This is a genomic window from Novosphingobium sp., assembly GCF_040398825.1.
Lineage (GTDB): Bacteria > Pseudomonadota > Alphaproteobacteria > Sphingomonadales > Sphingomonadaceae > Novosphingobium.
The window spans coordinates 1-57,671 of the sequence record NZ_JBBATI010000016.1 but is presented as its reverse complement, the minus strand read 5'-3'; the positions used below and the strand labels follow the sequence as shown (position 1 = coordinate 57,671).

Here is a 57,671-nt window from a genome sequence, read left to right as displayed (position 1 = left end):
GAAGCTGGTGGTGTGGGGACCGCCCGGGCGTTATTGATCCCGCGTCAAACTGGCGTCGCCAGCAACTGTGCCAATGCGGCGTTGATAAACCCGGCATCATCGGGGTTCAGCCCGCCGCCCGCCATATGCCCCCACACCGACGGGATCACGCGCAGTTCGGCATTGGGCATCTGCGCCACCTCAATCTCGCTGTCTTCGGACGGAAAATAGAGATCGGTGCGGCACGGCATGATCATCGCGCGCGCCGAAATCGCCGCCAGCGCCACCGCCAGGTCGTCATCAAAACGCGGATCGGCGCTGATATCGGCGGCCTGCCAGGTGGCGAGCATGGCCAGCAGGTTGTTGGCATCGTGTGCCTGAAACGATGGTTCCCACGCCAGGCTCAGAAATGCCTCCATCGACGGCAGGCCCAGCCGGTCGCGATCAAGTTGCTGGCGGAAAAACGTCTGCGACCACGCCCACCCGGCATAAACCCGCGCAAACGCGCGAATCCCGGCCACCGGCGGCACCGTGTAATCCCCGCCGGCAAACGCCGCATCGGCCAGCAGCGCGCACTTGCACCCTTCCAGAAACAGCCAGTTGTGCCGCGATGTGCGCGCCGATCCGCACCACGGCGCGATCCGCTGCACCATGTCGGGAAACAGCGCGCCCCACTGAAACGCCTGTTGCGCGCCCATCGAATACCCGGCCACCAGCGCCAGCGTGGTCAGGCCGAACTGTTCTGTCACCAGCCGGTGCTGCAACAGCACATTGTCGCGCACCGTCACCAGCGGGAAACGCGGGCCATCAAACGGCGCCGGCGTGTTGCTGGGCGATGATGACAGCCCGTTGCCCAGCATGTTGGGGACGATGATGAAATACTTTTCCGGGTCCAGCGCCATGCCCGGCCCGATCGCCCAGGCGTTGCTGGCATGCGTGCCCGAATAGTGGGTGGGAAACACCACGGCATTGTCGCGCGCATCGTTCAGACGCCCGTGCGTGACATAGGCCACGCGCACGCCGGGCAGCACCACGCCTGATTGCAGGGTGACATCGCCGGCGTCAAAATGGGCAAGGTCGGTCATGGTCGGTCTCTTTCCTGTGTGATCTGCAACCTGAGGCGTGATGCGCCCAATCTGATCCATCACGCCTCAGGAGTCTTTGTTTCCGCATCGTTTTTGCACGATGCTTCAGGCTACATCGTCAAGGGCCGGTCGTAACCGGTCAATTCCAGATAGCCGCGCCCGCCGCGTGTGCGCACCGCACCCTCCCAGTAAACCGGCAAGCCGCTGCGGCGTGAATCGATCTCCTGCGCGGCGAACATCGGATCAAGCGTCCAGCGCGTGACCCCGGCGGGCGTGCGGATGCTGATTTCCTGCCGCACCGGATATACTCCGCCGGTCGCCGCGCTGCGCCATGTCGCGAGCGGACGGAACGTGACATCGCCGGGGCCGAGCACGGTCATGGTACCATCGGCGCGGCGCAGCGCCCCGCCCGCCCACAGCGTGCCGCCGGCTTTGGCGCGCATGCGGAACGCCATCAGCGCCGATCCGTCATCAAAATTGATCCCGGTCCAGTCCCACCCTTGCGCATCGGGCGCCAGGTATTGCGATGACCATTCACGGTCCAGCCAGGCCGTGCCCGTTACCGCCACAGTCGCATTGCCGCGCCGGACCGACCCGCTGACGCGCAATTGCGGGATCGAGTAATAATAGCTGGCCTGTTCCGGCAGCGGCCCCTTGCGGCTGTATCCGCCCGCCCCTTGCGGCAAAGGCGGCTGCGTCGGTTGCATATCCAGCGTCAGCGCAAAACCATCGGTGGCAATCCGTGTCTGCCATTGCCCGTTGGCCGTGCGTTGCAGGCGCCAGTCGCGGATGGCCACATCGGCATCGCCCACCCTGGCATTGGCCAGCCCGAAACCCTGCCGCGCGGTGCGTTCGCCATGCAGCAGCGCGGCACTTCCGGCGTCAGACAGCGCGACATGCGCAAACAGCACCTGGCGCGGGGCAAAGCGGCTGGGGTTGGCGAGATCGACCGGCGGCCTGGTGCGAAAAAACGTGACCTGAAACCCCAGATCGTGGCCGTCGGCGGTTTTCAGCCAGCCGGTGACATACCACCATTCGGTGCGAAACGCGGGGTGCGCACCGTGATCGGCGGGAAAGCGCAGGACCATGCCGGGCCGCACCACCGGATAAGGCGCGACCGCAGCGGCACCGGCCCCTGCCCCCAGCAGCAGTCCGGCCAGCATGGCGGCCAACACCGCCGCGCGGCGCCAAAACGGGGTGGCCCACTGCATCACCAATCCTCCCGCACCGACTGGATCGCGCTGCGCGCGGTGGCGCGCCGCCCCGCCAGCACCGCCGTCACCGCCGCCGCACCGATCAGCGCCGCCGCAACGCCGATCAGCGTGGCCACCGGCACCCGCGTTGCCATGGTCCAGTTGAATGACTGCGGGTTGATCACCTGGATCAGCACTTGCGCCAGCACCAGCCCCAGCCCGATCCCGGCCAGCGCTCCGGTCAGCCCGACAATGCCGCCCTCGATCGCCAGCATCGCGGTCAATTGCCCGCGCGTCACCCCCAGATGGCGCAACATGCCGAATTCGCGGGTGCGCGCGATGGTCTGTGCCGACATTGTCGCGGCCACCCCGGCCAGCCCGACCACGATCGCCACCGCCTCCAGCAGATAAGTCACCGCAAAGCTGCGATCGAACAGCGTCAGCGCCACGCGGCGCAGCAGCGCCGGCCGGGTCAATTCCACCTGTTCGCGCAAGGCCGGCGACATCCGCTCCAGCAGCGTCCGACCCACGCCCGCTAGGTCCGCCCCTGGCCGGACGGTCACCGCCAGCTGATCGCGCGCGTCATCCCCGGTCAGGCGTTGATAATCGCGGTCATCGATAATTACCGCGCCGGTCTGGCGGCCATAATCGCGGAACACGCCCACCACGGCAAAGCGTGTGGCCAACCCAGTGACTGGCACAATCGGCAGCGTGATGACCGCGCCCGGTTGCCAACCATAAAGCCGCTCTGCCGGTTCGGACGCCCAGATCGGCAGCGTGCCAGGCGGCGCGGCTGGCCCGCGCGCGATCAGCGCCGGCAAGCCATGGCCGGTCGGACGTGCGATCAGCGTGACCGGTGGCCGGTTGGCGGCGATGGTGATCGGCAACTGGCGGCTGAACACCACAGCGGCCACCCCTGGCGTCGCCGCCAGATTCGCGCGCGTGGCGGGATCAAAACTCGCCCCGGTGTTCACCCGCGCATACAGATCGGCGGCCAGCACATCGCCCAGCCAATCCGCCACCGATCCCCGGAAACTGGTGACCATGGTGGCCATTGCGATCATCAATGCGGTCGATGCAACAATCCCGCACAGCGCGGTCGCGGCGGCGTTGGGCGCACCACGCAGATGGCGGATCGCCAGCAGCAGCGGTACCCCACCCCGCCGCATGCGCGCCAGCGGCGCCAGCAGCGCGCGCGCAAACCACGGCACCCCGACCACGCCGCCGGCCAGCAACAGCGCCATACCGCCAAACCCCCACAGCGGCAGGCCCATGACCGGCGGCAGCATTGTGGCCCCGGCGCCCGCAACCATCAGCGCCGCCGCCGGCCACCATGCCACCGGATCGCGCGGATCGATCACATCGCCCGCGTTTTTCAACGCGGCGGCGGGCGCGGCACGCGCCGCCGCGCGCCCGGGCAGCGCACTGCCCAGCGCGGCGGCAAACACCCCCAGCGCAAAAAAGCCCAGCGCGGCCAGCGGCTGAAACACCACCGGCATCGCGCCCCCGCGAAAATAGCCCGCGCCCAGATCACCGCCAAACCAGTGCAGCGCGGCCCAGGCCAGCGCATAGCCGATCAGCAGCCCGGCGCCCGCGCCGACCACGCCGATCACCAGCCCTTCGCCCACCACCGCCGCGATCACCCCGCCGCGCGGCATGCCCAACGTGCGCAACAGCGCAAACGCGCGTTGCCGCCGCACCACCGACAGCGATTGCGCCGAATAGACCAGAAACCCCCCGGTCAGCAGCGCCACCAGCGCCAGCATATCCAGATTGACGCGATAGGCGCGCGACAGCGCATCACCCGCCACGTTCTGCGCCGCCGGCGTCGACAGGATCGCGGTGGGCGGCAATTGCGCGCGCACATTCGCCTCTGCCAGCGGCCGGTCCGCCAGCGCCAGATCGATCCGGTCGATCCGCCCCAGCCGCCCGAACCGCCATTGCGCCGCCGCGATATCCATGACCGCCAGCGCCGGCGCGTCATCGGCACCCGCCAGCACGCCCGCCACCCGCAGCGGCACGGCATGGCCGTTGGCCGTGACCATGACCGTCGCGCCAACCCGCGTGCCCGCATCGATCAGCGCGCGGCGCGACAGCACCACCACCGCATCATCAAACACCCCTGCGCGATCCCCATCGGATCGCGCAGCCGCCACCAGCGATGGCGTCACCACCGCCGCGCGGAAAATATCCACGCCCAGCAGCGTGATCCGCGCCTTGCCCGCTTGCGCAGGCAAACTGACCACCGGGCTGGCATCGGCCACGCCCCGGGCCATGGCCACACGCGGATAGACCGCCTCATCAAACCCCAGCGGGCTGGTGCCGCGCACAGACAGTTCGGCCGCGCCGCTGACCCCGCGCATCGCACCATCGAACGCGACCAGCGCCGATCCATTGACCAGGTGCACCGCAAACCCCAGCGCAACGCCCACCGCGACCGCCACCGCCGTCAGCACAAAGCGCGCCGGGTGAAACCGCCATTCCCCCCCGATCAGCCAGCGCAGCGCCAGGCGACCATCACCCACGCTCAACCGCCACCAGGCCATCCGCGCCCAGCCGAACCACACGGTCGGCAATCGCCGCGCAGGCATCCGAATGTGTGACCATCACCCCGGCGGCGCCATGGTTGCGCACCGCATCGGCAAACAGCGCCAGCACGCGCGCCGCCGTGGTCGGATCAAGATTGCCGGTCGGTTCATCGGCCAGGATCAGCGCCGGGCGGTGCACCAGCGCGCGCGCGATCGCCACCCGCTGCAATTCCCCGCCCGACAGATCACGCGCATAGCCGCCCCCGCGCCCCTGCAACCCCACCGCATCCAGCATCGCATCGGCGCGCGCCTCCGCAGCAGCGGCATCGGGCGACACCAGCGCCAGCGGCAGTGCCACATTCTGCCGCAAGGTCAGATAGGGCAGAATATGAAACGCCTGAAACACAAACCCGATCCGCGCCCGCCGCAACCGCGTCCGCGCGCCCTCATCCAGCGGCCCCAGCACCGTGCCTTCAATGCTGACGCTGCCGCTATCCGCCTCATCCAGCCCCGCCAGGATATTCAGCAAAGTCGATTTGCCCACCCCGGATTCACCAACAATCGCGACCAGCTCCCCACCCGCAACATCCAAATCCAGCCCGCCAAACAACTGGCGCGGCCCCGGCACCGCCTTGCCCAGCGCGCGGACCTGCAGAATGGGGGGATCGATGGTCATATTTCCCGTGGTGGAGGATCACTGCCGCGCGCGCAAGCCGGCCTTTGGGCAGGATGGCGCCGCTTGGGCAATGGGCAGGCTGGGGACTTGCGTCAGTGCGGGATTATGGGGATATTTGGTCGCGCCACCACATGCCGTTTCGGTTGGGGGTTTGGGGATTTAGTAAAGTGTCACCGGAACCCGGAGCACTTGGAGGACGGCTTGCCGCGCCGTTGCAAGACCGTTTTGGCGCGACCTCGTTGCTTTTCCAGAAATGGTCGCCGATGGTTGACGAGCTATACAACGCACCTGCAACCACGACCGGCGCGATCACCGATATAACCCGGAAAATCATTACGCCCACAGCAAAACAGGTTTTTGAAGGCAGATGACCTCCGAACAGACCAGCCATCTGAGACATTCCCAACGTTGCTATCACTGGTTGTTCGTGTGGGCGGTCCTCAACTCCCTGTTAGTGGTCGGAATCATCAAGAGAGGATGGGGGCATGGGGTAGAGATGATACTCATCTCATCTGCCATCCTCTTTGGTTATGGTTTTCTAATCGACATAAGCACCAGAATATGGTGGACGGCCAATCAGATATGGTGGCGTGACTTGGATTACTTCTCGATCAAGACGATGCGCCACACCGTGCGTATTGGCGAGATAACTGAGGTGACGGTCGCCAATCACCCGGCCAACTTCGTGCCTAATAAGCCATTCGACCGCTTCCTGCTAGTGAGCCCAGCCGATACAATCACGATCCTTCCCAGCTTCCATCAGCGTGAGGAGTTGGAGGACCTGCTGCGCCTCATTCACGAGAAGCGCCCGGAGGCGTTCACCGATCCTCATGTTCTGGAGTTCATGGACGGGGGCTTCGCGGAATGGTGGCGGTATCGGTAAAGATGCCGCCTTCTCCTATGAAATTAATATTATCGAAAGAAACATTTATGCTGTCCAACGGGCTTTGCAGATTTATCGTGGGTTTGCCATCAACAATGGCAGCTTTAGCAATCTCATGTTCAGCGCAAGGATCGCCCCTAACATTGAACAATATCGAAAGCCTGCCGCCATATGATGCTGCGCGTGTTATTTTTGGTAGCGTGCTTGAGCCAGGAGCCGACGGGTTCCGGTGACACTTTACTAAATCCCCATACCTTTTACAGATGAAGATGGGAATTTGTGATGACGGATGCGTAAGCCCCAAACGCCCGTCTAACCCAGCCCCCTGAGGGGAAAAGCACTGTCTGGCCAAAATTTCAGGACTGTCTGGTGCGGTCGAGAAGACTCGAACTTCCACGGCCTTTCGGCCACAACGACCTCAACGTTGCGCGTCTACCAATTCCGCCACGACCGCATCATCGTGACGGGCGCGCAGGCCGTGACCGGTGCACCCGTCGGGGTAGGAGCGGGCGCGTAGCAAACACCATTGCCGGGTGCAACCTGTGTTTCCCGGTGCCAGGCCGGTTTAATCGGGTTTCCAGCCGATATCGGCCGATTTGGCCGATTTGGGCACGTCGGTCACCGCTTCGTTGATGGTTTCGCTTTCGCCCGGTTTCAGCACGTCTTTCGACGGGGTCACGGTCCAGGTGTACACCACCCGGTTGTTTGCATCGCGCAGCACGATCAGGATCGGCGGCACTTCGCGCACATCCTTGCCGATGTTGGTGACCGTGCCGCTGGCGCCGAAATAGTCCTTGCCATTGGGCAGCGTGCGGCGGTCCTGCCGTTCGGCGGGGAATGACAGCGCCAGATCGGGGCGCGCCGCCCCGAACACCGGATGCGCACGCGCCACCGGCAGCCAGTCAGGCAGGCCGAACCAGGCGACCGCGCCGATCGCCGCCGCCACGGTCAGCGCAAACAGCACCGCGGCGATGGTCCACAGCCGTGCGGGATTGCGCCGCGGGCGAAACGGCGGTTCGGGCGCAAACGGCGATCGCGTGTCATCAACCGTGTCGGCCACGCGGGGCGCGGGTATGGGCCGCGCAGGGCGCGCCGATGGTGGCGGGGTGGGAACCGGGGCGATGCCGGACGCGGGATCGGCTGCCGCGATCGGCCGTGACGCCAACGTATCGGCGGGCGCATCAGCAGGCGTATCAGCAATCTGGGCCGGTTCGGACAGCACCAGTTCGGGGCCGGCCTGAAACCAGCTGTGCCGGCACTTGGCACAGCGCACGGTCCGCCCGTCCACCCCGATGGCGCTGTCGGGTACGACATAGCGCGTGGAACAATCGGGGCAGGCAATGATCATGCTTGCGGGTTAAGCATGGCAGTGCCTATGGAAACAATAGCTTCAGGTGGGGAGAATTGCATCGATGGCCTTTTTTCCACATGCATTGACGCTTATGCTGCGCGAACATCCCCCGTTGTTCCCCTTGTCCCAAGCGAAAACCAAGCCCCGCGACCATGGCTGAGCCTGATGCCGAAATCGTCCAGTTCGACAATGTCGGGCTGCGCTATGGCACGGGCAAGGAGGCGCTGACCGATATTTCGTTCACGCTGTACCCCGGCCGGTTCTATTTTCTGACCGGCGCATCGGGCGCGGGCAAGACCAGCCTGTTGCGGCTGTTGTACCTGGCGCAGCGGCCATCGCGCGGGTTGATCCGCATGTTCGGCACCGATGCGATCACGCTGTCACGCGATCGGCTGCCCGGGTTTCGCCGCCGGCTGGGCGTGGTGTTTCAGGATTTCCGGCTGGTCCCGCATCTGTCGGCATTTGACAATGTCGCACTGCCGCTGCGGGTGGCCGGGGTGGCAGAGCGTGAGATTACGCGCCCGGTTGATGAAATGCTCGATTGGGTCGGGCTGGCCGACCGGCGCAATGCCCGACCCGCGACGCTGTCGGGCGGGGAACAGCAGCGCGTGGCGATCGCGCGCGCGGTGATCGCCCGACCCGACATGCTGGTGGCAGACGAACCGACCGGCAACGTCGATCCCGAAATGGCGCTGAAACTGTTGCGCCTGTTCGAAAGCCTGAACCGGCTGGGCACCACCGTGGTGGTAGCCACCCACGATGTCCACCTGATCCGCAAAGTGCCGGATTCGTTGATCATGCGGCTGGACAAGGGGCGGATGTCCGACCCGACCGGTGCCCTGCGCTATCCCCCGCGCCGCACCACGCCCGCCGCCGACACCGGCTATGCCGATATGCCACCAGTTGACAGCAAAGCTGGTAGCGACGGCGATGGCGAACCACCGCTGGGGTTTGCCCCGGCATGAACGCGGCAGCGCTGTTTGGCGGATCACGCAAGGCAGAGCCCGGGCTGCTGCCCGACCCGCGGCTGGGCAATCCGATGCCGTGGGTGATTGCCATCGTCATCGCGCTGACGGTGATCGCGGCGGGCAGTGGTTTGGCGCTGCGCAATGCCGCGACCAGCGCCAACGCCACGTTGAACGGGGGGGTGATCGTGCAGATCGTGACCGCCGCGCCGGCATCGCGCAACCAGCAGGCCGATGCCGCGCTGGCCGCGCTGACCCGCACGCCCGGCGTGATCGAGGCGCACCGCGTGGCGCAGGATCAGTTGGAAGGTCTGCTGGAACCATGGCTGGGCACGCGCCCTGGCGACACCATTGATGATTTGCCAATCCCCGCGCTGATCGATGTGCGGATGGCCGATGCGGCCACGCCTGACCGGATCAAGGCCCTGCGTGCGACACTGGCCGCAGTCGCGCCGGCGGCACAGATCGATGCGCAGGCGGCGTGGCTGACCCCGGTGTTCCGCGCGCTGGCAACGCTGCAATGGCTGGCTGCCGGGCTGATCGCGCTGCTGGCGCTGGCGACGATTGCGGCGGTGGTGCTGGCGGCGCGCAACACATTGGTCAACCATCGCGAAACAATCGCCATCGTGCATCTGCTGGGGGGCACGGACAGCCAGATTGCGCGGGTGTTTCAACGCGCGGCCGGGATCGAGGCGGGTATCGGCGGGATCATCGGGCTGATCGCGGGGGTGGCGGCGATTGTGGTGCTGGCGCAACAATTCAGCGCGCTGGGGTCGGGCATGGCGACCGGTGCCGCGCTGGGCTGGGGCGATTGGCTGGTGATTGCACTGATCCCGCTGGGCGGGGTCGGGCTGTCGGTGTTGACCGCGCGGCTGACCGTGCTTTCCGCGCTGCGGCGGATGGTGTAACGTGCGGCTGATGTTGCGTGGTAAACCGCCCGGGCTGTTTCGCCGCCTGCTGTCGCTGCTGGTGCTGGCGTGGCTGCTGGGCTTTATCTGGTTTGCGCTGCTGTTGCCGCGCCCGGCAGAGGACGTGCACACCGATGCGGTGATCGCGCTGACCGGGGCCAGCGGGCGCATCGCGCGCGGGCTGGATGTGGTGCGCGCAGGCCAGGCGCAACGCATGCTGGTATCGGGTGTCGACAGCGAAGTGACGGCGGCGCATTTCGCCACCGAATTCGGCGTTTCGCCTGCATTGCTGGCCTGTTGCGTGACGTTGGGCTATGCCTCGTTCGATACCTGGTCCAACGCCCAGGAGGCGGCGGCCTGGATCGCGCGTTACCACGTGCGATCGGTGCGGCTGGTCACCACCGACTGGCACATGCGCCGCGCCGTTTTCGATCTGAGGCTGGCCGGACCGAAACAGCTGATCATTGTCGAAGATGCCGTGCGATCGCATCCATCGATCAAAGTGCTGTTCGTCGAATACAACAAATTCATCGCGCGGATCGTGGCCTGGCTGATCAACTGGCCGGCGACCACCCGCGCCACGGTAGCGGGCCATGACCATAGCTGACCGTCATGGTGGGCCATGACCACACCTGATCGCCCCGCCGGTCTGGCCGGGCTGCTGCGCAACATCGCGTTCTATACCCTGTTTTACGGGGGCAGCGTGCCACTGCTGATGATCAATATCGTCACCCTGCTGCTGCCCGCCGGGGTGCTGTTCGTGATGGTGCGGGTGTGGTGCGGCTGGCACTGGTGGTGCTGTCGCCATGTGCTGGGCATCCGCGTGGTGGTCGAAGGCCAGGTGCCGGACTATCCGGCGCTGTTTGCGATGCGCCATGAATCGTTTTTTGAAGCGATTGATCTGCCGATCCTGCTGCACAACCCCGTGGTGTTTGCCAAACAGGAACTGTTTGCCATTCCGCTGTGGGGCGCATTGGGCCGGCGTTATGGCCTGGTCACGGTCGATCGTCACGCCGGTGCGCGTGCATTGAAAGCGATGTTTGCCGCCGCGCGGGCGCACAGCCGCGGCGCGCAGCGTGCCCGGCCGCTGGTGATCTTTCCCGAAGGAACGCGGGTGCCGCATGGCACTGCGGCGCCCTTGCAGGCGGGCTTTGCCGGGTTGTACAAGATCATGGGCCTGCCGGTGGTGCCGGTCGCAGTCGACAGCGGGCCATTGTACCACCGCTGGTGGAAACGCCCGGGGGTGATCACCTATCGCTTTGGCGCCGAAATCCCTGCCGGCCTGCCGCGCCACGCGATCGAGACCGCCGTGCACGATGCGATCAACGCGCTGAACAGCTGATCAATTCCCGCCAGTGTGATCGCTGCGGCCAAAGTCGGGGCGGGCATCGTCCTGGCCCATTTCGATGATCGACCGGCGAATGGCGCGGGTGCGGGTGAACTGGTCGTGCAGCAACTGGCCATCGCCGGCGCGGATTGCCGCCTCCAGCTCTGCAAGGTCGCGGTTGAACCGGCCCAGCATATCCAGCACGGCATCACGGTTGGTCAAAAACACGTCGCGCCACATGGTTGGGTCCGACGCGGCAATGCGGGTAAAATCGCGAAAACCGCCGGCGGAATACTTGATCACCTCGCTTTGCGTCACGCGTTCCAGATCGGATGCGGTGCCGACGATGGTATAGGCGATCAGGTGCGGCAGGTGGCTGGTGACCGCCAGCACCAGATCGTGGTGTTCGGCATCCATCACTTCGACCCGCGCGCCAAACGCCTCCCACAGCGCGACCAGCCGTGCCAGATCGGCGGGGTCGGCATCGGCCGGCGGGGTCAGGATGCACCAGCGGTTGCGAAACAGGCTGGCAAAGCCCGCGTCCGGCCCGCTTTGTTCGGTCCCCGCCACCGGATGCGCGGGGATCACGCGGTGCCCCGGCAGCGCGTCGGCCAATGCGGCGGCGACCCCGGCCTTGCTCGACCCGACATCGCTGATCACCACCCCGGCGGACAGCCCGGGCGCCATGGCGCGCGCGGCATCGCCCATCGCCCCGACCGGTACGCACAGCACCACCAGATCGGCGCCGGCCACCGCCTCTGCCGCGTCGTCATAAATCGCATCGGCCAGCGTGATCGCCCGCGCCCGATCGCGCACCGCCGGGTCCGCGTCATAACCGGTGACGCGGATGCCCGGCAGTCCCGCATGCGCGGCACGCGCCACAGATCCACCGAGCAGCCCCAGCCCGATCACCGCGACATGGCGAAACGGCAGCGATGGCATGTCGGCGTTCACGCCGCGGCCCCGGCCAGCTGCGCCAGCACCACCGCGATGTGGTCCATCTGTTCAGGCGTGCCGATGGTGATGCGCAGGCATTGCGGCAGGCCCTGCCCCGGCAGCCAGCGGGTGATATAGCCATGGTCCATCAGCGCCAGATAGGCAGCCTGTGCCGTCAGCGCGCCCATAAATTCGATCAGCACGAAATTGGCTTCGCTGGGCAAGGGGCGCAGGCCATGGTTGCCCAGCGTCGCCAGTGCAGCCACAAACCGCGCCCGTTCGCGCGCGTTGTGCGCGCGTGACTGCTCCACAAACGCCTGATCGGCGACCGCCGCCAGCGCGGTTGCCTGCGCCGACAGCGACAGGTTGAACGGGCCGCGGATGCGGTTGAGCATATCCACCAGCGCCGGATCACCGGTGGCCCAGCCGACGCGTTCGCCCGCCAGCCCGTAAATCTTTGAAAATGTGCGGGTGACCAGCACATTGTGGCTGCGCTGCGCCAGCGCAAAGGCGCCATCGTCGGCCTCCGCCGCGACATATTCGGCATAAGCCTGGTCAATCACCAGCAGGACATCGGGGCGCAAGCCCGCGTGCAGCCGCGCAACCTCTTCCCGGCCGATATAGCTGCCGGTGGGGTTGTTGGGGTTGGCCAGAAAAACCACGCGCGTGGCCGGGGTGACCGCCGCCAGCAGCGCATCCACATCGGTGCCGTAATCGCGATCAGGCGCCACGATCGGCGTCGCCCCGCAGCGCCGCGCGGCAATGTCATAGACCGAAAAGCCGAAACGGACATAGACCACCTCGTCACCCGGCCCCGCAAACGCCTGCGCCGCCAGGTTGAGCAATTCGTCTGACCCGGTGCCCATGACCACGCGATCGGTGGCGATGCCATGCAGGTGCCCCAGCGCGTTGCGCAGCGCCACGCTGTCGGGATCGGGATAGCGCGCCTGATCACCAGCATGGGCGCGCGCCGCTTGCGCCAGCGGGCTGGCACCCAGCGGATTTTCATTGGCCGACAGCTTGATCAGCGCGGCGCCGTCGGTGCCGGTCGATTTGCCCGGGACATAGGCATGGATCGCGGCGATCCACGGTTTTGGCTGGGGACGCGCGGCCAGGGCAGGCGCGGCGGCAGAAGGAAGCGCGGGCGAGGTCATGCCTCGCGCCTTATCCGGGTTCGCGCGCCAAGGAAACTGCCGAAAGGCGCCACGCACCTTGCGCTGCAGACGAAAAAAGGGCCGGAAGACGAATCTTCCGGCCCGAGTGCGTTCGCAGGAGGAACATGGTCCGGCAGGGGGGTGGAATGGGGAGAGGATCATCCCACCCACCCTGCCAAGCTGGTAAAAAACTTAGTAGTTGTAGGCGCGTTCGCCGTGTTCTGTGATGTCGAGCCCTTCACGCTCGGCATCTTCGGTCGGACGCAGGCCGATGGTCTTGTCGATCACAAAGTACAGGATCGCCGAGATGATACCCGACCACAGCAGCGTGATCAGCACCGCTTCGCCCTGGATCATCAGCTGACCCACGGTGTCATAGGTGGTGTTCACGACCGACGGGAACTTTGTGTAATCGGTGATGCCCTGACCGCCGAGCGCGGGGTTGGCAACAATCGCAGTACCCAGCGCGCCGGTGATGCCGCCAACGCAGTGGATGCCGAACACGTCCAGCGTATCATCATACTTGAACTTGTTCTTTACCGTGGTGACGAAGGCAAAGCAGATCGGCGAAACGATCAGACCCAGCACCAGCGCAGTCATCGGATGGGCATAACCCGAAGCCGGTGTAACCGCGACCAGACCTGCCACCGCGCCCGAGGCAGCGCCCAGCATCGAAGGCTTTTTGTGGACGATCTGTTCGATCAGCGCCCAGCTGACCGCAGCAGCGCAAGTGGCGAGCATGGTGTTGACGAAAGCAACCGCGGTAATGCCGTTGGCTTCAAGGTTGGACCCGGCGTTGAAACCGAACCAGCCCACCCACAACAGCGATGCGCCGATCATGGTCATGGTCAACGAATGCGGCGGGGTGTTTTCCTTGCCAAAACCAACCCGCTTGCCGATCATCAGGCAGCCGACCATCCCGGCGATGCCGGCATTGATGTGCACGACGGTACCGCCGGCGAAGTCGAGCGCGCCCTTGGCCCACAACAGGCCACCTTCGGTCGGGGTGTCTGAGGTGAAGTCCGGGCCTGCCCAGTACCACACCATGTGTGCAACCGGGTAATAGACCAGCAGCGACCACAGCACGACAAACACGATCAGCGGGGTGAACTTGATGCGTTCGGCAAACGAACCCACGATCAGCGCCGGGGTGATCATCGCAAACGTCATCTGGAACACGAAATAGCACAGTTCGGGGATGTAGACGTTGTCAGAGAACGTCGCCGCATAGGTCGAACCGTTCACACCCATCATCAGCGCTTTTGAAAAGCCGCCGATATACGGGGTCAGCGCCGGCGTCGGACCGGTGGTGAACGCCATCGAATAGCCGACCGTCGCCCACAGCAACCCGGTGACCGACACGATCATGAACACCTGCATCAACAGGCTGAGCATGTTCTTGGTACGCACCAGACCGCCGTAAAACAGCGCCAGGCCCGGTACGCTCATCATCAGCACCAGTGCCGACGAAACGAGCATCCAGGTGGTGTCACCCTTGTTGACCATCGTCGCCTGCTGGGCGACGGTTGGTGCCTTGATCATCGCCGCGTCGGCGAAAGCGGTCGTTGCAGTGCCCAGCATGATCGCTGACCCCACGACGCCACTGATCATTTTGCGGATCATATGGTTTCCCTTCATGTCGGACATCACAGGGCGGTATCCCCGGTTTCACCGGTGCGGATGCGCGTGGCAGAGGCAAGATCGATCACAAAGATCTTGCCATCGCCGATTGCCCCAGTGTTGGCGGTCTGCTGGATCGCTTCGATGATACGCGGCGCCAGATCGTCCGACACAGCAATCTCAAGCTTTACCTTTGGCAGCATATTGGTGGTGTATTCGGCGCCGCGATAGATTTCGGTCTGGCCTTTCTGCCGACCGAAGCCCTTGACTTCCGACACTGTCATCCCGGCAACGCCCATGCCCGACAGCGCTTCACGCACTTCGTCGAGCTTGAACGGCTTGATGATGGCGATGATGTATTGCATTCATGCCCCCTAAACAGACCCGGCACGAAAACTCGCAACCGGGCGCCAAGGGTTAAAAGCAAGATGCGTGCCAGATCAGTATATGCCCTGATTGGCCCATTTCCGAGCGATTGCTGGTTAACCGGGGTGGCCATATCCGCCCAAATAACGCGCAAGGTCGCGATTTTTGCCTAAAATTTAGGCAGGGAACTTTGTTTGGGAAGTACGAGGGCGCTTACAGAAAATCCTTCAGCGTGGCGATGAACCGTTCGAACTGGTCATGGTGCAGCCAGTGCCCGGCATCGGCAAATTCCATCACCGTGGCGTTGCGAAAGATTTTGGCCCGGCCATCGCGGTCGGGATTGCCGGCCCACGAATCCGCCCCGTTCAGCAGCAGCGTGGGGCAGGTGATCGCCGCCCAGAATTCGTGTTTGCGCTCGGTCGAAATGTCATAGGGATGATCGATGTGGACATAGGGATCGAATTTCCACGTGAACGTGCCGTCTTCGTTGCGGTTGATCCCGTGGATGGTCAGGTGCCGGGCCTGTTCCTCGGTCAGATAGGGATTTTCCGCCTTCATCCGGCCATAGGCATCGGCCAGCGTGGCATAGCGGCGCGGCAGTCGGCCCGCTGCTTTGCGCTTTTCGCCGATATAATCGCGCACGCGCCGCGCAAACGGCACGTCCTTCATCCGCATTTCCCATTCCGGGGTGGGGAAAATCCCCTCGATCGCCACCAGTTTGCGCACATCTTCGGGAAACAGCCCGGCATAGCGCAGCGATACGTTGGCGCCCATCGAATGCGACACGATCGTCACCGGTGCCAGATTGAGCTGGTGGATCAGCTGCGCCACGTCATAGACCATGTCCATCACGCGGTAATTGCCGTCGGATGCCCACTCGCTGTCGCCGTGGCCGCGGTGGTCCAGCGCGATCACATGCCAGTCATCGCGCAGGCGTTCGGCGGTCCAGTCCCAGCTGCGGCAATGGTCGCGTCCGCCGTGGATCAGCAGCAGCGGCGGTTTGTCCGCATTGCCCCAGTCGACATAGTGCAGCCGCAGGCGTTGCGAGGTGAAGGTGTTCGAAGTGGGGCCAAGCAGGTTCATGGCGCCTAATTGGCGCGCACAAACCGCGCTGGCAAGACCCCGCTATCTTTCTTTTGTGGCGGAAAAAACCAGGTCGGGATTGCGTTCCTGCTGGTATCCCACATCCCAGGCCGACCGCGCCATGAACACGGCATCGCCATCGCGGTCGCGCGCCAGGTTCGACATGTTGAAATCGGTAAAACCCTTGATCGCCGCCTCACTGCCCTTGATCCAGCGCGCGGTATCGAACGGCGATGGTTCCAGCACGGCGGCCACCTTGTATTCCGCCTCCAGCCGCGAGATCAGCACATCAAGCTGCAATTGCCCGACCACGCCAACAATCCACTGCGCGCCGATTTCGGGATAGAACACCTGGATCACGCCCTCTTCCGACAAGTCGTCCAGCGCCTTTCGCAGCTGTTTGGTCTTGGTCGGGTCCTTCAGCGCCACGCGGCGCAGGATTTCCGGCGCAAAATTGGGCAGCCCGGTAAAGCGCACATCGTTGCGTTCAGACAGCGTATCGCCCACCCGCAACGTGCCATGGTTGGGGATGCCGATGATATCGCCGGCCTCTGCCGTATCGGCGATTTCGCGGTCCTGGGCAAAGAACAGGATGGGCGAATGCACCGCGATCGGCTTGCCCAGCCCCGACGGGATCAGTTTCATGCCGCGCCGGAACGTGCCCGACACCATGCGCATGAACGCGATGCGGTCGCGGTGCTGCGGGTCCATATTGGCCTGCACCTTGAACACGAACCCGGTGACATCGGCGCGCGACGGATCGATCACGCCCACATCGGATGATTGCGGGCGCGGCGGCGGGGCGAACCGCGCGATCGCATCGATCAGTTCGGCAATGCCAAACCCCTTCAGCGCGGACCCGAAATAGACCGGCGTCATGTCGCCATGGCGATAGGCGGCCAGATCAAATTCGGGATAGCCCATTTGCGCCAGTTCAATTTCCTCGGCCACCACCGCCGGGATCGTGGCGTCGGCCAGCGGATCATTGCGCCCCAGAAATTCGCGCGAATCGCCTTCGGGCCGCGCAATCAGCCCGGTCGCAAAGTTCAGCACGCCTTCGAATTGCCCGCCCAGGCCGATCGGCCAGGACATCGGCACGACATCCAGCGCCAGCGCATCGGCCACTTCGTCCAGCGTTTCGAACACGCTGCGTCCTTCGCGGTCGACCTTGTTGACAAAGGTGATGATCGGCACCGACCGCATCCGGCACACTTCAAACAGTTTGCGCGTCTGCGGTTCGATACCCTTGGCCGCGTCGATCACCATGATCGCCGAATCCACCGCGGTCAGCGTGCGATAGGTATCCTCGGAAAAGTCCTCATGCCCGGGCGTATCGAGCAGGTTGAAGACAATCCCGTCCTTTTGAAAGGTCATGACCGAGCTGGTCACCGAAATCCCGCGCTGCTGTTCGATCTTCATCCAGTCCGACCGCGCGCGCCGCGCCTGGCCGCGCGCCTTGACCTCACCCGCCAGGTGGATCGCCCCGCCCTGCAACAGCAGCTTTTCGGTCAGCGTGGTCTTGCCCGCGTCGGGGTGCGAGATGATGGCAAAAGTGCGGCGGTTGGAGATGGAATCCTGGGACATGGGATGCCCCTAAACCATGCGGAGCAAAATGTGACCCGGTTTTTACAGGGCCAGCGGCCGTGACTTTATCAATCCTTCAACGCCAGACAGGCTTGCAGCGCGGCGCTCTGGCTGCTCGACAATGGCTGGCCGCCATCGGTAAACAGACCGACCTGGCGGTCATGGCCGTTGTCGCCCACCACCACACGCAGGCCGAATCTGTCGGCATGCATCGCCGGTGCGGTGCCCTGCCACGGCACATTGAGCCCCAGCCCGGTGGCCAGGCAATCGCGCAGCGGTTCGGACGAAACCTTGGTCATGGCCCGCGCCACCAGCTTTTCCCCGCCGCGCGGGAACAGCATTGCCACCGCAAACAGCACCGCCAGAATGACCAGCAACAGCGGCAGCACAATCCGTGCACGCATAATCATGGCTCAATGACCCCGACCGACAGACGAAACGACGCTACCGCGCCAGGCGCCAGCATGACAAGCCCCGGCTTGGTGGTGAAATCACCCGCAAACCCCTGCGGATCGGCATGCCCCTGCCAGGGTTCGATGCAAATATAGCGCGCGCCCGGTACCTGCCACAGCCCCAGCATCGGCGTATCGGGAAAGGTGATGTCGAGCGCCGCGCCGCCGGGCGCGCCATAGCGCAGCGCGCGGCTGTGAAGATCGGTCCAGATCAGCGCGTCGGCATCGAACAGCACCTGATCCAGCATCAGGTCGCGCCCCTGCACCGGCGTCGGTTCGGGGTCGGGCAACAGTAGCCCGGTATCGCGCGCGACGCGGCGCACCGATTGCGGTTCGTCCTGCGCAAAAGTCAGACGGTGATCCGCTTTCGCGGCGTGACCCGGCAACGGCCAGGCAAAGGCAGGATGATAGCCGAAACTGAACGGCAGCAGCGTGGTGCCGGGATTGGTCACACTGGCCGCCATGTGCAGATTCCAGCCATCAAGGTGAAACGCCATGTCGAGCGCAAAGCCATAGGGATAGGCGGCGCGCGTTTCCGGCGTGTCGGTCAGGCGAAAACGCACCGCATCGCCCGCCTGTTCGATCACATCAAACCGGCTGTGCCGCGCAAAGCCGTGGCGCGGCAGATCATGGTCCGCGCCATCAACGCAGATGCGGCCATCCGCCACCGCACCCACCACCGGAAACAGCAGCGGCGCGTGACCGCCCCAGAACGCCGGATCGGCGTCGGTCATGTATTCACGGCCCTGCATGTCGGTCAGCGACCACAGTTCCGCCCCCAGCGGCGCAATCCGCGCCGACAGCCGATCATTGGCGATCGTGATCAGGTCGTCCGTCATGCCGCAGCCCCCCGATGCCTGTTACCCGCGCAACGTGCCGCCCAGTTTGGCCACCGCCGCCACCACGCGATCGGCAATCGCCTTCAACGCCGGTTCGTCATAGCTTTTTTCGACCGGTTGCAGCGTCACCTCGATGGCCAGGCTGCGCATGCCTTCGGGCACGCCGCTCCCGCGGAAATCGTCGAACACGCGCGCGGCGACAATGTTGGCCTTGTCCGCGCCGCGCACGGCGCGCACCACATCGGCAGCGGGCCGGTCAAGCGCGATGACAAAGGCAAAATCGCGCGTGACCGCCTGCAAGGCCGGCGGCGCATAGGCGGGCCGCGCAAACCCGGCACCGGACTTTTTCGCGGGCAAGCGGTCCAGAAACAGTTCGACCACCGCCACCGGCCCGGCCAGATCAAATGCCTTCAACGTGGCCGGATGCAACAGCCCGAACCGTGCCAGGACCGTCTTTGGCCCCAGCCGCAGCGTGGCCGACTGGCCCGGGTGGAACTGTGCCCCGGCGTCGCCCATCACCATCAGGTTGTCGACCGGCGCGGCCGCCTCGGCCAGCAGCGCCAGCGCCTCTGCCTTGGCATCGAACGCGTCGAACAGGGCGGCTTTGCCAGTGGACCAACCGCGTGGAGTGCGTTCGCCGGCCAGGACCATGGCCAGGCTGGGCACTTCATCGCTGGCGCCGCCGGCGCCGCGCAGATAGCGCCGGCCAATCTCGAACAGCCGGATACTCGCCGCGCCGCGATCGACATTGCGCCGCGCCGCCATCAGCAGACCCGGCAGCAGCGATGGCCGCATGACCTTCAGGTCTTCGGAAATCGGATTGGCCAGCCGCCACAAGGGCTGATCGGGCTCGGCAAAATGTTCCGCCGCCCCCGCCGGCAGGAACGACCAGGTCACCGCTTCGTGGCTGCCACGCGCGGCCGCCGCGCGGCGCAGCCGGCGTTCCAGCGTCTGTGCCGGGGTCGCGGTGGGCAGCGCCACCCCCGCCGCACGCGGCAACGGGGTGGATGGCACCGCATCCAGCCCGTGGACGCGGATCACCTCTTCCACCAGGTCGGCGGCGCCATCGATATCGGGGCGCCAGCCGGGCACGGCAACGCGCCACAGCCCTTCGCCCGCCACGCCAAACCCCAGCGCGGCCAGGATGCGGCGCTGTTCGGCCTGCGGCACGTCAATCCCGCCCAGCCGGCCGGCCAGCGCCGGGTCATAGGCTACCAGCTTGTCCGCCGCCGGGGGCGATCCCGCGCGCACGATTGCACTGGGTTCGCCGCCACAAATCTCCACGATCAGCGCGGTCAGCAGGTCGATGCCGGTGTCGAGAAACCCCGGATCGACGCCGCGTTCGAACCGCCCGCGCGCATCCGATGTCAGCGCCAGCGCCTGCCCGGTGCGGGCAATCGCGGCGGGGTTGAAATACGCAACCTCCAGCAGGACGTCGGTGGTCGCATCGCTGCAACCCGAATGTTCGCCGCCCATGATGCCGGCGATATCGTGCACCCCGGCGTCATCGGCGATGACCGTCATCCACGGTTCCAGCGCATAGTCACGGCCATTGAGCGCGCGCACCGTTTCGCCCGGTGCCGCAGCCCTCGCCACCACCGCGCCGGTCAGCTTTGCCAGGTCATAGACATGCGCCGGGCGGCCATAGCCCAGCATGACATAGTTGGTGATATCGACCAGCGCCGATATCGGGCGCTGCCCTGCGCTTTTCAGCGCATCAGCCAGCCATTGCGGGCTGGGGCCATTGCGCACACCACGAATGACGCGGCCATAGAACGCCGGGCAACCGGCAGGATCATCGGTGCGAATTTCGATCGGGCACGGATAAGTGCCTGCGACATGTGCCACCGTGATGGGCAGCAGCGTGCCGACGCCGGCGGCGGCCAGATCGCGCGCGATGCCATGCACGCCCATGCAATCGGGCCGGTTGGGGGTGATTGCCACATCGAACACCGGGTCAGACCCGATATAATCGGCAAAACTGGTGCCGACCGGCGCATCGGCGGGCAGTTCGATAATCCCGTCGTGTTCGTCACCCAGCCCCAGTTCGCGGGTGGAACACATCATGCCGTTGGATTCGACCCCGCGGATCGCGCTTTTGCGCAATTCCATGCCGTTGGCGGGCACGATCGCGCCGGCGGTGCCCAGCACGCCGATCATCCCGGCGCGGGCATTGGGCGCGCCGCACACCACTTGCAACGGTGTGCCATCACCCAGATCAACCGACAGCACTTGCAGCTTGTCCGCCTGCGGATGACGATCGGCGCTCAGCACGCGCGCGATGCGAAACGCCGCCAGCGCGGCCGCCGCATCGCTCACACCTTCGATTTCCAGCCCCAGCGCGGTCAGCGCGCGGGCAATCGTGGCGGCATCGGCGGTGGTGTCGAGATGGCGTTTGAGCCAGGACAGCGCAAATTTCATGACCGCGCTCCCACCCCGCCCGACAGTGTCGGCACATCGGCGGCGGCAAAGCCGTAATGCGCCAGCCAACGGCCGTCGCCATCGAAAAACGCGCGCAAATCATCCATCCCGTATTTCAGCATGGCCAGCCGATCGACCCCGGTGCCAAACGCAAAGCCCTGCCATTCATCGGGATCAAGCCCGCCGGCGGCGATCACATGGCGGTTGACCATGCCCGACCCCAGCACTTCCATCCAGCCGCCGCCGGGCGCATCGCCATCGCCGCCGACCACGCGTTTGCCGCCCGTCAGCGTGAAGCCGACATCGACCTCGACCGAAGGTTCGGTGAACGGGAAATAGCTGGGGCGCAGCCGCAGGACGATGTCATCGCGTTCAAAAAACGCCTTCAAAAACGTTTCCAGCGTCCATTTCAGATGGCCCAGGTGAATGCCCTTGTCGATCACCAGCCCTTCGATCTGATGAAACATCGGCGTGTGCGTGGCATCGCTGTCCGACCGATAGACCCGGCCCGGCGCGATAATCCGCAACGGTGCGCCATCACGCAGCATGGTGCGGATCTGCACCGGCGACGTGTGCGTGCGCAACAGCATCGACCGCCCGGCTTCATCGCGATCGGGGAAATAGAACGTGTCGTGCATCGCGCGCGCCGGATGCGTTTCGGGCATGTTGAGCGCGGTGAAATTGTGCCAGTCGTCCTCGATTTCGGGCCCACTGGCGACGGCAAAACCCAGATCGGCAAAAATTTCGGCCAGTTCGTCCATCACCTGGCTGACCGGATGAACCGACCCGCGCGGGGTTTCGGGCGCAGGCAGCGTGAGATCGACACGTTCGGCGGCCAGTCGCGCTTCGAGAACGGCATGTTCCAACGCGCCTTTGCGTGTGGCCAGCGCCACGGTCACTGCCTCGCGCGCGGCCTGGATCGCCGGGGCCTGGGCCAGGCGTTCGTCGGGGCTCATCGCGCCCAATGTTTTCAGCAGGGCGGAAACCCAGCCCTGTTTGCCCAGCGCGGCCACGCGCAAGGTTTCGACCGCATCAAGCGTATCGGCTGCGGCAATCGCCGCCAGTGTCTGATTGAGCTGTTCCATGATGCCACCGCCGCTAGCGCCAAACGCGCGCGAATCCAACCAAAAGCAAAAAGGGCGCCATCCCTGCGGACGGCGCCCTTTTGGGTATGCAATCGTCCGGAAGCGATCAGGCCGCCGGCAAGGCCGCCTTCGCCTGCGCGATGATGGCGGTAAACACGCCACCTTCGTTCATCGCCAGATCGGCCATCGATTTGCGATCGAGTTCGATCCCGGCCAGCTTGGTGCCGTGAATGAACTGCGAATAGGTCAGCCCTTCGGCGCGGACAGCAGCGTTGATACGCTGAATCCACAGGCCGCGGAAAGTCCGCTTTTTGACCTTGCGGTCGCGATACGCGTACTGGCCGGCCTTTTCGACCGCCTGCCGCGCGACGCGGATGGTGTTCTTGCGCCGGCCGCGAAAGCCCTTGGCGGCATCAAGAAGACGCTTATGCTTGGTGCGGGTGGTTACACCCCGTTTAACACGTGCCATCAGTCAGTCCCTCTCAATTGAGCCCGTAGGGCGCCCACTTCTTGATCACCTTTGCATCTGCATCGGAAATCACTTCAGTGCCGCGGTTCTGACGGATGTATTTGGCATTGTGGCTGATCAGGCGGTGACGCTTGCCGGCAACGCCGTGCTTCACCTTACCCGAAGCGGTCAGTTTGAACCGCTTCTTGACGCCGCTCTTGGTTTTGAGCTTGGGCATTTTTGTCTCCTGTTGTTCTGGCAGCCTGAACTCGCCGTGGCAGCCCTGTTGGCCAGGCGAATCTCATGCGGCACGCCGGATGAAGCGGCGCGCTTAGGTGTGCCCGCGCGAAAAGGCAAGCGGATTGGGCGTTTGGTGCCAGTGCGCCACGCCATCCTCCCCGAATCGGGGAGGAATTTTCGGTCACTCCCCGATCGCGGCCAGATCGAACGGCGTGGTCTGGTACACTTCGTTGATCCAGTTGCCGTACAGGATATGCCCGCTCCCTCGCCAGGTGTTGACCGGCGCCGCCGCCGGATCATCGCCCGGGAAATAGTGTTGCGGCACGTATGCGCCGGCATCGCGGGCATATTCCGTGGCCAATGTCAGCGTATCGTATTCCAGGTGGTTGAACATGTGCAGCGCGCGGTGCGCCGGGTCATCGACCAGGCACAGCCCCACTTCGTCACTGTCGGCCAGCACGGCCAGGCCACCGTTGACGGGCAAATCGCCCTGCCGCACTTCGGCCCAGCGCGACACCGGCACATCGAACCGGTCGGGCAGCCCGCGCAGCCAGGGTGAGGCAGGCGCGCAGTTGCGGTGCGCAAACACCCCCGATGCCTTGGTCGAAAGGTCGTGTTTGCCGACCCCGTGAAAATGGTACATCGCCGCCATTGCCCCCCAGCACAGCGTCAGCGTGCGGTGAACGTGGGTCTGGCTCCAGTCGAAAATCCGCGCCAGTTCATCCCAATAGGTCACCTGTTCAAACGCCAGCGTTTCCACCGGCGCGCCGGTCACGATCAGCCCGTCAAACTTTTCGTGCTCCACTTCGGTCCAGGGCCGGTAAAAATTGGCGATGTGCCCGGCGGCGGTGTTCTTGCTGACATGGTCGGTGATGCGCAGCAGTTCCAGTTCCACCTGCAGCGGCGTTGCGCCCAGCACGCGCGCGATTTGCGTTTCGGTGGTGATCTTGTCGGGCATCAGGTTCAGCAGCGCGATGCGCATTGGCCGGATATCCTGCCGCGCCGCCTCGGTTTCGCCCATCACGATCACCCCTTCGGATTCGAGCGTGCGGCGGGCGGGCAGATTGTCGGCAATACGGATCGGCACGGGTTTATCCTTGGCACACCGACACCTGGGCGCGGGGGCGCTTCCACGGATAACAGGAATGCGGGCCTTGGCTCCGTTTGGTTGCCGCCACGGCCACATCCCTTTCGTCGCGAAAGGCGCCACCTTGCCCGGTTGCCGGCAGGTTGGCGTCGGGGTCGCCCCCAACTCTTGATGTTGCGGGTGATTTAGCGAGGCAGGGCGCGGATTGCAACCGGTGGCACGACACCACAATCAGCCGGAACGTGTAAGTCCGCTTGTGCGCAGGGCACAGTATCGGTTCGCCGCATGATTTGCCCGTACCACCGGTTCAGCCCCGAGTCGTGCCAAAGCTGTTAATGCGTCAGACAGCTAAAGCTGAACACGTAACGGGCCTGATACATATCGAAGGAGCTGTGTGGTGCGCGCCAACTGCAAAAAACCGGGACCTCTTCTGCTGCTTGCCGTTCTGGCTGTTCCCGCCGCGGGCAGCGCGTCTGCACAGCAGCAGGAGCCGCGCGATTCCAATATTACCGTGAATGGCGAGCGACCGCCTGAGGCGCCTGTGCTGACGGCCGGGCCCGAGATCAAGGGCGTGATCTTTGCCCATAGCGGCGACAAGCTGAAAGTCACCGCCGCCGACGGCACAAGCACGATCATCGCGATCAATGATGCGACCCGGATCAAGGCTGGCGCAGGCCTGTTTGGCGGCAGTGGCGGCAAACTCTCCGCCGACTCCTTGCTCAACGGCCTTCCCGTGACAGTCAGGACGATGCAATCAGCCAGCGGCCTCGTGGCAAGCCAGATCACGTTCAAGAACAACGACCTCAAGACCGCGACGATGATCCGCAACGGCACTGCGCAGCGCTTTGACGAGCAAGCAGCGGCAACCGAGGCGTTGCGCGGCCGCATGGGGGATATCGACAAGTACAATATCAAGAGCACGACCAATGTGTTCTTCGACACTGGCAAGGCAGCGCTTTCAGCAAAGGCCAAGGCCGATCTGTGCACGACGGCAACCGCAGCCGAGACAACCAACAATGCCCTGATGCTGGTCGTAGGTTATACCGATTCCACCGGAGGCGATGAATTCAACCAGGTGTTAAGCGAACGACGGGCGGGCAGCGTGATCAATTTTCTGCAGCAGGCCTGCCACTGGAAACCCTATCGCATGCTCACCCCGACCGGGATGGCCAAAGCCGATCCCCTCGCACCCAACGACACCGCCGAAGGCAAAGCCCAGAACCGCCGTGTGTCGGTCAATATCCTGGTCAGCAAAGGCCTTGACGGGATGTAAATCCAGGACAACCGGCGCGCCGGCCAAACTGGCGTGGCCTTGCTCTCAATGCCCGCAGGCCAGCGCCTCAACCACGTCGTCCAGCCGAGCGGCATCGCCCAGTGCCAGCACGTGGCCGTCCGATCCCTGGCGCAGCGGGTCGCCGTTCCAGTCGGCCATCACCCCGCCCGCGCCTTCGACCACCGGGACCAGCGCGGCCCAGTCATACAATTTCAAGTTCGATTCGCACACCACATCCAGGTGCCCGCTGGCGAGCATGGCATAGTTATAGCAATCGCCGCCCATGACCATGCGCTTGTGATCGGTGCGCGCGGCCAGCGCCATGAAATGTTCGCCATCGTGCGCGCTGAAATAATGCGGCCCGGTGGTGGCGATCGCCGCCTCGGCCAGCGCGGAACAGGCGCGGGTGCGCACTTCGGCGCCATTGAACAAAGTCGGACGGCCGATCACCCCCAGCCAGCGTTCGCGCTGGATTGGCTGATCGATCACGCCCAGCACCGGAAAGCCATCGACCACCAGCGCAATCAAAGTACCAAACAGCGCCCGCCCGGCAACAAACCCGGTGGTGCCATCAATCGGGTCGAGCACCCACGACCGCCCGGATGTGCCCTCGGTCACGCCGAATTCTTCGCCGATAATTCCGTCATCGGGCCATTCGGCGGCGATGATCGCGCGCATCGCGGATTCGGCGGCGCGGTCGGCCACCGTCACCGGCGTGCTGTCGCCCTTGCGCTCAAACCCCGCGGCGCGAAAATGCGGGCGGATGGCCGCACCGGCGGCATCGGCCAGACGGTGGGCAAGGGCGATTTCTGCGTCGAGTTTCATGGGACGACGCGATGCCAAGCCCGGCCCGAAAGGTCAATCGAACAGACTGCTGACCGAGCTTTCATCCGCGATCCGCCGCACCGCTTCGCCAATCAGCGGCGCGATCGTCAACACCCGGATACGGCTGCATTCGCGCGTCGCCTGGGTGGGCAGGATGGTGTCGGTGATCACCAGTTCCTTCAACGCCGAATTGCCGACGCGCGCCACTGCGCCGCCCGACAGCACGCCGTGGGTAATATAGGCGGCGACGCCGGTGGCACCCGCCTCCATCAACGCCTGCGCGGCGTTGCACAGCGTGCCGCCCGAATCGATGATATCGTCAATCAGGATGCACATCCGGCCTTTCACATCGCCGATGATGTTCATCACTTCGGACTGGCCGGGCCGGTCGCGGCGTTTGTCGACAATCGCCAGCGGCGCATTGTCCAGCCGTTTGGCCAGCGCACGCGCGCGCACCACTCCGCCCACGTCGGGCGACACCACCATCAGCCCTTCGCCGCCATAGCGGGTCTGGATATCGGCGGCCATGACCGGCGCGCCGAACAGGTTGTCGGTGGGGATATCGAAAAAGCCCTGGATCTGCCCGGCGTGCAGATCGACCGCCAGCACGCGATCGGCGCCCGCAGTGGTGATCAGATTGGCGACCAGCTTGGCCGAGATCGGCGTGCGCGGCCCGGGTTTGCGGTCCTGCCGGGCATAGCCGAAATAGGGGACAACCGCAGTAATCCGCTTGGCCGAGGCGCGCCGCAGCGCATCGATGCAGATCAACAATTCCATAAGATTGTCGTTGGCGGGAAAACTGGTCGATTGCACGATGAACACATCTTCGCCGCGCACGTTTTCGTGGATTTCCACGAACACTTCTTCATCGGCAAAGCGCCGCACCGATGCCTCGGTCAACGGCACTTCCAGATAGGCCGTGATGGCCCGTGCGAGCGGCAGATTGCCGTTGCCCGACATGATCTTCATGGGTTCCCCAATTCGTCCCTGGCTGACCACCATCAATCGAACACGGCCACGATTTGACCGAAGGCCGTCCACCCTGTTGCCGGGTTTTTCGGCCAGCCGAACGAATCATCGGGCATGCAATGCCCGGGCCTTAGCCCATGATGACAGCTTTGCAACACATCGCCCCGTGCGATCGGTGGACAGACCCTTGCGGCGCAGCGCAGATCGCCCATAAAGCCGACACGACACCCACGCGACAGGACATCATGGCCGACCGATTGATCATCACGCTAGCCCAGCTCAACCAGCAGGTCGGCGATCTGGCCGCCAATGCGGCGGCGATGCGCGCGGTGCGTGCCAGCGCCGGCGACAGCGATTTGATCGTCTTTCCCGAAATGCAGCTGATCGGCTATCCGCCCGAAGACCTGATCCTGAAACCGGCCTTGATCGCGCGCGCCGCGCAGGAACTAGAACTGCTGGCGCTGGATACTGCCGATGGCGGCCCGGCCATGCTGGTGGGCAGCGTGTTTGTGCGCGATGGCGCGCTGCACAACGGGGTGGCGCTGCTGGATGGCGGGCGGATCGCGGCGGTGCGGTTCAAATACGAATTGCCCAATTACGGCACCTTTGATGAAAAGCGCTATTTTCTGCCCGGCCCGCTGCCCGAACCGGTGCTGTTCAAGGGCGTGATGCTGGGCCTGCCGATCTGCGAGGATATCTGGCATCCCGATGTGTGCCGCCACCTGGCGCAGCTGGGCGCGGAAATCCTGATCTGCGTCAACGGCAGCCCCTATGAAATCGACAAGAACGAACTGCGCATCGATGGCGTGGCCAAGCGCCGGTCGGCCGATACCGGGGTGCCGCTGGTGTTCGTCAACCGCGTTGGCGGGCAGGACGAAGTGGTGTTCGATGGCGCCAGCTTTGTCGTCGGTCCCGAAGGCGCGCTGTGGGTGCAGGCGCCCGATTGGGAAGAGGCGGTCATCCGCACAGAATGGAGCCGGGTGCGCGTGGGCAATGGCCACCGCTGGCGCTGCACCGCCGGGCCGGTCGCCGACCTGACCGAACATCCCGAAGACATCTATTGCGCGATGGTCATGGCATTGCGCGACTATGTCGAAAAAAACCGTTTTCCGGGCGTCGTGCTCGGCCTGTCGGGCGGGATCGATTCGGCGATCACCGCCGCGATCGCGGTCGATGCGCTGGGCGCAGAACGGGTGTGGTGCGTGATGCTGCCCAGCCAGTACACCAGCGCCGAAAGCCTGGAGGATGCCGCGGGTTGCGCCGCCATGCTGGGCACGCGGCTGGATACCATCCCGATCGAACCGGCAGTGGCCGGCTATACCGATATGCTGGCGCCGGTGTTTGATGGCCGCGCGCCCGATCTGACCGAGGAAAACCTGCAATCGCGCATTCGCGGCACCACGCTGATGGCGCTGTCGAACAAATTTGGCCCGATGCTGATCACCACCGGCAACAAGAGCGAAATGAGCGTCGGTTACGCCACCATCTATGGCGACATGAACGGCGGCTATAACCCGTTGAAAGACGCGTACAAAACCACCGTCTTCGCGATTTCGAGCTGGCGCAACGACAAGTGCCCCAAGATCGGCCTGGGCCCCCAGGGCCCGGTCATGCCCACCCGCGTAATCACCAAACCGCCCAGCGCGGAATTGCGCCCCGACCAGAAGGATTCGGATTCACTGCCCGATTACGCCGTGCTCGATGCCATCCTGAACGACCTGATCGAACAGGAACGCAGCGTGGACCAGATCGTGGCCGAAGGGTTTGACCGCGCCACCGTGCAGCGCATCGAACACCTGGTCCACCTGGCCGAATACAAGCGCCGCCAGGCGCCGCCGGGCGTCAAACTGGGCGTGCGCAATTTTGGCCGCGACCGGCGGTACCCGATCACGCACGGGTTCCGCACGGCGTAACGGCTGGAAAAAGCATGTAAAACCAATAATTCATCGTCTCCCCGGGCTTGACCCGGGGAGACGGAGGGTCTGGGGACGTTCTCCACCCCGTACCCCCTCAATCCTCCGGATCGGCGACCTTGAACGGATCGCTTGCCAGTGGTTTCGCAGGGATCGGCAGGCGCGGCAGTTCCTTGTCGCTGGTCGCGGCCTGCCAGATCATGCCGGCAAACACGACCGATACCTGCCGCATGTCATCGCCACGCATATGGTCCAGCGTGTCGAGCGTGGAATGGTGGACGCGCGTTTCGTAATCGAGCGGGTCCTGTATGAACTGGTACCCAGGCAGGCCGATCGCCTGAAATTTTTCGTGGTCGGTGCCGTGGGTGCGGCTGGCGACCACCGTGCCCGCGCCCATCGGTTTGAACGGGGCCAGCCATTCGCCCAGCAGCGCGGCGGCGGCGGGGTTGCCCTCGTCATAAATGCCGCGCAATTTGCCCGACCCGTCGTCGACGTTGAAATAGGCCTTGATCGACGCATATTCGGGCTTTGGCGTGATCGGAAACGCCCGCCCCCAGGCCTCCTCGGCCATGAACCCGGTCAGTGCGGGATCGACCGGGCGCGATGCAAAATGCTGGCTGACATAGGCCAGGCTGCCCAGTTCGCCCTGTTCCTCTCCGGTCCACAACACAAACCGGATGGTGCGGCGCGGTTGGGTGCCCAGGCTGTGGATCAGCCGCGCGGCCTCGATCACCGCGACCGATCCTGCGCCATTGTCGCTGGCGCCATCGCCCGCGATCCAGCTGTCGAAATGCGCGCCGGCCATCACCACGCCCGCGCGCGGATCGCTGCCGGCGATTTCCGCGACGATGTTGGTGCCATCCAGCCGTTTGTCGTCATAATGTGCCGCCACCGCAACGCTTAGCCGCGGGGCCGGGCCGGTGATCGACAGCCGCACCAGCCGCCGGTAATCCTCTTGCGCCATTTCGATCGTCGGCAGCGCCAGCGTGTGGCCGGGCTGATTGGCATAGCCTTCGCCCGATACCAGTTTGCCATCGCGATAGCTTTTCCACACCACCGCCAGCGCACCCTCATCCTTTGCAAACTGCACCAGCTTTTCGCGGAACGGCAGTATTTTCAGCCAGCGCGGGGTTTTCAGCGGATCGAATTCGGGCTGATCATAATGATCCAGCTCGGCAATTTCCTTGTCGGAATAGCGCTGAAAAATGCCTTCCTTGGTTTCGCTGGTTTCGCCCGGCATCGATATCAGCACGATCTTGCCCGCCAGCTTGCCCTTCCATTTGGCAAAGTGTTCCTCTTTCGACATCGGCGCGACGATCACCGGCGCGGTCAGCGTGCCCGTCGTGGGCGGCGACCAGGCCACCGGGATCACCGTCAGCGGCAATGTGCGGGGGGCCACCATGCTGACCGAATAGCTATCGAGATTCCAGCCCAGACCGAAATAGAACGGTTCTTCGTGGACATTGGTCAGGCCATAGCTTTTCAGCCGTTCGATCGCCCAGGCTGTCGCGCGGCGCTGGTTGTCCGAATTGGTCAGGCGCGGCCCGATCCCGTCCATCAGCGCCGATGCGGTGGCCATCACCTGGCTGCGTTCCATGCCTTCATCGATGATTTTGGCGATGGCCGGGTCGGGCGCCGGATCGGCCCACGCCGGCGCCATCGGGATTGCCAGCGCGAGCGCGAGCAGTGAGGTCGATATCGGGCGGATGGGCATCGGTGGGGATCCTTCTGGTGGTCTGCGGTCCAGCTTATCCCACCGGGCGCCCGGCGCAACCGCCTGATAGGCAATGGCGCAAAGGGGCGGGGCTGGCGCGTGCGCGGCGACACGCTATAGGGCAACCATGACCATTGTAACCCGCTTTGCCCCTTCGCCCACCGGCCGGCTGCATGTCGGCAATATCCGCGCCGCGCTGCACAACTGGCTGCTGGCGCAGCGCCATGGCGGGCGGTTCCTGCTGCGCATCGATGATACCGACATTGTCCGTAGCCGCGAAGAACACGTCGTGGCGATCCGTGCTGATCTGGCCTGGCTGGGGCTGCATCCCGATGGCGAAGAACGCCAGTCCGCGCGCTTTGCCATTTATGAGGCGGCGTTTGCCGGGCTGGCGACCCAGGGCCGCGTCTATCGCTGTTATGAAAGCCAGGGCGAGCTGGACTTGCGGCGCAAAGTTCTGCTGTCGCGCGGGTTGCCGCCGATTTACGACCGCGCAGCGCTGGCGCTGACCGAGGCCGACCATGCCGCGCGTGCCGCTGCCGGCGATCTGCCGCACTGGCGGTTTTTGATCGACCATGACCGCCCGATCGGCTGGGCAGACGCCATCCGCGGTGAACAGCGGTTTGATCCGCGCCAGATTTCCGACCCGGTGGTGCGCCGCGCCGATGGCAGCTGGCTGTATATGCTGCCCAGCGTGATCGACGATATCGACATGGGCGTGACCGATGTGTTGCGCGGTGAAGACCATGTGTCGAACACCGCCACGCAAGTGCAGATGTTCACCGCGCTGGGCGCCAGCATCCCCCGCTTTGCCCATGCCGCGCTGCTGACCGGGGCGGAGGGCAAACTGTCAAAACGGCTGGGTGCGCTGGGCGTCGCCGACTTGCGCGAGGCAGGTATCGAGCCCGAAGCGATCGTCGCGCTGCTGGCGCGGCTGGGCACGTCCGATCCGGTCGATCCCGCGCTGGATGCCGCGCAACTGGCCGCAACGTTCGATCTGTCCCGGTTCGGCCGCGCGCCCGCGCGGTTTGACGAAGTGGAGCTGGAACGCGTGAACGCCGCGGTCATCCACCACCTGCCGCGCACCCGCGTGGCCGACCGGCTGCCGGCGGGGATGGACGATGCCACCTGGGCCGCGATCCGCCCCAACCTGACCCGGGTGAGCGAAGCGGCGGACTGGTGGCAGGTGATCAAAGGCCCGATCACGGCGCCCGCCGTCGATGCCGAAACCCGCAGCTATCTCGACACCGCCGCCATGCTGGCGGCGGAAATCGATTGGACCACCGATCCGTGGTCCGCACTGACCACCGCGCTGAAGGACGCGACCGGCCGCAAGGGCAAACCGCTGTTCCTGCCGCTGCGCCAGGCGCTGACCGGCATGGACCACGGCCCGGACATGAAGGCTCTGCTGCCGCTGATCGGCCGTGATGAGGCACTGGCGCGCCTGCGCGGTTGAAGCATCACGCCCGCCCGGTTGCGGCCACCAGATGCGCCGGATCAATCCCTTCGGCGCGCCACGCCGCCTGCCAGCGCATGGGCGCGGGGGTATCGAACAAAACGCCCGCGCGCCCGGTGGCGGCATACCAGCCGTGCTGGCGCATCTCGCCCTCCAGCTGGCGCGCACCCCACCCGGCATAGCCCAGCGCCACCAGCCAGTGATCCGGCCCATCACCGGCGGCAATCGCGCGCAGCACTTCGGTCGATGCGCTCAGGTTCCATTGGTCCGACACCGCCAGCGTGCCCGGCCCATCCCAATCAGGGCTGTGCAGCACAAACCCGCGGGCTTGTTCGACCGGGCCGCCCAGATGCACCGGCGCATCGGGCGCGACCCCCGGCGCAATGCCGATATCATCCAGCAAGCCGTGCAGCGTGACCGCCGGATGGATCGCACCCACGCCGATCCCCAGCGCGCCATTGGCATCATGCACACACATCGCGATCACCGCATGATCAAACCGCGGATCACCCATGCCCGGCATCGCCAGCAAAATCGCCCCACCCAGATATCGCGCCTCGGTCATCGCACCATGATACGCTGGCGCGCAGCGGTTGGGAACGGGGCTGTTGTGGTGGAAGCCGAATCCTACGCCGCGACCTTGGCCACGCCCTCGCCCGCCGCCTCGATCAGCCGGCGTTCGATCGTGCGCAGGCGGGATTCGCCTGTCACCTTGCTGCCCAGCACGTCGGTGACATAGAACGTGTCGACCGCGCGTTCGCCATAGGTGGCGATGTGCGCGGAATGGACCATCAGGCGGCCCTCAAACAGCGCGCGGGCCAGCCGGCTGAGCAGCGCCGGGCGGTCGAGCGCGCCGACCTCGATCACGGTGAAGCGGTCGGAGGCGGCGTTGTCGAAAATCACGATCGGGTGAACCTCAAACGCGTCGGCGCGCGGGCGTGCCAGCGGGCGGGCGGCCAGTTGCGGCAGCAGTTTGGCCTTGTTGGCCAGGGCATCGCCGATCGCGATTTTCAGCCGGGCCATTTGTGACGCCTCGCTCAGCGGGCGGCCGATCGGGTCCTGCACCAGGAAATTGTCGACCGCCACCCCGCCGCGCGTGGTGTGGATGCGCGCATCGATGATGTTGCCGCCGGCCACGTGGATGCCGCCGGCAATGCGGTAGAACAGCCCCGGATGGTCGGCGGCGATTACCGTGACCAGCGTGGCCCCGCGCGCGGGGTAATAGCGTGCCTCTATCGACAGCGGTTCATCCAGCGCGATATCCAGCTGTTGCAGGTTCATCGCGATGATGTCTTCGGGTTCGGCAATCCAATAGGCATCGACCAGCTGCCGGCCAACCGTGCCGATCAGCGCGTCGCGTTCCTGCAGGATCGCGGCCACTGCCTTTTTCTTGGCAGCGATGCGGTTGGCGCGGCCATACTGCTTGTGCCCCAGCCGCAGCACTTCGTGCGTGGCGACATAGATATCGCCCAGCAACTGCCGTTTCCACGAATTCCAGATGCCAGGGCCCACCGCGCGGATATCGACAATCGTCAGCAGCAGCAGCAGCCGCAGCCGTTCCACGCTTTGCACCTGGCCGGCAAAATCGGAGATGGTCTTGGCATCGGCCAGATCGCGTTTGAACGCAGTCGCGCTCATCAACAGGTGCCAGCGCACCAGCCAGGCGACCATTTCGGTTTCGGCGGGGCTCATTCCCAGCCGCGGGCACAGCTTCATCGCCACGTCGGCGCCCAGCACCGAATGATCGCCATGCCGGCCCTTGGCAATGTCGTGCAGCATGACCGACACGTACAGCACCCGGCGCGAGGCGATCTGGCCGATCACGTCGCTGGCCAGCGGGTGCAGTTCGCGTTCGTCCCCGCGTTCGATCCGCGACAACAGCCCGATCGCGCGGATGGTGTGTTCATCGACGGTATAGTGGTGATACATGTCGAACTGCATCTGCGCCACGACCCGGCCGAAATCGGGGATAAAGCGGCCGAACACGCCGGCCTCACCCATCCAGCGCAGCACCGTTTCGGGGTCGCGCCGGCTGGTCAGGATATCCATGAACATCTGGTTGGCGCGCGGGTCGCGCCGCACCTCGGCATCGATCAGCCCGGCGTCGCGGTGCGCCTGGCGCATGGTTTCGGGGTGAATTTCCATGCCTTCGCGGTCGGCCACATGGAACAGTTCGATCAGCCGCACCGGATCATCGGCAAAGAAATCGCCCGGCCCGGCCGCCACTTTGCCGGCCACCACGGCAAAGATGCCGATCTTGCGCCCGGCCTGCCGCCGCGCGCGGAATTTGGCGAAAAAGCCCAGCCGCTGCGTCGCCCACTGGTCGTCCAGCTGCGCCAGAAACACCCCGGTCAGCGATCCGACCTGGCGCGCGTGGAGGAAAAACATCTGCATGAAACGTTCGACCGCGCTTTTGCCCGGACGATCGGCAAAATTCATGCGCAGCGCCACTTCGCGCTGCAAATCAAACGTCAGCCGGTCTTCGGGCCGGTTGGTGATGGTGTGCAGGTGGCAACGCACCGCCCAGAAAAAGTTTTCGGCACGGCGAAACGCGCGGTATTCGTTGCCGGTCAACAGCCCGACATCGACCAGTTCCGACGGGTCGCGCACTTTGTGGATATATTTGCCGATCCAGTACAAGGCATGCAGATCGCGCAGGCAGCCCTTGCCCTCTTTCACATTGGGTTCGACCACATAGCGGCTGTCGCCCAGCCGTTTGTGCCGGGCGTTGCGTTCGGCCAGCTTTTCCGCGACGAATTCGCGTTCGGTGCCGGCGGCCACATCGATCCAGAACCGCCGCTGCGATTCTTCGTGCAATGCGCGATCGCCCCACACATAGCGGCCTTCCAACAGCGCGGTGCGGATGGTCAGGTCGCCCTTGGCCTGGCGCACCAGTTCATCCAGCGAACGGCTGGAATGGCCGACCTTCAGCCCCAGATCCCACAGGAAATACAGGATCGCCTCAATCACCTGTTCGCACCAGGCGGTCGGTTTGCCAGGGGTGACAAAGGCAATATCGACATCCGAATGCGGCGCCATTTCGCCCCGGCCATAGCCGCCCACCGCCACCACCGCGATGCGTTCACCGGTCGAACGGTTGCTGGCGCGATAGACGTTGTTGACCACGTGATCGTGGATCACGCGCACCATCTGATCGATCAGAAAGGCATAGCCCTGCACGCATTCGGTGCCGTGCGAGGGATGCGCCGACAGGCGCCGCGAAAGCTCCTCCCGGGCAGAGGCCATGCTGGCGCGCAGGATCTCGACAATCGCGGGCCTCACCCTGGTCGCGTTCGCACCCACCATGCCATCGCCCTGTTCGGCAACGACCGCGGCGATCGAATCGGCCAGCGTGCGACGATCAATAATCGCGCGCTGATTGGGAATCCGGGACAGCATCATGCCCGATGATATAGCATTAAACTTTTACAGTCTCTGCCCATTCGCGCTGGTACGTTTCACGCAAAGCCCGTTTATCAACCTTTTCGGTGCCCAACCGCGGCAACGGGTCGGTCACTTGCCAGAATTTCACCGGAATTTTGAACGCGGCGATGTTTTCGGCCAGGAACGCGCGCAGGGCATCGCCATCCAGCGTGGCGCCCGGTTTGGCCAGGAACACCGCCGCCGGCACTTCGCCATACAGATCGTGCGGCAGGCCGAACACGCTGGCCTCCGCAATCGCGGGGTGGCCGTAAATCGCGCTTTCCACCTCGATACAGCTGATATTTTCGCCGCCGCGGATGATGATGTCCTTTTTGCGATCAACGATGAACAGATAGCCGTCTTCATCCACATAGCCCAGGTCACCGGTGCGGAAATAACCATCGGGCATGATCGCCGCGCGGGTGGCATCGGGATTGTCCCAATAGCCGATGAAATTGGCAACGCTGCGGATCGCCACCTCACCGATCGCACCGGCACCCAGCGCGTGGCCATCATCATCCAGGATCGCCAGATCGACCAGCGGACGCGATGCTGCGCCGGTGCTGCCCGGTTTGGCGATATAGTTTTCATTGAAATTGCCACAGCCCACGCCGTTGGTTTCGGTCAGGCCATAGCCCAGGATCGGAAAGGCATGCGGCAGTTCGCTGCGGATGCGGGTGACATGGTCCACCGGGCGCGGTGCGCCGCCGGCCGCAAACGTCACGCAGCTGGACAGGTCATAGTGGCCATGATCGGGATGCGTGGCGATTTCAAAGCTCATCAGCGGCACGCCGACAAAATAGGTCACGCGTTCGCGCTGAATCAGCTCCATCGCGGTGCGCGCATCCCATTTGGGCATGATCACCAGTTTCCGCCCGATCGCGAACGATTGCAGCAGCACCGGCACTTCGCCGGTAACATGGAACAGCGGCACATTGACCAGCGCGACCGGCTGTGACGATGGGTCGGGCGCGGTGCCGCGCGCGGTCATCATGCCCAGCACCATCACCGTCTGCGCGACATAATTCATCGTGCCCTGCACCACGCCACGGTGGTCGGAATAGGCCCCCTTTGACATGCCGGTCGATCCCGACGTGAACAGCACGGTGGCCAGATCATCGCCGGTCAGATCGGGCAGCGAAACGCCCGCATCGCCGCCCTTCGCGGCCAGCGCGGCCAGGCCGACACCCGGTGCGCAATCGTGTTCGATCAACAGCACTTGCGCGCCATGGTTGTGCCCGGTCAGCCGTTCGGCGCGCCCGCGGTCGGCCAGCACCAGCCGGCAGCCGACCATATCGATCCCGTGCGCCAGTTCGCCGCCCGACCACCAGCCATTCAGCAGCACTGCGACCCCGCCGGCCATCAGCACCGCCATATAGGCCACCACCCAATTGGCCGAATTGCGCGCGGCAATGCCGACGCGGTCGCCACGCTGCACCCCGTGCCCGGCCACCAACCCGGTGGCTGCAACCCGCGCCGCGGCATACGTCTGGGCAAAGGTCAGCCGCACGGCCCCGTCGATCAGGAATTCCTTGTCACCATGCGTGGCGCAGAAATGCCCGAAATAGTGCGCCAGGCTGGGCGGCGCGGCGGCGATCACCGGCAGATCGCGGTCAAACTGGCGATGCGACGACAGCTGGAACATGCCGCCATCGGCAACCAGCCCATCCATCACGCGGGACAGGGCAAGATCGAGTTCGGTCTTCATTGTCGGCACCATCTCCCGCCGGGGTTTCGGCCCTGTCACAGTGGCCACCCCGTGTGTCTTACCATTCGCTTTTGCACGTTCACACCGCCCTGCCGCTGTGCCAGAAGGCCGCCAGCAAACGTGCGTCGTCAACGGTGGCAAAGCCGCTGATTCGAAACATCTAAGGAGTTCCCAGCGTGCTGTCACTATCGGTCAACGCCGCATGAACGCCCCGCTGGCGCTGAATATGGTCGCCGGCGCGCTGCCGGCGGTGGCTGACGCTGCGGCATCCTTGGCCGGGGGGCATGCACCGCTGCGGTTCGAAAATCTGGGGTTGTCACCGATTGCGCTCGATCTGGGCTTTTTCACGCTGAAATGGTACTCGCTGGCCTATCTGGTGGGGATCATCTTTGCCTATTGGCACCTGACGCGCGAACTGCGCGGGCCCGGTGCACCAATGGCGCAGCGCCATGCCGAAGACCTGTTTTTCTACGCCACGCTGGGTGTGATCATCGGCGGCCGGCTGGGCTATGCGCTGTTTTATGCACCCGAACTGATCACCCATCCGCAGGACCTGATCAAGCTGTGGCAGGGCGGCATGAGCTTTCACGGCGGGCTGATCGGCACCACGCTGGCGATGGCGTGGGTGTCGTGGCGCGGGCGGCTCGATTTTCTGCGGGTGTGCGATTACGTGGCGCCCTGCGTGCCGGTCGGGCTGTTTCTGGGTCGCTGCGCCAATTTCGTGAATGGTGAATTGTGGGGCCGCGCGGCCGATTCGGCACTGCCCTGGGCGATGGTGTTCCCGGGCGCCGGCCCGGTCGCGCGCCATCCCAGCCAGTTGTACGAGGCCGGGCTGGAAGGGCTGGTGCTGGGCACCGTGCTGATCACGCTGTTCTGGACCACGCGCGCACGCTGGCGCCAGGGATTGCTGGTCGGCACCTTTGCGGCGGGGTATGGCATGGCACGCTTTACGGTCGAATTTTTCCGTCAACCCGATGCGCAATTGCAGGATTTTGCGCATGCCACCGGGCTGTCGATGGGCCAATGGCTGACCATCCCGATGATTGCCATCGGGCTGGGGCTGATCGTCCGCGCATTGCGCCGTCCGCCGCTGGCGGTCACGGTCCAATCGCTGCCGGCCTGACGGTTTCGAAAACGGGCGGCGAGATGACCCTGCACGACCGGTTTGTGCGGTTGATTGCGGCCACCGGCCCGATCAGCGTGGCGCAATTCATGGCCGAATCCAACGCGCGCTATTACGACAGCCGTGACCCGCTGGGCAGTGGCGGCGATTTCATCACCGCGCCCGAGGTCAGCCAGATGTTTGGCGAACTGATCGGCCTGTGGCTGACCGATGTGTGGGACCGCGCCGGGCGGCCCGGCCCGGTCCATTATGTCGAACTGGGCCCCGGGCGCGGCACACTGGCGCGCGACGCGCTGGCGGCGGCGCAACGTTTCGGATTTGCGCCGACGGTTCACCTGGTGGAGGCCAGCCGCACGTTAAGCACCGCGCAACGTGGCCTGATCGCCGATGCCACCTGGCACAACGATCTGTCGACCGTACCCGACGATGCGCCGCTGCTGATCGTGGCCAACGAATTTCTGGATGCGCTGCCGGTGCGGCAACTGGTGCGTACCGATGCGGGCTGGCGCGAACGCATGGTCGGACTGGAGAGTGGCCGGCTGGTGCCGGTTGCGGGGTCGCAACCGATGGATGCCGCCATTCCCGCAAACATGGTGCAGGCCGGCGAAGGCGCGATCATCGAAACCTGCCCCGCCGCCGCCGCGGTGGTGGGGGAAATCGGCCGCCGGCTGTGCACGCAGGGCGGCGCGGCGCTGATCATCGATTATGGCCGGACCGAACCGGCCACCGGCAGCACGCTGCAGGCGCTGCGCGCGCACGCGATGGTCGATCCGTTTGCGCACCCGGGTGAGGCCGATCTGACCGCGCATGTCGATTTTTCAGGTTTGCCCGCGCTGGTGCAGGCGGCCGGCGCGCGCTGGACCGGGACCACCACGCAAGGATCGTTTCTGAACGCGCTGGGATTGGCCGCGCGGGCGGCAGCGCTGTGCCGTGCCGCACCCGACCGGACAGATGCAATCGTGGCAATGGCGCACCGGCTGGCCGCGCCAGAGGCCATGGGCAACCTGTTCAAGGTCATGGGCCTGGCCGCGCCGGACTGGCCCGATGGTGCAGGGTTTGCGCCGTGACCGCCCGTGGCCGGCTGGCTGGGTGGGGGACGCCCGCAATCCGGCCACGATCGCGCAATGCCAACGATTGCCGCGGTGCACGAAAGGGTTGCACAGGAATCGGCCTGGCGCTGCAACATGAACAAATTGGCAGTTGGCAAACTGACACAATTGTGTCTATCAGGCCGCTAATTTCGGGGTCGCTCTGCGGGTGTCGGCTGGTCTCGGCCCGTCCGTAACCCCGCCGGTACTGGCACATTTTACCGCATTGCGGCAAATCGCCAGAGTGGACGAGCACTTGGTTACGATGGACTGGGTTTAGAATAGGCGACCGCGCGCGCCGCTGCACGCGGCATCAGGCAAGGACTTTCAATGGCTGACCTGCTTAAGGCTGAAGGGGCGATGACCGGCCCGACGGACACATCTGATTCGGGCGTCAGGCGACGCGATTTCATCAATATTGCCGCAGTCAGCTTTGCCGGCGTCGGCGGCATTGCCGCGCTCGTTCCGCTGATTACGCAGATGAGCGCATCGGCCGACGTGCTCGCCGAAAGCTCGACCGAGGTTGATATTGCGGCCATCGCACCCGGCCAGGCGATCAAGGCGATGTGGCGCAAACAGCCGGTGTTCGTGCGCAACCTCACCCCCAAAGAGGTGGCAGAGGCCGAAGCGGTGCCCGTGGCATCGCTGCGTGACCCGCAAACGCTGGCACAGCGCACCAAGGCGGGCAAAGCCAACTGGCTGATCACCATGGGCGTCTGCACCCATCTTGGCTGCGTGCCGCTGGGCGCCGGCACGGGTGAGGTCAGGGGCGAATTTGGCGGCTATTTCTGCCCCTGCCACGGATCGGTCTATGATACCGCCGCGCGCATCCGCAAAGGTCCGGCACCCAAGAATCTTGAAGTGCCGACCTATGAATTTTCGTCCGACACTGTCGTGAAGATCGGCTGAGGAACCTGGCCATGAGTTTTCCCTGGGCAAAACATTACAAGCCAAGCCACCCGTTGATGGTGTGGCTCGACGATCGCCTGCCGCTGCCGCGGTTTGTCTACAACGCGGTCGGCGGCGGTTTTCCGGTACCGCGCAACCTCAACTATTTCTGGAACTTCGGCGTGCTCGCCGGGTTCTGTCTGGTGTTGCAGATCGCCACCGGGGTGATCCTGGCGATGCACTATGCCGCCAACACCGGCGTGGCGTTTGACAGTGTCGAACACATCATGCGCGATGTGAACTGGGGCTGGATGATGCGCTATGGCCATGCCAACGGCGCATCGGCGTTCTTTGTGGTGGTCTATATCCACATTTTCCGCGGCTTTTTCTATTCATCGTACAAAGCGCCGCGCGAAATGATCTGGCTGCTGGGCGTCACCATCTTTCTGCTGATGATGGCGACCGCGTTCATGGGCTATGTGCTGCCCTGGGGTCAGATGAGCTTTTGGGGCGCCAAGGTCATCACCGGGCTGTTTTCGGCCATCCCGCTGGTCGGCGAACCGCTGCAACAGTGGCTGATCGGCGGCTTTTCGCCCGACAATGCCGCGCTCAACCGCTTCTTTTCGCTGCACTTCCTGCTGCCGTTCGTGATTGCCGGGGTGATCATCCTGCACATCTGGGCGCTGCATATTCCGGGTTCGTCAAACCCCACCGGCATCGATGTGAAGGAAGAATCCGACACTGTGCCGTTCCACCCGTATTACACGGCAAAAGACGGTTTCGGTCTTGGCGTGTTCCTGCTGATTTATGCCGCATTCGTGTTCTTTGGCCCCAACATGCTGGGCCACCCGGACAATTACATCCCGGCCAACCCGATGTCGACGCCGGCGCACATTGTGCCTGAATGGTATTTCTGGCCGTTCTACGCCATCCTGCGCGCCTTCACCGCCGATTTCCTGTTCATCCCGGCCAAACTGATGGGTGTGCTGGCAATGTTCTCGGCCATCCTGGTGTGGTTCTTCCTGCCCTGGCTGGATACCTCACCGGTGCGTTCGGGCCACTACCGTCCGCTGTTCCGCAAATTCTTTTACATCCTCGTCATCGACGTGCTGGTGCTGGGATATTGTGGTGGTTCGCCGGCGGAAACCAAGTACGTGCTGATCTCGCAGATCGCATCGGCGTACTATTTCCTGCACTTCCTGGTCATCCTGCCGGTTGTGGCGTCGATCGAAAAGCCGGAACCTCTTCCGTTCTCGATCACGCAATCCGTGCTGGGCACCGACACCGCCGCGACTGCCTGAGCGGTCAGACACGAAAAAGCGAGACACGTTCATGGTCCGTATCTTTGGCCCGTTAATCGGCCTGTTTTTCGCCGCTGCACTGATCTGGTCCTTTGGGGTCGGCGCAGTCCAGTTGATCCGCGAACCCGAACCTTCGACCGCGATCAAGGAATTTCACCTTGCGCCCAAAGAGGTCAGCTACAGCTTTGACGGGCCATTCGGCACGTTTGACAAACGCGAGCTGCAGCGCGGGTTTCAGGTTTACAAGGAAGTGTGCAACAACTGCCACGCGCTGAAACAGATCGCGTTCCGCAACCTGACCGACCTGGGCTATAACCAGGCCGAGGTGAAGGCGATTGCCAAGCAGTGGGCGACCAAGGCCAAGACCTTTGACGCCAAGACCGGCGATGCGGGCGAACGCCCCAACACCCCGGCCGACCACATTCCGGCGGTCTATTACGCCGGCAGCGGCAACCCGCCAGACCTGTCGCTGATCACCAAGGCGCGTCACGAAGGGCCACAGTACGTCTTTTCGCTGCTGACCGGTTACACCGATCAACCGGCCGCGCTGCTGAAGAAATACCCGGATTCGGCGACCCCGGACGGGCTGTATTACAACCCCTATTTCTCCAACCTCAACATCGCGATGCCCGCCCCGCTGGTCAGCGACGGCCAGGTGACCTACAGCGACGGCACCAAGGCAACCGTGCCGCAGATGGCCAAGGACGTCGCCGCGTTCCTGACCTGGACCGCCGAACCCAAGCTGGACAAGCGCAAGCAGACCGGCTGGGCCGTGCTCGGCTTTCTGCTGATCGCCACTGGCCTGGCCTATCTGGCAAAGCGCAACATCTGGGCCGATCTGCACTGATCACCCCGATCGGGCCTGTTTGCCCAAGCGATAACAACGAACAAAGGCCACCGGAAACGGTGGCCTTTTTCGTCGCAGTCGCAAACATTGACGACCACCGGGTAAGCATGGCAAGGCGTGCCGCACGACACGGGCGGGTATAGCATAGTGGTAATGCACTAGCCTTCCAAGCTAGCTAGGCGGGTTCGATTCCCGCTACCCGCTCCACGTTACCGTCCACCGGCATCCACTGACATCGTTGAAACCCACGGAAATCCGCGGTATTTTGGCCCTCATCCGGTCGCTGAGGGCCGTCGTTTTCTGCCTGCATCCAAGCCATTTGGGGGCCTTGGCAGAGACAGAGCCCCTGGCGCCAATATGAGGCCCCCACCCGCTGGGGGCCCCTGAGTCGAGGGATGCCACGATGCCACTTTCCGATGCAGCGGTCCGCAATGCCAAACCTAGGCCCAAGCCCTACAAACTGAGCGATAGCGCGGGCCTCTATCTTCAGGTCCAGCCAAACGGCAGCAAACTCTGGCGGCACAAATACCGCCACCTTGGAAAAGAGAAGAAGCTGTCAATCGGGCCCTACCCCGAAATCAACCTGAGCGAAGCGCGACGCCGTCGGGATGCAGCGCGCGAGCAACTCCATTCAGGTCTTGATCCATCGCGTGAGAAGGCGAAGGCACGCCAGCACGCCGAAGTCGTAGCAGGCTGCACGTTCACGCTCGTCGCCGAAGAATACTGCTCAAAGCGCAAGCGCGATGGCGCCAACGCCTGGGCCCCTGCAACGGCCTCGCGCTGCGAATACCTGCTGTGCCAGCTCGACGGTTCCATCGGCAAGCTGCCGATTACCGACATTGCGCCGATCGACGTGCTGGAGGCAGTCCGCCGGATCGAACGAAAGGGCAATCTGGAAAGTGCCCGGCGAACTTTGCAACTGGCAGGGGCCGTGTTCCGCTATGCGGTGGCCACGGCGCGCATTCCGTCCGATCCCACCCGCGATCTGCGCGGTGCATTGTTGACGCCCAAAGTCACACACTATGGCGCGATCACTGACCCGGAGAAGGTCGGCGAACTCTTGCGCGCCATCGATGCCTACGACGGCTTTGGCATCACCAAGCAGGCCCTGCTGCTGTCAGCGCATGTCTTCGTCCGACCCGGTGAATTGCGCCACGCCCTGTGGAGCGAAATCGATCTGGATGAGTGCGTCTGGACGATCCCGGCCGAAAAGATGAAAATGCGCAAACCGCATCATGTTCCGCTGTCAAAGCAAGTGGTCGAGCTGCTGAAGGACCTGCGCTGCGTCACCGGCCCCAATGGTTTTGTCTTTCCTTCGGTCCGCTCACGCGCCCGACCGATGAGCGAGAACACCCTGAATGGCGGCCTGCGCCGCCTTGGCTACACGACGCACGAAATGACCGGCCACGGCTTTCGGGCGATGGCCAGCACGCTGCTCAACGAATCGGGCAGGTGGTCGTCCGATGCCATCGAGCGCGCACTTGCCCACGGTGACAAGGACAAAGTGCGTGCCGCCTATCATCGCGGCACGCACTGGAAGGAACGCGTGCAGATGGCACAGTGGTGGTCCGACTACCTCGATAAACTGCGCGACACCGTAAACAACAAGTCGATGCGTCGCAGGTTGGCCGCGGCGGCCTGACGGCCAGCCTCACCGCGATCGGCCTGCCCCCGCCAGCCCGACAAGCGCGCGCAAGCTCGTCATCGGTATCAGGGTGCAGCGCCCGACCTTGACCGTCTCGATGTCGCCCGAAGCAATCAACTCGTAGATCTTCGATCGGCACAAGCCGGTCAGCCGAACCGCTTCGGAAATACGTACCGTCAACGGATCAAGCGCAAGCAGCGGCGACAGAGCGGTCGGCTTTACAGGTGGCGCAAACGGCAGACCCAATTGCTCACCGCCAGGAACTGCAGGGTTGGTGGTCCGGCGGATCATTGGCCCGCCTCCATGTCCAGGGCAGCCACCTTGCGACGGAAGGCCTCGTGCACCCGCTCACGCAAAGCGGGGTCCGGGTGGGAAGCGAGGATGGCCTCGAGCGCGCAAGTGACGAACACCAACTGGCGATGCAGTTGTGCCTGCCCTTTGCGCAGGGCCTCATCACGCACACGGCCTTCATAAAGATCGGCAAGGACAGTGCCGAGCCATTGGCTGCGGCTGACAGCCGCCTTGCGCGCCTGCCCTTCGACCCAGGCGGCGATGTTGCCGGGCACATAGGCTTGCAATGGTACATTGGATTTCATGACCGACTCCTCAATAAAAGAAGCCTGGTCGCACTGCGAAAGTGCATTCGAGTTAAATCGGCAAACGGAACATGTCAAGAACATTGCGCGTAAGGATTTCCGCGCCTTTCAGGCAGACCAAATCAATTCGATTTGTACCAACTGTGAGCAAATCACTCTGCTTGGGTAATGCACGACGGCCATCTATCGCCATTTTCCACCGTAATTCCAGACCTTTAAACCGCTGCAATGTATTGCGTACGGTGTGCCCTACATTGTACCTTCCTGCGGGCGTTGGCTCCCTCCTTCCTGCCTGACTTGCCAATGTAGCCTTGGCTCTGATTCCGGCGGGATTGGCCATTGGCCTCCCGGCCGTTTGAGGATGAAAACTGGATGCGTTCCTAGACCCAACGGCGCGAATCGCACTGGCAATGCGTCCCGGCAAAACACGCTGCGACAAGCGCTTATTAGCTATGAGAAATCAGGTTCCGTTCCTGCGCGGCAAGCGATAGACCAGCAATACGAGCAGGATGATCTGCGCGCAGGGGCGGCGCCAAAATCGACTATGAAATCCGGAATTCGAGACAATCGCAGTCGCGGCACGGCTGCCAGCTTCCTCAAGGATAAGGTGCGCGCGGGAAGTGATCTCTCCGTGGTTTCGGCTTATTTCACCAGCTTCGCCTATACGCGCCTGGCTGAGACATTGGACGAAATTGGCAAGCTCAGGTTCCTGTTTGGAGAGCCAAGGTTTCTCGAAAGCGTTGAAGCCGAAAATCTGAACCCGCCCGCCTTCTCGCTGGACGAAGATGGTCTGACCCTCAGCGACGGACTACGCAAATCCGGCTCGGCAACCCAATGCGCGCAGTGGATCAGGGAAAAAGCAGAAATCCGGTCCATCAAACGGGCTGGGCTGATGCATGGCAAGCTTTACCATATCCACGACGGCAAGCGCGATCATGCGCTTGTTGGCAGCTCTAATTTCACGATCAAGGGCCTTGGCCTGACCGACGAGCCCAACATCGAACTCAACCTGATCGTCGATTCTGATCGCGATCGCGACGATCTGCTCGCCTGGTTCAATGAGCTCTGGGCCGACGAGACTTTGACCGAAGACGTGAAAGACGAAGTGCTTGAGCGCCTTGAGCGCCTCTATCGCCACAACGCGCCCGAATTTGTCTATTTCAAAACCCTCTACCACCTGTTCAGCCAATACCTCGCCGATCAGACGATTGAAGAAGAGCGGCTCAATGATGCCCGCTTCACTGAAACCGCCATCTGGCAAATGCTGTTCGAGTTTCAGCGTGACGGCGTCGGCGCGGTCCGTGCCAAGCTGGACCGGTATGGCGGGTGCATTCTGGCTGATAGCGTCGGCCTCGGCAAAACGTTCGTCGCGCTCGCGGTCATCAAATGGTTCGAACTGCGCAACCAACGCGTGCTGGTCCTGTGCCCGAAAAAATTGCGCGACAACTGGACCGAATTTCTGGTCCAGAACAACAGCGAAACCAATCCCCTGCTGGCGGATCGATTTGCCTACACCGTGCTTTCACACACCGATCTGACGCGCACGTCCGGCAAAGTCGGAGACATGAATCTCGGCTCGATCAATTGGGGCAATTACGATCTCGTTGTCATCGATGAATCGCATAATTTCCGCACGGCTTCGCGTGGCAAATCGAATGGCGGAGATTTGGATTACCGGCCCAGCCGCTACGAAAAGCTGATCCAGGACGTGATCGGTTCTGGCATCAAGACCAAAGTTCTGATGCTGTCGGCAACCCCGGTGAACAATGACCTGTCAGATTTGAAAAGCCAGCTTGACCTGGTGCTGGCCAGCAAGCCCGATGCATTTCTGGACCTTGGCATCACCAACTTTGGCGGCATGATCGGCGATGCCCGTCGTAAATTCAAAGAGTGGGCCAAGAATGGCGGCAAAGACCGCGACGCGCTGATCGGCCGACTGCCTCCGGCATTGTTTAGCCTGCTCGACGGGGTGACCATTGCGCGGTCGCGCCGGCACGTAGAGCGGCATTACGCCTCGGCGATGGAAACGATCGGCCATTTCCCGGCACGCGAGCGCCCGGTGTCGGTCTTCGCCCAAATCGACACGGACGGCGAATTTCCGGCCTTTGCCCATGTGCATGACGAAATCAGCGCCTTGCGCATGGCGCTCTATAATCCGCTCAGCTTCGTGCATGCTGAGCATAAGCACCGCTATGACCCGGGCGGCAACTTCGACCAGGGCAACCGCGAACGGTTCCTGATCGGGATCATCAAGACGGGTTTGCTGAAGCGGCTGGAAAGTTCGGTCAATTCCTTCGGGACGTCGATGGCGCGCCTGTGCGATCGGATCGATCGGCGCTTGGCTGACATTGAGGCTTTCAAGTCCGGCCAATCCAAAACGCTCACCGATCTCGAGATCCCCGACGATGTCGAAGGCGATGAAGAGCTTGAAGAGGCCTTCGAAGTCGGCGGCGCGCTCAAATACAACCTGGCCCATATGGATCTTGATGGCTGGGCAGAGGCGCTTCGGTCCGACCGATCCTTGCTGGAGCAATTGCGAAACGCCGCCTTCGGCGTGACGCCCGATCGCGACGCAAAGCTTGCCGAGCTCAAAAAGATCCTGCTCGATAAATTCCGCTCACCGACCATCAACCGGGCAGGCGAGCCCATTCGCAAGGTTATCGTCTTCACCGCCTTCTCGGACACGGCGCAATACCTCTACAATGAGCTGGTTCCCTTCGCCGACGCCCAGCACGTCAAGGCCGGGCTGGTGACAGGCGGCGGCGAAACCAAGGCAACGTTGGGCAAGGCGCGCTACCAGGACATCCTCACCAACTTCGCACCCCGGGCAAAGAAACGCGCCGCCATGAAGGGCTTGCCTCAAGACGCGGAAATCGACTTGCTGATTGCCACCGACTGCATCTCCGAAGGCCAAAACCTTCAGGATGCCGATCTGCTGGTCAATTTCGACATTCACTGGAACCCGGTGCGCCTGATCCAGCGCTTCGGCCGGATCGACCGCATCGGTAGCCTGCATAACGCGATCAAGATGATCAATTTCTGGCCAACGCCCGATCTCAATCACTACATCAATCTGAAAGGCCGGGTCGAAGCGCGCATGGCGCTGGTCGATCTTTCCGCGACCGGCGAAGACAACATCCTGGCCGACGTGAAGGACGCCGCGGAAGCCGATCTCAAATGGCGCGACAAGCAGTTGCTGCGTCTGAAAGATGAAGTGTTCGATTTGGAGGATGAACCCGAAGGCGTCACCCTCGCCGAGTTCTCACTCGAAGATTTCCGCGCCGATCTGCTGCATTTTTCCCGGCATAACGAAGGCGCGCTGGAAGATGCTCCCATCGGCATCAGCGCAATAGCCCCCACCGATGGTGAAGGCGCCACTTTCGACCCCGGCGTGATCTTTTGCCTGAAGCGCAAAGGGGACAAGCTGCCCGAAGGCCAGAAACCGATTGGTGGCCTCGATCCCTTCTTCCTGGTCTATGTCCGCGCAAATGGGTCAATCCGCCACGGTTTCGCCGCGCCAAAGACGATCCTCGATGCCATGCGCGCCTTGTGCCTCGGCCGCACCGAACCCCTCGTCCACTTGTGCGATGCCTTTGACCGCGAGACTGACAAGGGCCAGGACATGTCAGGCTACGATGCACTCGCACGGGCAGCCGTCGAAGCCATCAAATCAAACTACGCAGGCCGGGCGCTCAGCGCACTCGCTGCCAACAAGGGCGGCAAACTGGCCGATGCCAAGGCGCAACCACGTAGTGAGGGGGATTTCGAACTGATCACCTGGCTGATCATTAAACCCGCAGAGGCGAGAGCATGAACGCGCAACGCTCGGCGATCGATAGTGCTGTACGCGCGTTTGGTGACATGCCGTTGCAGGAAGCTGGCCTCGGCCTGCTTGATGCCTTGGGCTATCGCAGTGCCAAAACTATCGTGCTCGATGGCAGTCCCGCCACTTTCGCGCGCGAAATCGATCACGAGGGGCAGCTTTCAACTAAACCGGCCTGCTTCGATAAATGGCAGGAAGTTCAATTCCTGTTCCAGCTTACCAATGACGAAATCCCGATGCTTGGCCATTCACAGGCAGGGTTTGACCTTCGAGAACGCTATGGCCGCAGCATCGTTGACAGCTTTGTCTTCCTGGCAATCGCGCTTGAGGGAGAGGATTGGAAGCGCGGCGCGCTCGCCGGCATCACTCGCGCAGTGAACGCCATGTTCGCCATGCCGGTCATCATCCTGTTCAGGCATGGCAATCTGTTCTCATTGGCGGCCAGCGAACGCCGCCCCAACCGCCGCGATGCAAGCCGCGATGTGCAGACCGGGCGAATTTCGATCATTCTGGGTGTATCGACCAAGCGTCCCCACCGTGGTCATCTGAGCATCCTGGCCAAGCTCGATTGGCGTGCAATGCGCCCGCGCCCTTCCAATTTCGATGATTTATATGCCGGTTGGCGCGCTGCGCTTTCGACCAAGACGCTCAACGAAGCCTTCTACAAAGAGCTCAGTCATTGGTTCTTTTGGGCGCGCGACAGCGTGACATTCCCCGAAGGTGCGGGCGACAAGACTGAAGTGCCACTGATCCGGCTACTCACGCGCGTCATCTTCTGCTGGTTCATCAAAGAGCGAGGCCTGATCCCGCCGAGCTTGTTCCGGCTCGAAGACGTGCGCCCGCTGCTCAAAGTTGATCCGGCAACCTCGCCGGACGATGGCAACTACTATCGCGCCGTTCTGCAGAACCTGTTTTTCGCCACACTCAACACCGAAATGCCAGAACCCGGTAAAGAAGGGGGCCGCAAATGGCGCTCAAAAAGCGCCGGCGGGGGCCAGGACGGGCACTTCATGGTGCACAGTCTGTATCGCTATCAGGACTTGTTCGCCGATCCTGATGCGGCACTGGCGCTGTTCCGAACTGTGCCTTTCCTCAACGGTGGCCTATTCGAATGCCTTGACCGTGAAGTCACGCCAAAGGAATTGAAGCGCGATCCGGACCTTGCAAAGCTGTCGCTGGACGGCAAGCGCATCCGCGTTGATGGCTTTTCGGATCACCCGAAGAATCCACTCCACATCCCCAACCGGGTGTTTTTTGGCGATGAAATCAAGGTCGATCTCAACGCCATCTATGAAACCAGGGGCAAGGAATATCGTGCGCGCGGACTGTTCACCCTGTTCGATGATTACGTTTTTACGGTCGAAGAAAACACCTCGGTAGAGGAAGAAGTCGCTCTTGACCCGGAACTGCTTGGCAAGGTTTTTGAAAACCTGCTGGCGTCATACAACGAGGAAACCAGCACCACCGCGCGCAAAAAGTCGGGCGCATTCTACACCCCCCGCTATGTTGTCGATTACATGGTGCGCGAAACGCTGGCGCATCAGTTCACCCGTGCGCTGATGGCGGAGCGGCCTGGGGACACTGGCGGCATCAGGCCCAATGCAGAATCCTTCGACCTTGGGCCCGCCCCAGGCGAACTGGCAATGGAGCCAGGCAAGCCCCGTGACAAAATCGATACGACTCAATCGGAATTTGCCGAGCGCGTTGCCGCCTTGCTTGATCCGACCCTGCCTGTACCCGCTTTCTCGAAGAAGGAATCCGCCACGCTGATTGCCGCCATCGAGGATTTGAAAGTCCTCGATCCTGCGTGTGGGTCTGGTGCCTTTCCCATGGGTATGTTGCAGGCCCTGATGGAAGTGCTGCGTCGCCTTGATCCGGACAACGCTCAATGGAAAGCGACACTGCGCGCCCCGCTTGAGAGCCGATTGGCCAACGCGCGAAATTATGACGTGACGAGGCGCGAAACAGAGCTGGAAGAGGCTGAATCTGCGCTTGCCGCGTTTGACGAAGAATTCGCCGACGACGATCTGGCCGATTATGTCCGCAAACTGCACCTGATCGAAAAATGCCTTTATGGCTCAGACATTCAGCCAATCGCAATTCTGATCGCAAAATTGCGCTTTTTCATCAGCCTGGCTGTCGAACAGAAGCCACACCCAGACCGCCCAAATCTGGGCATCAAGCCGCTGCCCAACCTTGAAACCAAGCTGGTTGCCGCCAACAGCCTAATTCCGCTTGAACGGCCGAAACAGGATGACCTGTTCGCAAACCCGCGCATCCGTGATCTCGAGCGACTGACCGAGGATGCCACCCAGCGCCATTTCGGCGCGCGGACAATGAAGACGAAGCGCAAATATCGCGACCTGATCCAGACCTACCGTGACGTACTTTCCGAAATCCTGGAGCACGAACATTCGCTCAAGCATGAGGATGCGCTGAAGGCCGCCGCCTGGAACCCGTTCGATCAGAATGCCACAGCGCCTTTCTTCGATCCGCTGTGGATGTTCCAGATGCACGACGGGTTCGATATAGTGATCGGCAACCCGCCTTACGTGCGACATGAAAAGTTCAAGGAACAGAAGCCTGAGCTCGAAAAAATCTACGGGGTAAAGGACGCCAAAGGCATTCCTCTCGGAAGCTATGCCGGAACGGCGGACTATCTTGTCTATTTCATCGAACGTGGCATGCGGTTGCTCAAGCCGGGCGGCGCCTTCAGCTACATTACCTCAAACAAATGGTATCGCGCCAAATATGGCGAAAATTTGCGCGTATGGATGACACGCAACTCCAAGCTGCTCAGCATCATCGATTTCGGTGATGCCGATGTGTTTGAAGCAATCGCCTACCCGACGATTATCACAGCCCAACGCCGTGAAGGCACAGGGCCGTTGCCCGATGACCGATTCCGCGCACTGAATTGGCAAGGGCTAGGTGACGTTACAGACAAGGAGAACTTTTGGACGTATCTCTACACCGCTGGCTTTACTATGCCGCAAGCCGCCCTGGAAAAGGACGGCTGGCAGCTTGAGCCAACGGTAAAACGCGACCTGCTTGCGCGCATCCGTGCAGCAGGCGTGCCGCTTGGAGACTTTGTTGGAAAGCGGCTCTATCGTGGCATCCTGACGGGATACAACGACGCATTCGTTATTGATGGCGCGACACGGGCAAGCCTGATCGCCAAAGACCCCAAATCAGCGGAAATCATTAAGCCTTACCTTCGCGGCCGAGATGTCAAGCGCTGGCGGGCAAAGCCGCAAGACCTGTGGCTCATCTTCACTCGCAAGGGCACGGATATTGAGCGTTACCCTGCGATCAAACAGCACCTTGAACATTTTCGCGAAGCTCTGGAGCCAAAACCTGCTGATTGGAAACCGACCGATACGCAAAAGGAATGGCCGGGCCGCAAACCTGGACCTTACGCTTGGTATGAAATCCAAGACAACGTAGCTTATTGGGAGTCGTTTAAGGAGCCGAAGATTATCGTTCCAGCTATCGAAAAATCGGTGGCCTACGCCTCCGACAAAGAGGGATATTTTAGTAACGACAAAACCAGTATCATCGTTTCTGACGAATGGCGCTATATTCTCGCGTGCCTGAATTCTTCGGTTTCATGGTGGGTTAGCCAGGCGCTTTATGCAGGACGTGCAGGTGGCTTCTTCGAATTCAAGCCTATGTATATTAGTGAATTCCCTATTCCAAAAAGCCCAGGTAGCGACTGCACCGAAGTAATTGGAGTACTCGTTGATATACTGACGGCTAACTACTCGAATCCCGCGTTTGAGCAGTTATTGAACAGCTTAATTTACGAACTCTATTTCCCCGACAACCTTCATGCGCGTGGGCTCTATCCGCTTAATTTTGCCTGTGAAGTGGGCCTTCAATGGCTCTCGGGCCTCGAAGGCGACAAACTTGCCAGCGCCGCCGCCGACTTCGCGCAGGAAAACCTCGCACCAGGGCAGCCGCTGCGCGTGATGTTGTCCGACCTGCAAACGTTGGATGTGGTGCGGATTATTGAGGGAAAAGCTTAGTGGCGAAAGTTTTATCCGGGGCTGGAAAAGTATTCGTTTCCCATACCCCGGGAGTCCGCCCACGTATCGATCGGATATCGATCCAGAATTTTCGTGCCTTCCCTGGAACGGGCAATCCCGAAATCGATCTTAACGGCAAGAATTTGCTGGTTTACGGCGAAAACGGTGCAGGAAAATCATCGATATTTCACGCACTGGACGAGTTTTTTTCGATTGATCCAGCCACTATCGTCAGTCGCAAGAAGTTGCTGGAGTCACAGGCGAACATTTTCTCGCCCGACGGCTCAGAGCTAACGTCGGTCACAGTGACCTTCGCTGGAGGCGATCCGATAGCTTGGAGCGACAAGGGGCACCCCGTCGACATTGTAGGCGTCGCACCGGTCGTGATCGAAGGCGCCTATCGGAAGGCTATGCTTGATTATCGAGCGTTGCTCGATGTAAACTACAAGTTCATCGGCCAGGACATCAATCTTTTCCCTGCGTTCATTTCGGTCCTGTTGCGCGACATGCCGGTCCCCTACAATGGAACGCCAAGGGAGTTGGCGCGAATTTGGCGTCGTACTAAGTCCTTCTTCGATGCGCGGCACACGGCCTCCCGACGGGATTTGATTGATGCCATGATGGCGGCGATCAATGCGGCAATCGACCTGACTCTGCCCGCGCTTAAAGACGCTACCAACAAGTTTTTGAAGCTGCTCAAGTGCGATGATCTCGAGATCGTGGACTTTGAGTTCTCGCACCTTGGTTGCAACTGGACTCGTCCGCGCGCCGCTCGAAAAATTCGCAACCAGAAGATCGGGTTCATGTTGAAACAGCGTGGTGAAGAAATCGGTCGGCCACATCATTTCCTCAACGAAGCACGCCTATCTAGTCTTGCCCTGGCATTCTATCTCGCCGGACGACAAATCATGACACAGACCTTGCAGCTTGACACTCCAAAACTGATGGTGCTGGACGATGTCCTTGTCGGCCTTGACCAGTCCAATCGGTTGCCAGTCCTCGATCTTCTCAAGACTGAATTCGAAGAATGGCAAATCGTACTACTCACTCATGATCGGGTATGGTTTGAAATGGCCCGCGCGCATTTGCCTGAAGAAGGTGCTCAAGCTTGGACGACCATTGAGCTTTTTGAAGGCACTGATCCCTCAGGTGTAACTCGCCCAGTTCAGCGCCCGCACAACATGGATCAGGTGATCGACAATCTGACAATTGCCAATACATTCCTGGCTGCCAATCATGACAATGCCGCTGCTGTCCATACACGTATTGCGTTTGAACAATCGCTCAAGAAATTCTGTGAGAAGCGCAGCGTTCCAGTCGCATTTAAGGCCAATCCCAAAGAATTGAAGACCGAGGATTTACTTAACGCGGTCGATGCTTGGCTTGTCGAGCCTAAGCATGCAGCCAAGCGAGCGGCCAAGAAGGTAGTGCTCGATCCTTTATTGCAGGCCGCTCGAGCCAGCCAGAGGGTAATCCTTAACCCCTATTCGCACTCAACGCCTGTTACTCTCGCGAAAGGTGAAGTGAAATCTGCAATCGACGCCGTGCAGAATTTGAACGCTGAATTTAGGAAATAGCAGCCGTGACCCCCGACAAAAAATCCATTTCCGAGCTGTTTGACAAGCGAGAACAATATCTTATTCCGCTTTTTCAACGGGGCTATGTCTGGGCTCTTGATAAGCAGATCGCCCTGCTTTGGGAGGATATCATTGAGCAGATGGAGGCGCTGGCGGAATATCGTGCCAACGCCAAGCAGGTAGGGCAGGATCAACTGCGCAAACTGCGAAAGCATTTCCTCGGAGCCATCGTCATTGGCCCTTTGGTCGAAGGTGATGGCCAGAGGGTAAGCAGCCGGGAAGTCATCGACGGCCAGCAGCGCATCACGACTCTGCAAATTTTGCTGCTTGCGCTGCGCGACGTTTGCAAAACGGCTGGCGATGAAGCCCTGGATGAGGACCTGCGCAATCTGACCTTCAACAAGGGCAGCTATCTCAACAAGGCCGATGCCCAGAAGGTCATGCCCACCAATGCCGGCCGAGAGATTTTGCAAACGCTCGTCTCGCTGGGCGGGATCGATGCTGTCAGCGAGAGATATCCGGCTTGGCGGTGGCTGGTCGATGCCGAAAAGAAATGGGAGTGGTGCGATCGGCCTCTGATGGTTCAGGCGTACCTTTATTTTCATGCAATGCTGCTTTGCCAGCTGCGAGGTCTGCGATTTGATGCGCCGGCTACCGACGACGATAGCGATACAGGTCGGACGATTTCGGAAGAGGTGATCCGCCAGGTTCGCAAGGGCAACGAATTCAAACTGCCGCGTGCTGATACCTCACTCAAAATGGGCGTGGCGCGCCTGCTTCTCGATTCGTTCGAGAGCTGCTTCCAGATCATGCAACTGCGCCTGGAAGATGAAGATGATCCGCAAATCATTTTTGAAACGCTCAACGCACGCGGCGAACCGCTCACCCCAAGCGATTTGATCCGAAATTTCCTGTTCCTTCGTGCGATCCGTGCCGGCGAGGATGTGGACGCGCTGTACGATGAGTACTGGAAGCCGTTCGACGAAAAGCCGGATGCGGCCGCGCAAGCAAAGGGGACACCCTTCTGGCGCAAAGAAGAACGACAGGGCCGCTTGAAATCGGCCCGCATCGATCTGTTCATGTACCACTATACGACCCTGCGACGGGTCGCGACCCTGAAGGTTGCGCACGTTTTTGAGGAGTTCAAAGACTGGTGGGACGGCGCTGACCGGCAAACCGCGGTTGAAATGGGCCGCATCAAAGCCCTGTCGTCACATTTCGAGAAAATTGTCGCTCCCGGCCAAAAGGGGAAGTTCGAACGGTTCTGTCGCAGGTTGATGCTGCTGGACACGTCCACCGCGACGCCGCTTTTGCTATATTTCCTTGAGCAATTTGCACCAGATTCAGATGAGTTTGGACAGGTTATGCGCGACATCGATTCCTACCTCGTCCGCCGTTTCGTCTGTGGGCTGACGACCAAGTCATACAACAAGACGTTCATGCATCTCCTCGAAGAGGCGGTCCAGAACGGTAAGCCCTGCCCCGATCAGCTGCGCAAAAACCTGCTCTCTCTGAAGGGCGACAGCCAATTGTGGCCTGATGACCAACTCTTTGCCGACAAATGGGAGCTGGGCCGCCTTTATCAGGGCAGCAGCACCCGAAAGGTCCGGGCCGTCCTCGAAGGTCTGGAAATGGGTTTGCGGACATACAAGCAAGAGTATCTGCCTGAACTCGAACTCCTCTCCGTCGAGCATGTCATGCCACAGAAGTGGAAGCCTGAAGATTACCCCCTGCCCATCGATGACGCGGGATCACGCACCGTTCGGGGCAACCTCATCCACAGCATCGGAAATTTGACGCTGGTGACGCCTGGTTACAATTCCAACCTGTCCAACCGAGGTTTCCATGAGAAGCGTCCGGAGATAGCAGCGAACAGCGCGCTTCAGCTTAACTGCTACTTTCAGCAGTTTGGTGACGATCATGTTTGGGATGAGGCCGCGATACGGAATCGGGCCGTAAAGTTTTTACCTTTGGCAATTGGCATCTGGGCGAAACCGGATTGAGCAATCCCATAAGCCTTCGAGCCGCGTTCCTTGGAACAAAACCGATCACGATTGTTCTTTTGATTGGAGCATGATATGATCAATTCGAAGGAAAATGCCATGACCCTGACCGCCCTGCCGCATGATCGCCCCGCTAAAGCTTCAAAGGTCCTAACCGAGGCAGTCAGCCGAATCGCCGATATCTGGCAACTGCCCAATGCAAAGCTAGGCGCGATCCTTGGCCTGTCTGGGCCGACAGCGTCGCGGTTGCGATCGGGTAGCTATGCGCTGGAGCCAGGGTCAAAACCGTTTGAGCTAGCGCAACACCTTTTGCGGCTGTTCCGGTCACTCGATAGCTGGCTGGGGCAGGATGATGAATCCGCCCGGTCGTGGCTGGCGACGCGCAATCTCGATCTTGACGGGCGGCCGATCGACCTGGTGCTGACCATCCGGGGCCTGTTGCGCACGAGCGATTATGTTGACGCGCTCCGCGCTCGAGTCTGAACTTCGACCCTATCGCGGGCGGGTTTACCGGATTGTCGAGGCGCAGCACCGGATCTCCACCAACCGGCTGGCGGACAGCAACGCCGATCAGGCGCTGCTGGAAGTGCTGGCCGACGAGGTGAAGCCGGCCCTGCCCGAAAGCGCGCGGCACCTGCCGTGGTTGCTGGCATCGCCATTCCGTTATGGCCTCGGGCGTCCGTCGCGGTTTCGCGCGGCGCATGTATTGCCGGGCATTCTCTATGCGTCGGAGGCCATCGAGACGGCGGTGGCTGAGGCTGCACATTGGCGAATGGTGGCGTTCAGCCGGTCACCCGGATTTCGCCTGCCGCGCACGCCGACGCCTATGTCGGCGTTTTCGACTGTGGTAATGACAGACCGGTTGCTGGATTTGCTGGGCGGTGCGCTGGCTGCTCAGCACGAAGACTGGACGCACCCTACCGATTACGCACAGACGCAGGCCTTGGCGGATGTCGCCCGAACGCTGAACGCCGGCGCGATCCGCGCGCTATCGGCACGGCTGAACGGTGGCGTGAATATCGCGGTGCTCGATCCGGCCGCGCTGAGCCCGGCGGTGCGGCCGCATTCGAGCTGGGCGTTCCTGGTGACCCGCGACGGACTGCTCGCCATCAGGGAACTGAGCGATCAGACAATGCGGTTCACGACGCCGGAATTTTGAGCATGCCGCCAACTGTGTTTGGCGATCGATACCCCTTGCCAGCCTCCGTTTGTGGATCGGCGTGCAAAAGGAACCCGGTTAGCGGGGTGATCGGCGTCCAAA

Annotated in this window: 48 protein-coding genes, 2 tRNA genes and 1 riboswitch (1 of these 51 running past the window's edge); of the genes, 23 read left to right on the top strand and 27 right to left on the bottom strand. The window is 62.7% G+C overall.

Annotated features, from left to right (window positions below; all coding sequences use genetic code 11):
- A protein-coding gene (locus ABWP89_RS09915; protein ID WP_353228972.1) for a M48 family metalloprotease crosses the window boundary here: on the top strand, positions 1-37 show its end. The gene continues 1,514 nt to the left of window position 1, outside the view; only the last 37 of its 1,551 coding nucleotides appear in the window; its start codon lies off the left edge, out of view; it ends in the stop codon at positions 35-37.
- A 7-nt stretch (positions 38-44) separates the two neighbouring features.
- Here the strand turns inward: ABWP89_RS09915 and ABWP89_RS09910 are convergent, their stop codons facing one another.
- The 4 genes from ABWP89_RS09910 to ABWP89_RS09895 all read right to left on the bottom strand — a co-directional run bounded on the left by ABWP89_RS09910 (position 45) and on the right by ABWP89_RS09895 (position 5,461).
- The gene (locus ABWP89_RS09910; protein WP_353228971.1) at positions 45-1,064 is read right to left on the bottom strand and encodes an alpha/beta fold hydrolase; all 1,020 of its coding nucleotides are present in this window, start codon (positions 1,062-1,064) and stop codon (positions 45-47) included.
- Between the two features lie 110 nt (positions 1,065-1,174).
- Entirely contained in the window at positions 1,175-2,275 is a 1,101-nt protein-coding gene (locus tag ABWP89_RS09905) for a lipocalin-like domain-containing protein (protein ID WP_353228970.1), read from the bottom strand.
- Positions 2,275-4,848 (bottom strand): FtsX-like permease family protein, encoded by a 2,574-nt coding sequence (locus ABWP89_RS09900; protein ID WP_353228969.1) that lies wholly within the window; start codon positions 4,846-4,848, stop codon positions 2,275-2,277. The genes ABWP89_RS09905 and ABWP89_RS09900 overlap by 1 nt, the downstream gene beginning before the upstream one ends.
- Positions 4,775-5,461 carry an ABC transporter ATP-binding protein gene (locus ABWP89_RS09895; protein WP_353228968.1) on the bottom strand — a complete coding sequence of 229 codons (687 nt, stop codon included), beginning with the start codon at positions 5,459-5,461 and terminating at the stop codon, positions 4,775-4,777. The genes ABWP89_RS09900 and ABWP89_RS09895 overlap by 74 nt, the downstream gene beginning before the upstream one ends.
- Positions 5,462-5,628: 167 nt before the next feature.
- On the opposite strand from ABWP89_RS09895, the gene ABWP89_RS09890 reads away from it, so the two are divergent.
- Together ABWP89_RS09890 and ABWP89_RS09885 are read left to right on the top strand one after the other, a co-directional pair.
- Positions 5,629-5,832 (top strand): hypothetical protein, encoded by a 204-nt coding sequence (locus ABWP89_RS09890; protein ID WP_353228966.1) that lies wholly within the window; start codon positions 5,629-5,631, stop codon positions 5,830-5,832.
- Between the two features lie 125 nt (positions 5,833-5,957).
- A complete protein-coding gene (locus tag ABWP89_RS09885) occupies positions 5,958-6,344 on the top strand; it encodes a hypothetical protein (RefSeq protein WP_353228965.1) in 387 nt (128 codons plus the stop codon).
- Positions 6,345-6,711: 367 nt separating this feature from the next.
- Here the strand turns inward: ABWP89_RS09885 and ABWP89_RS09880 are convergent.
- Both ABWP89_RS09880 and ABWP89_RS09875 read right to left on the bottom strand, forming a co-directional pair.
- A tRNA-Leu gene (locus ABWP89_RS09880) sits at positions 6,712-6,798 on the bottom strand.
- 111 nt (positions 6,799-6,909) lie between these two features.
- Entirely contained in the window at positions 6,910-7,692 is a 783-nt protein-coding gene (locus ABWP89_RS09875; RefSeq protein ID WP_353228964.1) for an MJ0042-type zinc finger domain-containing protein, read from the bottom strand.
- A gap of 155 nt (positions 7,693-7,847) precedes the next feature.
- Between ABWP89_RS09875 and ftsE the strand changes: the two genes are divergently transcribed.
- From ftsE to ABWP89_RS09855, 4 genes are read left to right on the top strand one after another with little or no spacing between them, the layout of a single operon-like run.
- Entirely contained in the window at positions 7,848-8,660 is an 813-nt protein-coding gene (gene ftsE / locus ABWP89_RS09870) for a cell division ATP-binding protein FtsE (RefSeq protein ID WP_353228963.1), read from the top strand.
- The gene (locus ABWP89_RS09865) at positions 8,657-9,568 is read left to right on the top strand and encodes a cell division protein FtsX (RefSeq protein WP_353228962.1); all 912 of its coding nucleotides are present in this window, start codon (positions 8,657-8,659) and stop codon (positions 9,566-9,568) included. The genes ftsE and ABWP89_RS09865 overlap by 4 nt, the downstream gene beginning before the upstream one ends.
- A gap of 10 nt (positions 9,569-9,578) precedes the next feature.
- Complete coding sequence (locus ABWP89_RS09860; RefSeq protein WP_353228961.1) at positions 9,579-10,175, top strand: YdcF family protein; 597 nt, start codon at positions 9,579-9,581, stop codon at positions 10,173-10,175.
- A gap of 15 nt (positions 10,176-10,190) precedes the next feature.
- Positions 10,191-10,910, top strand: a complete 720-nt coding sequence (locus tag ABWP89_RS09855; RefSeq protein WP_353228960.1) for a lysophospholipid acyltransferase family protein — start codon at positions 10,191-10,193, stop codon at positions 10,908-10,910.
- Here the strand turns inward: ABWP89_RS09855 and ABWP89_RS09850 are convergent, their stop codons facing one another.
- The 13 genes from ABWP89_RS09850 to ABWP89_RS09790 form a co-directional block, all read right to left on the bottom strand.
- Positions 10,911-11,837 carry a prephenate/arogenate dehydrogenase family protein gene (locus ABWP89_RS09850; protein WP_353229001.1) on the bottom strand — a complete coding sequence of 309 codons (927 nt, stop codon included), beginning with the start codon at positions 11,835-11,837 and terminating at the stop codon, positions 10,911-10,913. It lies immediately after the preceding gene.
- An 8-nt stretch (positions 11,838-11,845) separates the two neighbouring features.
- A complete protein-coding gene (hisC, locus tag ABWP89_RS09845; RefSeq protein WP_353228959.1) occupies positions 11,846-12,985 on the bottom strand; it encodes a histidinol-phosphate transaminase in 1,140 nt (379 codons plus the stop codon).
- A gap of 192 nt (positions 12,986-13,177) precedes the next feature.
- Positions 13,178-14,608, bottom strand: a complete 1,431-nt coding sequence (locus tag ABWP89_RS09840; RefSeq protein ID WP_353228958.1) for an ammonium transporter — start codon at positions 14,606-14,608, stop codon at positions 13,178-13,180.
- Between the two features lie 23 nt (positions 14,609-14,631).
- Complete coding sequence (locus tag ABWP89_RS09835) at positions 14,632-14,970, bottom strand: P-II family nitrogen regulator (RefSeq protein WP_353228957.1); 339 nt, start codon at positions 14,968-14,970, stop codon at positions 14,632-14,634.
- Positions 14,971-15,184: 214 nt separating this feature from the next.
- Positions 15,185-16,054, bottom strand: coding sequence for an alpha/beta fold hydrolase (locus ABWP89_RS09830; protein ID WP_353228956.1), 870 nt, complete (start codon positions 16,052-16,054; stop codon positions 15,185-15,187).
- A 42-nt stretch (positions 16,055-16,096) separates the two neighbouring features.
- The gene (locus ABWP89_RS09825; RefSeq protein ID WP_353228955.1) at positions 16,097-17,638 is read right to left on the bottom strand and encodes a peptide chain release factor 3; all 1,542 of its coding nucleotides are present in this window, start codon (positions 17,636-17,638) and stop codon (positions 16,097-16,099) included.
- A gap of 68 nt (positions 17,639-17,706) precedes the next feature.
- Entirely contained in the window at positions 17,707-18,042 is a 336-nt protein-coding gene (locus tag ABWP89_RS09820; RefSeq protein ID WP_353228953.1) for a hypothetical protein, read from the bottom strand.
- Positions 18,043-18,044: 2 nt separating this feature from the next.
- The gene (locus ABWP89_RS09815) at positions 18,045-18,929 is read right to left on the bottom strand and encodes an aldose 1-epimerase family protein (protein WP_353228951.1); all 885 of its coding nucleotides are present in this window, start codon (positions 18,927-18,929) and stop codon (positions 18,045-18,047) included.
- A 21-nt stretch (positions 18,930-18,950) separates the two neighbouring features.
- Positions 18,951-21,350 carry a phenylalanine--tRNA ligase subunit beta gene (gene pheT / locus ABWP89_RS09810; protein ID WP_353228950.1) on the bottom strand — a complete coding sequence of 800 codons (2,400 nt, stop codon included), beginning with the start codon at positions 21,348-21,350 and terminating at the stop codon, positions 18,951-18,953.
- Positions 21,347-22,435: a phenylalanine--tRNA ligase subunit alpha gene (gene pheS / locus ABWP89_RS09805; protein ID WP_353228948.1), complete on the bottom strand. Its 1,089-nt coding sequence runs from the start codon at positions 22,433-22,435 to the stop codon at positions 21,347-21,349. Before pheS ends, pheT begins: the two co-directional genes overlap by 4 nt.
- A 106-nt stretch (positions 22,436-22,541) precedes the next feature.
- Positions 22,542-22,904, bottom strand: a complete 363-nt coding sequence (gene rplT / locus ABWP89_RS09800) for a 50S ribosomal protein L20 (protein WP_353228947.1) — start codon at positions 22,902-22,904, stop codon at positions 22,542-22,544.
- A gap of 13 nt (positions 22,905-22,917) precedes the next feature.
- Positions 22,918-23,121, bottom strand: a complete 204-nt coding sequence (rpmI, locus tag ABWP89_RS09795; RefSeq protein ID WP_011444346.1) for a 50S ribosomal protein L35 — start codon at positions 23,119-23,121, stop codon at positions 22,918-22,920.
- A gap of 183 nt (positions 23,122-23,304) precedes the next feature.
- Positions 23,305-24,210 (bottom strand): homoserine O-succinyltransferase, encoded by a 906-nt coding sequence (locus ABWP89_RS09790; protein WP_353228945.1) that lies wholly within the window; start codon positions 24,208-24,210, stop codon positions 23,305-23,307.
- 67 nt (positions 24,211-24,277) lie between these two features.
- Positions 24,278-24,390, bottom strand: a riboswitch (SAM-I-IV-variant riboswitch).
- Positions 24,391-24,607: 217 nt separating this feature from the next.
- Between ABWP89_RS09790 and ABWP89_RS09785 the strand changes: the two genes are divergently transcribed.
- A complete protein-coding gene (locus ABWP89_RS09785) occupies positions 24,608-25,483 on the top strand; it encodes an OmpA family protein (RefSeq protein WP_353228943.1) in 876 nt (291 codons plus the stop codon).
- A gap of 45 nt (positions 25,484-25,528) precedes the next feature.
- Here ABWP89_RS09785 and ABWP89_RS09780 read toward each other — a convergent pair whose 3' ends face one another.
- The gene (locus ABWP89_RS09780) at positions 25,529-26,308 is read right to left on the bottom strand and encodes an inositol monophosphatase family protein (RefSeq protein WP_353228942.1); all 780 of its coding nucleotides are present in this window, start codon (positions 26,306-26,308) and stop codon (positions 25,529-25,531) included.
- A gap of 33 nt (positions 26,309-26,341) precedes the next feature.
- Positions 26,342-27,277 (bottom strand): ribose-phosphate pyrophosphokinase, encoded by a 936-nt coding sequence (locus ABWP89_RS09775; RefSeq protein WP_353228941.1) that lies wholly within the window; start codon positions 27,275-27,277, stop codon positions 26,342-26,344.
- A gap of 245 nt (positions 27,278-27,522) precedes the next feature.
- On the opposite strand from ABWP89_RS09775, the gene ABWP89_RS09770 reads away from it, so the two are divergent.
- Positions 27,523-29,190, top strand: coding sequence for an NAD+ synthase (locus ABWP89_RS09770; RefSeq protein ID WP_353228939.1), 1,668 nt, complete (start codon positions 27,523-27,525; stop codon positions 29,188-29,190).
- Between the two features lie 97 nt (positions 29,191-29,287).
- Here ABWP89_RS09770 and ABWP89_RS09765 read toward each other — a convergent pair whose 3' ends face one another.
- Entirely contained in the window at positions 29,288-30,904 is a 1,617-nt protein-coding gene (locus ABWP89_RS09765; protein ID WP_353228938.1) for a M20/M25/M40 family metallo-hydrolase, read from the bottom strand.
- A 127-nt stretch (positions 30,905-31,031) separates the two neighbouring features.
- Here ABWP89_RS09765 and gltX point away from each other — a divergent pair, with 127 nt between their 5' ends.
- Positions 31,032-32,360: a glutamate--tRNA ligase gene (gene gltX, locus ABWP89_RS09760; RefSeq protein ID WP_353228936.1), complete on the top strand. Its 1,329-nt coding sequence runs from the start codon at positions 31,032-31,034 to the stop codon at positions 32,358-32,360.
- Between the two features lie 4 nt (positions 32,361-32,364).
- Here the strand turns inward: gltX and ABWP89_RS09755 are convergent, their stop codons facing one another.
- From ABWP89_RS09755 to ABWP89_RS09745, 3 genes are all read right to left on the bottom strand, one after another.
- Positions 32,365-32,925: a YqgE/AlgH family protein gene (locus ABWP89_RS09755; protein WP_353228935.1), complete on the bottom strand. Its 561-nt coding sequence runs from the start codon at positions 32,923-32,925 to the stop codon at positions 32,365-32,367.
- A gap of 62 nt (positions 32,926-32,987) precedes the next feature.
- The gene (locus ABWP89_RS09750; protein WP_353228934.1) at positions 32,988-35,762 is read right to left on the bottom strand and encodes a [protein-PII] uridylyltransferase; all 2,775 of its coding nucleotides are present in this window, start codon (positions 35,760-35,762) and stop codon (positions 32,988-32,990) included.
- 16 nt (positions 35,763-35,778) lie between these two features.
- The gene (locus ABWP89_RS09745; RefSeq protein WP_353228933.1) at positions 35,779-37,491 is read right to left on the bottom strand and encodes a class I adenylate-forming enzyme family protein; all 1,713 of its coding nucleotides are present in this window, start codon (positions 37,489-37,491) and stop codon (positions 35,779-35,781) included.
- Positions 37,492-37,693: 202 nt separating this feature from the next.
- Here ABWP89_RS09745 and lgt point away from each other — a divergent pair, with 202 nt between their 5' ends.
- The 7 genes from lgt (at position 37,694) to ABWP89_RS09710 (ending at position 44,380) form a co-directional block, all read left to right on the top strand.
- Complete coding sequence (gene lgt, locus ABWP89_RS09740; protein ID WP_502915270.1) at positions 37,694-38,614, top strand: prolipoprotein diacylglyceryl transferase; 921 nt, start codon at positions 37,694-37,696, stop codon at positions 38,612-38,614.
- A gap of 23 nt (positions 38,615-38,637) precedes the next feature.
- Positions 38,638-39,681, top strand: coding sequence for a class I SAM-dependent methyltransferase (locus ABWP89_RS09735; protein WP_353228932.1), 1,044 nt, complete (start codon positions 38,638-38,640; stop codon positions 39,679-39,681).
- 351 nt (positions 39,682-40,032) lie between these two features.
- Positions 40,033-40,611, top strand: coding sequence for a ubiquinol-cytochrome c reductase iron-sulfur subunit (petA, locus tag ABWP89_RS09730; RefSeq protein ID WP_353228931.1), 579 nt, complete (start codon positions 40,033-40,035; stop codon positions 40,609-40,611).
- 11 nt (positions 40,612-40,622) lie between these two features.
- Entirely contained in the window at positions 40,623-41,891 is a 1,269-nt protein-coding gene (locus ABWP89_RS09725; RefSeq protein WP_353228929.1) for a cytochrome b, read from the top strand.
- Between the two features lie 31 nt (positions 41,892-41,922).
- Positions 41,923-42,738: a cytochrome c1 gene (locus ABWP89_RS09720; protein WP_353228928.1), complete on the top strand. Its 816-nt coding sequence runs from the start codon at positions 41,923-41,925 to the stop codon at positions 42,736-42,738.
- Positions 42,739-42,871: 133 nt separating this feature from the next.
- A tRNA-Gly gene (locus ABWP89_RS09715) sits at positions 42,872-42,945 on the top strand.
- A 196-nt stretch (positions 42,946-43,141) separates the two neighbouring features.
- On the top strand, positions 43,142-44,380 hold the full coding sequence (locus tag ABWP89_RS09710) for a tyrosine-type recombinase/integrase (RefSeq protein ID WP_353228926.1): 1,239 nt from the start codon (positions 43,142-43,144) through the stop codon (positions 44,378-44,380).
- A gap of 9 nt (positions 44,381-44,389) precedes the next feature.
- Here ABWP89_RS09710 and ABWP89_RS09705 read toward each other — a convergent pair whose 3' ends face one another.
- Positions 44,390-44,674, bottom strand: a complete 285-nt coding sequence (locus ABWP89_RS09705) for a helix-turn-helix domain-containing protein (RefSeq protein ID WP_353228925.1) — start codon at positions 44,672-44,674, stop codon at positions 44,390-44,392.
- Positions 44,671-44,979, bottom strand: a complete 309-nt coding sequence (locus ABWP89_RS09700; RefSeq protein ID WP_353228924.1) for a hypothetical protein — start codon at positions 44,977-44,979, stop codon at positions 44,671-44,673. Before ABWP89_RS09700 ends, ABWP89_RS09705 begins: the two co-directional genes overlap by 4 nt.
- 544 nt (positions 44,980-45,523) lie before the next feature.
- On the opposite strand from ABWP89_RS09700, the gene ABWP89_RS09695 reads away from it, so the two are divergent.
- The 6 genes from ABWP89_RS09695 to ABWP89_RS09670 all read left to right on the top strand — a co-directional run bounded on the left by ABWP89_RS09695 (position 45,524) and on the right by ABWP89_RS09670 (position 57,569).
- Complete coding sequence (locus ABWP89_RS09695; RefSeq protein WP_353228922.1) at positions 45,524-48,793, top strand: helicase-related protein; 3,270 nt, start codon at positions 45,524-45,526, stop codon at positions 48,791-48,793.
- The gene (locus tag ABWP89_RS09690) at positions 48,790-52,830 is read left to right on the top strand and encodes an Eco57I restriction-modification methylase domain-containing protein (protein ID WP_353228921.1); all 4,041 of its coding nucleotides are present in this window, start codon (positions 48,790-48,792) and stop codon (positions 52,828-52,830) included. The genes ABWP89_RS09695 and ABWP89_RS09690 overlap by 4 nt, the downstream gene beginning before the upstream one ends.
- Positions 52,830-54,407, top strand: a complete 1,578-nt coding sequence (locus ABWP89_RS09685) for an AAA family ATPase (protein WP_353228920.1) — start codon at positions 52,830-52,832, stop codon at positions 54,405-54,407. Before ABWP89_RS09690 ends, ABWP89_RS09685 begins: the two co-directional genes overlap by 1 nt.
- Before the next feature lie 5 nt (positions 54,408-54,412).
- The gene (locus tag ABWP89_RS09680) at positions 54,413-56,410 is read left to right on the top strand and encodes a DUF262 domain-containing protein (RefSeq protein WP_353228918.1); all 1,998 of its coding nucleotides are present in this window, start codon (positions 54,413-54,415) and stop codon (positions 56,408-56,410) included.
- A 99-nt stretch (positions 56,411-56,509) separates the two neighbouring features.
- Positions 56,510-56,893: an antitoxin Xre/MbcA/ParS toxin-binding domain-containing protein gene (locus ABWP89_RS09675; RefSeq protein WP_353228916.1), complete on the top strand. Its 384-nt coding sequence runs from the start codon at positions 56,510-56,512 to the stop codon at positions 56,891-56,893.
- The gene (locus ABWP89_RS09670; protein WP_353228915.1) at positions 56,865-57,569 is read left to right on the top strand and encodes an RES family NAD+ phosphorylase; all 705 of its coding nucleotides are present in this window, start codon (positions 56,865-56,867) and stop codon (positions 57,567-57,569) included. The genes ABWP89_RS09675 and ABWP89_RS09670 overlap by 29 nt, the downstream gene beginning before the upstream one ends.
- The last annotated feature ends 102 nt before the right edge of the window (positions 57,570-57,671 follow it).

Coding starts and splice junctions, on each gene's coding strand:
- ABWP89_RS09910 (WP_353228971.1), bottom strand. CDS start 1,064: ATGACCGACCTTGCCCATTTTGACGCCGGCGATGTCACCCTGCAATCA.
- ABWP89_RS09905 (WP_353228970.1), bottom strand. CDS start 2,275: ATGCAGTGGGCCACCCCGTTTTGGCGCCGCGCGGCGGTGTTGGCCGCC.
- ABWP89_RS09900 (WP_353228969.1), bottom strand. CDS start 4,848: ATGCCTGCGCGGCGATTGCCGACCGTGTGGTTCGGCTGGGCGCGGATG.
- ABWP89_RS09895 (WP_353228968.1), bottom strand. CDS start 5,461: ATGACCATCGATCCCCCCATTCTGCAGGTCCGCGCGCTGGGCAAGGCG.
- ABWP89_RS09885 (WP_353228965.1), top strand. CDS start 5,958: ATGATACTCATCTCATCTGCCATCCTCTTTGGTTATGGTTTTCTAATC.
- ABWP89_RS09875 (WP_353228964.1), bottom strand. CDS start 7,692: ATGATCATTGCCTGCCCCGATTGTTCCACGCGCTATGTCGTACCCGAC.
- ftsE (WP_353228963.1), top strand. CDS start 7,848: ATGGCTGAGCCTGATGCCGAAATCGTCCAGTTCGACAATGTCGGGCTG.
- ABWP89_RS09865 (WP_353228962.1), top strand. CDS start 8,657: ATGAACGCGGCAGCGCTGTTTGGCGGATCACGCAAGGCAGAGCCCGGG.
- ABWP89_RS09860 (WP_353228961.1), top strand. CDS start 9,579: ATGTTGCGTGGTAAACCGCCCGGGCTGTTTCGCCGCCTGCTGTCGCTG.
- ABWP89_RS09855 (WP_353228960.1), top strand. CDS start 10,191: ATGACCACACCTGATCGCCCCGCCGGTCTGGCCGGGCTGCTGCGCAAC.
- ABWP89_RS09850 (WP_353229001.1), bottom strand. CDS start 11,837: ATGCCATCGCTGCCGTTTCGCCATGTCGCGGTGATCGGGCTGGGGCTG.
- hisC (WP_353228959.1), bottom strand. CDS start 12,985: ATGACCTCGCCCGCGCTTCCTTCTGCCGCCGCGCCTGCCCTGGCCGCG.
- ABWP89_RS09840 (WP_353228958.1), bottom strand. CDS start 14,608: ATGATCCGCAAAATGATCAGTGGCGTCGTGGGGTCAGCGATCATGCTG.
- ABWP89_RS09835 (WP_353228957.1), bottom strand. CDS start 14,970: ATGCAATACATCATCGCCATCATCAAGCCGTTCAAGCTCGACGAAGTG.
- ABWP89_RS09830 (WP_353228956.1), bottom strand. CDS start 16,054: ATGAACCTGCTTGGCCCCACTTCGAACACCTTCACCTCGCAACGCCTG.
- ABWP89_RS09825 (WP_353228955.1), bottom strand. CDS start 17,638: ATGTCCCAGGATTCCATCTCCAACCGCCGCACTTTTGCCATCATCTCG.
- ABWP89_RS09820 (WP_353228953.1), bottom strand. CDS start 18,042: ATGCGTGCACGGATTGTGCTGCCGCTGTTGCTGGTCATTCTGGCGGTG.
- ABWP89_RS09815 (WP_353228951.1), bottom strand. CDS start 18,929: ATGACGGACGACCTGATCACGATCGCCAATGATCGGCTGTCGGCGCGG.
- pheT (WP_353228950.1), bottom strand. CDS start 21,350: ATGAAATTTGCGCTGTCCTGGCTCAAACGCCATCTCGACACCACCGCC.
- pheS (WP_353228948.1), bottom strand. CDS start 22,435: ATGGAACAGCTCAATCAGACACTGGCGGCGATTGCCGCAGCCGATACG.
- rplT (WP_353228947.1), bottom strand. CDS start 22,904: ATGGCACGTGTTAAACGGGGTGTAACCACCCGCACCAAGCATAAGCGT.
- rpmI (WP_011444346.1), bottom strand. CDS start 23,121: ATGCCCAAGCTCAAAACCAAGAGCGGCGTCAAGAAGCGGTTCAAACTG.
- ABWP89_RS09780 (WP_353228942.1), bottom strand. CDS start 26,308: ATGAAACTCGACGCAGAAATCGCCCTTGCCCACCGTCTGGCCGATGCC.
- ABWP89_RS09775 (WP_353228941.1), bottom strand. CDS start 27,277: ATGAAGATCATGTCGGGCAACGGCAATCTGCCGCTCGCACGGGCCATC.
- ABWP89_RS09770 (WP_353228939.1), top strand. CDS start 27,523: ATGGCCGACCGATTGATCATCACGCTAGCCCAGCTCAACCAGCAGGTC.
- ABWP89_RS09765 (WP_353228938.1), bottom strand. CDS start 30,904: ATGCCCATCCGCCCGATATCGACCTCACTGCTCGCGCTCGCGCTGGCA.
- gltX (WP_353228936.1), top strand. CDS start 31,032: ATGACCATTGTAACCCGCTTTGCCCCTTCGCCCACCGGCCGGCTGCAT.
- ABWP89_RS09755 (WP_353228935.1), bottom strand. CDS start 32,925: ATGACCGAGGCGCGATATCTGGGTGGGGCGATTTTGCTGGCGATGCCG.
- ABWP89_RS09750 (WP_353228934.1), bottom strand. CDS start 35,762: ATGATGCTGTCCCGGATTCCCAATCAGCGCGCGATTATTGATCGTCGC.
- ABWP89_RS09745 (WP_353228933.1), bottom strand. CDS start 37,491: ATGAAGACCGAACTCGATCTTGCCCTGTCCCGCGTGATGGATGGGCTG.
- lgt (WP_502915270.1), top strand. CDS start 37,694: ATGAACGCCCCGCTGGCGCTGAATATGGTCGCCGGCGCGCTGCCGGCG.
- ABWP89_RS09735 (WP_353228932.1), top strand. CDS start 38,638: ATGACCCTGCACGACCGGTTTGTGCGGTTGATTGCGGCCACCGGCCCG.
- petA (WP_353228931.1), top strand. CDS start 40,033: ATGGCTGACCTGCTTAAGGCTGAAGGGGCGATGACCGGCCCGACGGAC.
- ABWP89_RS09725 (WP_353228929.1), top strand. CDS start 40,623: ATGAGTTTTCCCTGGGCAAAACATTACAAGCCAAGCCACCCGTTGATG.
- ABWP89_RS09720 (WP_353228928.1), top strand. CDS start 41,923: ATGGTCCGTATCTTTGGCCCGTTAATCGGCCTGTTTTTCGCCGCTGCA.
- ABWP89_RS09710 (WP_353228926.1), top strand. CDS start 43,142: ATGCCACTTTCCGATGCAGCGGTCCGCAATGCCAAACCTAGGCCCAAG.
- ABWP89_RS09705 (WP_353228925.1), bottom strand. CDS start 44,674: ATGATCCGCCGGACCACCAACCCTGCAGTTCCTGGCGGTGAGCAATTG.
- ABWP89_RS09700 (WP_353228924.1), bottom strand. CDS start 44,979: ATGAAATCCAATGTACCATTGCAAGCCTATGTGCCCGGCAACATCGCC.
- ABWP89_RS09695 (WP_353228922.1), top strand. CDS start 45,524: ATGAAATCCGGAATTCGAGACAATCGCAGTCGCGGCACGGCTGCCAGC.
- ABWP89_RS09690 (WP_353228921.1), top strand. CDS start 48,790: ATGAACGCGCAACGCTCGGCGATCGATAGTGCTGTACGCGCGTTTGGT.
- ABWP89_RS09675 (WP_353228916.1), top strand. CDS start 56,510: ATGACCCTGACCGCCCTGCCGCATGATCGCCCCGCTAAAGCTTCAAAG.
- ABWP89_RS09670 (WP_353228915.1), top strand. CDS start 56,865: ATGTTGACGCGCTCCGCGCTCGAGTCTGAACTTCGACCCTATCGCGGG.